Source organism: Luteitalea sp. (assembly GCF_022842525.1).
Taxonomy (GTDB): Bacteria; Acidobacteriota; Vicinamibacteria; order Vicinamibacterales; family Vicinamibacteraceae; genus Luteitalea.
This window is the reverse complement of record NZ_JALHPM010000012.1, coordinates 1-57,671: the sequence shown is the minus strand read 5'-3', so window position 1 is coordinate 57,671 and position 57,671 is coordinate 1. Positions and strand designations below refer to the sequence as shown.

Annotated in this window: 44 protein-coding genes and 1 pseudogene; 22 read left to right on the top strand and 23 right to left on the bottom strand. The window is 69.9% G+C overall.

What is annotated here, in order from left to right; genetic code table 11:
- Positions 1-350: 350 nt before the first annotated feature.
- Positions 351-1,076, bottom strand: a complete 726-nt coding sequence (locus Q0C41_RS04490; RefSeq protein ID WP_291981309.1) for a hypothetical protein — start codon at positions 1,074-1,076, stop codon at positions 351-353.
- Positions 1,077-1,215: 139 nt separating this feature from the next.
- On the opposite strand from Q0C41_RS04490, the gene Q0C41_RS04485 reads away from it, so the two are divergent.
- From Q0C41_RS04485 to Q0C41_RS04455, 7 genes are all read left to right on the top strand, one after another.
- A complete protein-coding gene (locus Q0C41_RS04485; RefSeq protein ID WP_291981308.1) occupies positions 1,216-2,133 on the top strand; it encodes a hypothetical protein in 918 nt (305 codons plus the stop codon).
- Positions 2,134-2,149: 16 nt separating this feature from the next.
- Positions 2,150-4,945 carry a VWA domain-containing protein gene (locus tag Q0C41_RS04480; protein ID WP_291981306.1) on the top strand — a complete coding sequence of 932 codons (2,796 nt, stop codon included), beginning with the start codon at positions 2,150-2,152 and terminating at the stop codon, positions 4,943-4,945.
- A complete protein-coding gene (locus tag Q0C41_RS04475) occupies positions 4,942-5,916 on the top strand; it encodes a VWA domain-containing protein (protein ID WP_291981304.1) in 975 nt (324 codons plus the stop codon). The genes Q0C41_RS04480 and Q0C41_RS04475 overlap by 4 nt, the downstream gene beginning before the upstream one ends.
- 8 nt (positions 5,917-5,924) lie before the next feature.
- The gene (locus tag Q0C41_RS04470; RefSeq protein WP_291981302.1) at positions 5,925-8,270 is read left to right on the top strand and encodes a VWA domain-containing protein; all 2,346 of its coding nucleotides are present in this window, start codon (positions 5,925-5,927) and stop codon (positions 8,268-8,270) included.
- The gene (locus tag Q0C41_RS04465) at positions 8,267-9,382 is read left to right on the top strand and encodes a VWA domain-containing protein (protein WP_291981300.1); all 1,116 of its coding nucleotides are present in this window, start codon (positions 8,267-8,269) and stop codon (positions 9,380-9,382) included. Before Q0C41_RS04470 ends, Q0C41_RS04465 begins: the two co-directional genes overlap by 4 nt.
- Before the next feature lie 73 nt (positions 9,383-9,455).
- On the top strand, positions 9,456-10,292 hold the full coding sequence (locus tag Q0C41_RS04460) for a sugar phosphate isomerase/epimerase (protein ID WP_291981298.1): 837 nt from the start codon (positions 9,456-9,458) through the stop codon (positions 10,290-10,292).
- 1 nt (position 10,293) lies between these two features.
- Positions 10,294-10,983, top strand: coding sequence for an SUMF1/EgtB/PvdO family nonheme iron enzyme (locus tag Q0C41_RS04455; protein WP_291981296.1), 690 nt, complete (start codon positions 10,294-10,296; stop codon positions 10,981-10,983).
- On the opposite strand, the gene Q0C41_RS04450 is transcribed toward Q0C41_RS04455, so the two are convergent.
- The 9 genes from Q0C41_RS04450 to Q0C41_RS04410 form a co-directional block, all read right to left on the bottom strand.
- Positions 10,950-12,608, bottom strand: coding sequence for an ATP-binding protein (locus Q0C41_RS04450; protein WP_291981294.1), 1,659 nt, complete (start codon positions 12,606-12,608; stop codon positions 10,950-10,952). The two genes, Q0C41_RS04455 and Q0C41_RS04450, sit on opposite strands and share 34 nt — an antisense overlap.
- A 2-nt stretch (positions 12,609-12,610) precedes the next feature.
- On the bottom strand, positions 12,611-13,150 hold the full coding sequence (locus Q0C41_RS04445) for a methanogen output domain 1-containing protein (RefSeq protein WP_291981292.1): 540 nt from the start codon (positions 13,148-13,150) through the stop codon (positions 12,611-12,613).
- A 58-nt stretch (positions 13,151-13,208) separates the two neighbouring features.
- Positions 13,209-13,988 carry a phosphate ABC transporter ATP-binding protein gene (locus tag Q0C41_RS04440; protein ID WP_291981290.1) on the bottom strand — a complete coding sequence of 260 codons (780 nt, stop codon included), beginning with the start codon at positions 13,986-13,988 and terminating at the stop codon, positions 13,209-13,211.
- A complete protein-coding gene (locus Q0C41_RS04435) occupies positions 13,985-14,761 on the bottom strand; it encodes an ATP-binding cassette domain-containing protein (RefSeq protein WP_291981288.1) in 777 nt (258 codons plus the stop codon). The genes Q0C41_RS04440 and Q0C41_RS04435 overlap by 4 nt, the downstream gene beginning before the upstream one ends.
- Positions 14,758-15,642: a phosphate ABC transporter permease PstA gene (pstA, locus tag Q0C41_RS04430; RefSeq protein WP_291981286.1), complete on the bottom strand. Its 885-nt coding sequence runs from the start codon at positions 15,640-15,642 to the stop codon at positions 14,758-14,760. The genes Q0C41_RS04435 and pstA overlap by 4 nt, the downstream gene beginning before the upstream one ends.
- 3 nt (positions 15,643-15,645) lie before the next feature.
- Positions 15,646-16,566: a phosphate ABC transporter permease subunit PstC gene (pstC, locus tag Q0C41_RS04425; RefSeq protein WP_291981284.1), complete on the bottom strand. Its 921-nt coding sequence runs from the start codon at positions 16,564-16,566 to the stop codon at positions 15,646-15,648.
- Positions 16,563-17,492, bottom strand: coding sequence for a phosphate ABC transporter substrate-binding protein (locus Q0C41_RS04420; protein ID WP_291981283.1), 930 nt, complete (start codon positions 17,490-17,492; stop codon positions 16,563-16,565). Before Q0C41_RS04420 ends, pstC begins: the two co-directional genes overlap by 4 nt.
- A 6-nt stretch (positions 17,493-17,498) precedes the next feature.
- Positions 17,499-18,602 carry a phosphate signaling complex protein PhoU gene (gene phoU, locus Q0C41_RS04415; protein ID WP_291981281.1) on the bottom strand — a complete coding sequence of 368 codons (1,104 nt, stop codon included), beginning with the start codon at positions 18,600-18,602 and terminating at the stop codon, positions 17,499-17,501.
- A gap of 168 nt (positions 18,603-18,770) precedes the next feature.
- A complete protein-coding gene (locus Q0C41_RS04410) occupies positions 18,771-20,048 on the bottom strand; it encodes a mandelate racemase/muconate lactonizing enzyme family protein (RefSeq protein WP_291981278.1) in 1,278 nt (425 codons plus the stop codon).
- Positions 20,049-20,345: 297 nt separating this feature from the next.
- On the opposite strand from Q0C41_RS04410, the gene Q0C41_RS04405 reads away from it, so the two are divergent.
- Entirely contained in the window at positions 20,346-21,047 is a 702-nt protein-coding gene (locus Q0C41_RS04405) for a PEP-CTERM sorting domain-containing protein (protein ID WP_291981276.1), read from the top strand.
- 22 nt (positions 21,048-21,069) lie between these two features.
- Here Q0C41_RS04405 and Q0C41_RS04400 read toward each other — a convergent pair whose 3' ends face one another.
- Positions 21,070-22,029 (bottom strand): hypothetical protein, encoded by a 960-nt coding sequence (locus tag Q0C41_RS04400; RefSeq protein ID WP_291981274.1) that lies wholly within the window; start codon positions 22,027-22,029, stop codon positions 21,070-21,072.
- Positions 22,030-22,095: 66 nt separating this feature from the next.
- Between Q0C41_RS04400 and Q0C41_RS04395 the strand changes: the two genes are divergently transcribed.
- The 4 genes from Q0C41_RS04395 (at position 22,096) to Q0C41_RS04380 (ending at position 34,109) form a co-directional block, all read left to right on the top strand.
- Positions 22,096-23,364 (top strand): mandelate racemase/muconate lactonizing enzyme family protein, encoded by a 1,269-nt coding sequence (locus Q0C41_RS04395; protein ID WP_291981273.1) that lies wholly within the window; start codon positions 22,096-22,098, stop codon positions 23,362-23,364.
- A gap of 163 nt (positions 23,365-23,527) precedes the next feature.
- Positions 23,528-24,301, top strand: coding sequence for a hypothetical protein (locus tag Q0C41_RS04390; protein ID WP_291981271.1), 774 nt, complete (start codon positions 23,528-23,530; stop codon positions 24,299-24,301).
- Positions 24,302-24,361: 60 nt separating this feature from the next.
- Positions 24,362-28,480 carry a hypothetical protein gene (locus tag Q0C41_RS04385; protein ID WP_291981270.1) on the top strand — a complete coding sequence of 1,373 codons (4,119 nt, stop codon included), beginning with the start codon at positions 24,362-24,364 and terminating at the stop codon, positions 28,478-28,480.
- A 1-nt stretch (position 28,481) separates the two neighbouring features.
- The gene (locus Q0C41_RS04380; protein ID WP_291981268.1) at positions 28,482-34,109 is read left to right on the top strand and encodes a hypothetical protein; all 5,628 of its coding nucleotides are present in this window, start codon (positions 28,482-28,484) and stop codon (positions 34,107-34,109) included.
- A gap of 69 nt (positions 34,110-34,178) precedes the next feature.
- On the opposite strand, the gene Q0C41_RS04375 is transcribed toward Q0C41_RS04380, so the two are convergent.
- Positions 34,179-34,706, bottom strand: a complete 528-nt coding sequence (locus tag Q0C41_RS04375) for a hypothetical protein (protein ID WP_291981267.1) — start codon at positions 34,704-34,706, stop codon at positions 34,179-34,181.
- Between the two features lie 185 nt (positions 34,707-34,891).
- On the opposite strand from Q0C41_RS04375, the gene Q0C41_RS04370 reads away from it, so the two are divergent.
- The 3 genes from Q0C41_RS04370 to Q0C41_RS04360 all read left to right on the top strand — a co-directional run bounded on the left by Q0C41_RS04370 (position 34,892) and on the right by Q0C41_RS04360 (position 38,459).
- Complete coding sequence (locus Q0C41_RS04370; RefSeq protein WP_291981266.1) at positions 34,892-35,632, top strand: CsbD family protein; 741 nt, start codon at positions 34,892-34,894, stop codon at positions 35,630-35,632.
- Positions 35,633-35,797: 165 nt separating this feature from the next.
- Positions 35,798-37,459 (top strand): hypothetical protein, encoded by a 1,662-nt coding sequence (locus tag Q0C41_RS04365; RefSeq protein ID WP_291981265.1) that lies wholly within the window; start codon positions 35,798-35,800, stop codon positions 37,457-37,459.
- A 37-nt stretch (positions 37,460-37,496) separates the two neighbouring features.
- Positions 37,497-38,459: a hypothetical protein gene (locus tag Q0C41_RS04360; protein WP_291981264.1), complete on the top strand. Its 963-nt coding sequence runs from the start codon at positions 37,497-37,499 to the stop codon at positions 38,457-38,459.
- Here Q0C41_RS04360 and Q0C41_RS04355 read toward each other — a convergent pair.
- From Q0C41_RS04355 to Q0C41_RS04345, 3 genes are all read right to left on the bottom strand, one after another.
- Positions 38,411-39,580 (bottom strand): PepSY domain-containing protein, encoded by a 1,170-nt coding sequence (locus Q0C41_RS04355; protein WP_291981263.1) that lies wholly within the window; start codon positions 39,578-39,580, stop codon positions 38,411-38,413. The genes Q0C41_RS04360 and Q0C41_RS04355 overlap by 49 nt on opposite strands.
- On the bottom strand, positions 39,580-42,018 hold the full coding sequence (locus tag Q0C41_RS04350) for a TonB-dependent receptor (protein WP_291981262.1): 2,439 nt from the start codon (positions 42,016-42,018) through the stop codon (positions 39,580-39,582). Before Q0C41_RS04350 ends, Q0C41_RS04355 begins: the two co-directional genes overlap by 1 nt.
- 123 nt (positions 42,019-42,141) lie before the next feature.
- The gene (locus Q0C41_RS04345; RefSeq protein WP_291981261.1) at positions 42,142-43,242 is read right to left on the bottom strand and encodes an FAD-dependent oxidoreductase; all 1,101 of its coding nucleotides are present in this window, start codon (positions 43,240-43,242) and stop codon (positions 42,142-42,144) included.
- A gap of 137 nt (positions 43,243-43,379) precedes the next feature.
- On the opposite strand from Q0C41_RS04345, the gene Q0C41_RS04340 reads away from it, so the two are divergent.
- Genes Q0C41_RS04340 through Q0C41_RS04320 form a run of 5 tightly spaced genes read left to right on the top strand, consistent with a single transcriptional unit; the run spans position 43,380 to position 48,163 of the window.
- Entirely contained in the window at positions 43,380-44,501 is a 1,122-nt protein-coding gene (locus tag Q0C41_RS04340) for a TIGR03364 family FAD-dependent oxidoreductase (RefSeq protein ID WP_291981260.1), read from the top strand.
- Positions 44,498-45,274, top strand: coding sequence for a phosphonoacetaldehyde hydrolase (gene phnX / locus Q0C41_RS04335; protein WP_291981259.1), 777 nt, complete (start codon positions 44,498-44,500; stop codon positions 45,272-45,274). Before Q0C41_RS04340 ends, phnX begins: the two co-directional genes overlap by 4 nt.
- Positions 45,250-46,296 carry an alcohol dehydrogenase catalytic domain-containing protein gene (locus Q0C41_RS04330; protein WP_291981258.1) on the top strand — a complete coding sequence of 349 codons (1,047 nt, stop codon included), beginning with the start codon at positions 45,250-45,252 and terminating at the stop codon, positions 46,294-46,296. The genes phnX and Q0C41_RS04330 overlap by 25 nt, the downstream gene beginning before the upstream one ends.
- 26 nt (positions 46,297-46,322) lie before the next feature.
- Positions 46,323-46,898, top strand: a complete 576-nt coding sequence (locus Q0C41_RS04325; RefSeq protein ID WP_291981257.1) for an HD domain-containing protein — start codon at positions 46,323-46,325, stop codon at positions 46,896-46,898.
- Positions 46,898-48,163, top strand: a complete 1,266-nt coding sequence (locus tag Q0C41_RS04320; RefSeq protein WP_291981256.1) for a DUF5690 family protein — start codon at positions 46,898-46,900, stop codon at positions 48,161-48,163. The genes Q0C41_RS04325 and Q0C41_RS04320 overlap by 1 nt, the downstream gene beginning before the upstream one ends.
- Before the next feature lie 16 nt (positions 48,164-48,179).
- On the opposite strand, the gene Q0C41_RS04315 is transcribed toward Q0C41_RS04320, so the two are convergent.
- Together Q0C41_RS04315 and Q0C41_RS04310 are read right to left on the bottom strand one after the other, a co-directional pair.
- Positions 48,180-48,911, bottom strand: coding sequence for a hypothetical protein (locus Q0C41_RS04315; protein WP_291981255.1), 732 nt, complete (start codon positions 48,909-48,911; stop codon positions 48,180-48,182).
- 84 nt (positions 48,912-48,995) lie between these two features.
- Positions 48,996-49,649: a glycosyltransferase gene (locus Q0C41_RS04310; protein WP_291981254.1), complete on the bottom strand. Its 654-nt coding sequence runs from the start codon at positions 49,647-49,649 to the stop codon at positions 48,996-48,998.
- Positions 49,650-49,790: 141 nt separating this feature from the next.
- Here Q0C41_RS04310 and Q0C41_RS04305 point away from each other — a divergent pair, with 141 nt between their 5' ends.
- On the top strand, positions 49,791-50,069 hold the full coding sequence (locus Q0C41_RS04305) for a hypothetical protein (RefSeq protein ID WP_291981253.1): 279 nt from the start codon (positions 49,791-49,793) through the stop codon (positions 50,067-50,069).
- A 34-nt stretch (positions 50,070-50,103) separates the two neighbouring features.
- On the opposite strand, the gene Q0C41_RS04300 is transcribed toward Q0C41_RS04305, so the two are convergent.
- The 4 genes from Q0C41_RS04300 to Q0C41_RS04285 form a co-directional block, all read right to left on the bottom strand.
- A complete protein-coding gene (locus tag Q0C41_RS04300) occupies positions 50,104-51,609 on the bottom strand; it encodes an alpha-L-arabinofuranosidase C-terminal domain-containing protein (protein ID WP_367079122.1) in 1,506 nt (501 codons plus the stop codon).
- Positions 51,610-51,751: 142 nt separating this feature from the next.
- Positions 51,752-52,174: an FKBP-type peptidyl-prolyl cis-trans isomerase gene (locus Q0C41_RS04295; RefSeq protein WP_291981251.1), complete on the bottom strand. Its 423-nt coding sequence runs from the start codon at positions 52,172-52,174 to the stop codon at positions 51,752-51,754.
- An 88-nt stretch (positions 52,175-52,262) separates the two neighbouring features.
- Positions 52,263-53,393 (bottom strand): alpha/beta hydrolase-fold protein, encoded by a 1,131-nt coding sequence (locus tag Q0C41_RS04290; RefSeq protein ID WP_291981250.1) that lies wholly within the window; start codon positions 53,391-53,393, stop codon positions 52,263-52,265.
- 341 nt (positions 53,394-53,734) lie between these two features.
- The gene (locus Q0C41_RS04285; RefSeq protein ID WP_291981249.1) at positions 53,735-54,631 is read right to left on the bottom strand and encodes an isochorismatase family cysteine hydrolase; all 897 of its coding nucleotides are present in this window, start codon (positions 54,629-54,631) and stop codon (positions 53,735-53,737) included.
- Between the two features lie 156 nt (positions 54,632-54,787).
- On the opposite strand from Q0C41_RS04285, the gene Q0C41_RS04280 reads away from it, so the two are divergent.
- Positions 54,788-56,170 carry an FAD-containing oxidoreductase gene (locus Q0C41_RS04280; RefSeq protein WP_291981248.1) on the top strand — a complete coding sequence of 461 codons (1,383 nt, stop codon included), beginning with the start codon at positions 54,788-54,790 and terminating at the stop codon, positions 56,168-56,170.
- 12 nt (positions 56,171-56,182) lie between these two features.
- On the opposite strand, the gene Q0C41_RS04275 is transcribed toward Q0C41_RS04280, so the two are convergent.
- The gene (locus tag Q0C41_RS04275; protein ID WP_291981247.1) at positions 56,183-57,070 is read right to left on the bottom strand and encodes a TVP38/TMEM64 family protein; all 888 of its coding nucleotides are present in this window, start codon (positions 57,068-57,070) and stop codon (positions 56,183-56,185) included.
- A gap of 28 nt (positions 57,071-57,098) precedes the next feature.
- A pseudogene (locus tag Q0C41_RS04270) lies at positions 57,099-57,671 on the bottom strand (FAD-containing oxidoreductase); the annotation flags it as partial.

Below are 57,671 nucleotides of genomic sequence, written 5' to 3'. Positions count from 1 at the left end.
GCGACGGCACGCTGTGCGGTTTCGAGGGCGACTTCACCGAGCACCCGCAGAACGATGACGACTCCGATCAGGCTGACGACCAGCAACGCCAGCAGGCCTGCGAACGAAATGATCGTGAGCATGGTCCGACCGTAGCAGGCGGGCATGACAGCGAGTCGATCAACGCGCGGCGCGCCTGTCTCGGCGCGAGAACGCATTCACGCCCGGTTCATGGCGCGGTGACACCGCCGTTACACGGATGGCGCTTCGGCCTTTTCACATTGATCCTGCCGGGCGAGGCCCTCGTGACGACCATGCGTACGCGCACGTGCCGCTCTACCTGGGCAAGTGTCGGTCGCTAGTTGCCAGGGCTACGTACCGTCGCCAAGCCTCGACACTGGCGACGACGCGTCTGCGCGCGGGCGCGGCCGACCAAACGTCCACCCCACACCGAAGGCGAATTCGTGCCGCAACCCGTCGTGTCCGGTGGTCGAGGTCGCGAGGCGAGGCGCGAGTGTGTACGTGGCTCTGCCTTCAAGCCGCCCAGGCATGCGGATCAGGATGCCGGTCGCGAACACGCCGGTCAGCCCGGTCCTCCTGCGGTCGACGATGTCCCCGACCCAGGGCGGCATGCTTCCCGTGAGCGACTGCTGGATCGGGTCGTGGAAGTACGCGATGCCGGCTCCGACGAATGCCCGAACCGGGTGGATCGGCGCGCCTCCGATGTACACCGCGGTGGTGTGGACGTGCCACGCCGTCCGGCCCGGGGCCTCGGCGACGACGGGCGGCGTGCGGCCGTCGTTGTACACCTCGCGCTGGAATGCCGGCATGCGCAGCGTCCCGACCGTGGTCGTGACCATCAGCCTGTCGGTGGGCCGCACCGTCAGGTAGGGCCGGGCATAGGGGCCGGGGGCACCGTCGAGGCGTTCGCTGCAGTCGGCCTCCGGCACCGGGATGTCGTCGTACGCGCCCGGGCAGCTGATGGCGATGGACACACCGGCCGTGAAAGGTCGAGGAGACGGCTGCTGGGCGAGGACGATGTTGCCAGACACGCCGAGCGCGAGCAGGGATACGACGACGAACGACGTTGCAGTCATGGCGGCCTCCACCAGTCAATGTGAAGAGCACACGGAAATCGGCTCAGCAGTCGAGCTGCACGCGATTCTCCTCTTCGAGTGACAGCGCCGCTGGTGCATGATTTGCTCGTTGCCCACGTACTGTCCTCGAGGAGCGTCGATGCGACTGCCCGGTCCCCGTCTGGTGACGACGCGCTGCCGAGACGTCCTGCGTATCGTGACGGTCGCGCTGCTGTGGCCGGCGGAGACATCGGCGCAACTCGGGGTCATGGACCTCTCCCGGCCACCGAGGCAGGAGCGGTCCGTCGAGGTGACCGAGGCGCTTCCCTCCTGGGTGGCCATGCCGGCAAGCGCGCGCATCCTGACCAGTGACGGGCTGGAGATGCGTCCACTGAAGAACTCGGCCGTCACCTACGAGAACGCGAAGCTTGGGGTTCTGGTGGGCGCCCTGCGCAACTCGGGAGGTTGCGCCCGCCACCTCTCGGTGCGGTTGCAGTACACCGATGAGCACTGGCGGCCCATGGGCGACGCGGTCGAGAACGAGGCACGCGTCAGTCAGGTCGAACCAGGCGGGTCGCTGCCCTATCGCTTCCGGTTGCGTCGGAAGGACGAGTTCCGCGACGAGCCGTCGGGCTACATCGTCCAGGTGGTGGAGGGAGACAAGCCCGTCGCCGCCACCCTCCAGTGGGTGTCCGGTACGCCGAAGGTCGATGTGTCGCCGTGTCCACCCGGCCTGGTCGTCGCCTCGACCGACGTGACCAGGAAGCGGGCCACGCTCAACGGCTACCGGCTCGACGGCCTGCTCACGGTGAGCACCGGTGGTCCCGTCCGTCCCGACGGCATGATGCTGACGGCCCTGCTGCTGGACAAGGGCGGCGAGGTGTTGGAAGTCCTGACGGGCATTCCCCAGCTGAAGCGGAAGGACCTCCCGACCGGGTTCATCGAGAACGGTCAGCCGATCCCCTTCACGCTGTCGACAGGCATTCCGCTCGGCGCGGCCGTCGCGTCGACCGAGGTCTTCACCGAAGTACTTCCGGACGCGCAGGTGGTCGGCGCGGCACCGGTAGGGCAGCGGTAGCCCGGTGGTGAGGCCGATGAGCGACCGGGTGGGGGTGGCCCTGACGGCACTGCTCACCGCGACCGTCCTCGCGGGGCCGGCATTCGCCCAGGCCCAGGGGGAAGCCCCTCCGACGTTCCGGTCCGGTGTGACGCGCGTCGAGGTCAGTGCCGTCGTGGTCGACGCCGACGGCCGACCTGTACGCGACCTCCGTGAGGATGAGGTCCAGCTCTTCGACGGCGGGCGACAGCAGGACATCCGCACGTTCACCCCGGTTCGGCTGAGCGCGGCCTCGCAGAACCACCAGAACGCGTCCGACGCGAGGGCCGCCGCACAGACCCGTGCGGCCTCTCCTTCATCGCGCATCGTCGCGCTGCTGATCGACGATCTGCATATCGATGCCAGGCATACCGAGCGTGCCCGTGCCCTGGCACGGCAGGTGATCGAACAACTCGACCCGTCGGACCTTCTCTTTGTGGGCCTGACGAGTGACCAGGCCCAGTCGACCGGCGTCTTCACGACCGCACGTCGGCGCGCACGCGACCTCGTCGACCGCTTCTCCGGCATGCGGCTGCCGAGCCCGGCAGACGTACGGCGTGACAACCCGGACCTGCCCTTCACGCAGGCGCCGCAGATGCGTGGCACTGACATGGGGCTGGCCGCCGATCTGCAGCAGCATGGCACCCGCCTCGCGCAGACGTACGCCGTGGTGAGCGCGCTGGGGGCAGGACTGGCTGACGCTCCGGGACGCCGCAAGACGCTCATCCTCCTGACCGAAGGCCCTGCCGCGCCTGTTCGGGACGATCAGGGCACGGGTCCAGCGGTCGCCGCTGCCATGCGGGACGCGCTCGCGCGTGCCGCCGTCGCCGACATGGCTGTGTATCCGCTCAGCCCGGTCGGGCTCGACACCCCGACCGACGGGATGATCGAAGGCTTCACGAGAGCCGTGGACTCGTCGGGCCGCGACGTGGCGCACGTGGATCTCTCGAACGCCATCGGCGATTTCATGGCCGGCAAGACCGCATTGCGAGACCTCGCGGCACTCACTGGTGGTCTGGCGCTGACCGACCGCAACGACGGGGCCCGCGCGATCGGCGAGGCGCTCCAGGACGCGAGCGACCACTACGTGCTGAGCTACGAGCCTGATCGCGACGCCGGCGCCGACTTCAGTTCAATCGAGGTGCGGGTGCGCCGCCCAGGTGTGCGTGTGCGCACGCGGCGTGGACGTACCGGTGGGCCACAGGTCGGGGCCGCTGCCGCGCCGCGCGAGACCGACCAGACCGTCGGCCTGCTCCGCAGCCTCGGTGTGGACAACGGACTGCCCGTGACACTGCGCGCCTACCGCGTGTCGGACACCGAAGGTGGGGCCCGATTCGCGATTGCTGCGGAGATCGCGGGTGATCCCCTTGTGCGAGCCGTTGTCGACGACCGTCTGGCCATCGAGCAGGCCCTCGTCACCATGGACGCGGCCGGCAGGTTTGGCTCAACCACCACACGTGCCGTCGACCTGCGGCTCCCAGAGGGACAGGTGGAGGTGCTGCAGTCGTCCGCACTGCGCACGGTGTGGGCCGTCGATCTTCCGACAGGCTTCCAGCAAGTGCGAGTAGCGACCCGCCAGCCTGCGACTGGTCTGCGCGGGATGGTCGCCCTCGACCTCCTCGTCGAGGCCGCGTCGCCGTCGGACCTGTCGGCACTGGTCGCAGAGATGAACCGGTCGCTGCCGACCGCCTTCGTGGATCCACGACTCGAGCCGCTCCTGCCACGCCACCCGGAGCCACGTGGTGACACAACAGCGGCAAGGACCCCTGCCTCCCCTGGGCCATGGACGGCGGCCCTGCAGGCCTATCAGCGCCGCGACTACGCCGCCGTCGCACGCCTGGCAGGCGCGGTCGACGATGCGGACCTGGATGGCGAGGTGGCCCGCGAGGTGGCGCGGTGGCGGGGCGATCCAGACAAGGAGCTGGCTGCCCGAAGTCTGAGGGGGTCGGCGGCGATGGCGCTGGAACTGGCGCTGGTGCGCGTGCAGCGTGCCGACGCTCCGAAGGCGGCCCAGTATCTCCGCGTCGCGGAGGACGCGCGGGACGCCCTCTCGCGCACGGGCATGGCATCGAATGCGTTCACCGCTCTGCTGGATTTGACACGGTTGCACCTGCTCCTCCTCGCCAGCGACTTCACTGGCGTGATCAGGGCCGCAGCACGTGTCCCTGCAGACGGACTCTCTCCCGAGTTCCTCGCCGAGTGGTACGTGGCGCGCGGTCTTGCGCGTGAGGCGCAGTCGAGACAGGCGCTGTGGGATCGTCCGACGAGGACGCAGGTATTGGCACTGACCCCGACGAGCTTCGACCGGGAGCTCTGGATCGCCAACGAGCGCACGGCCGCGATCGCGGAGTATCGCCGTGCCCTCGCTGCGTTGCCCGGGCATCTCGAAGCGCAGTTGCGCCTCGGCCGCCTGCTGTTCGAACACGGCCAGGCCGACGCGTCCCGCACACATCTGACGGCCGCCGCACCGCGGGACTGCAGTGCGATGCTCTGTGGCCTTGGGTGGCTCTTCGTCGGCGACTGGCACGCCAGGCATGGCACCGCTGCGGACGCGCGGGACGCCTACCTTCAGGCCTCCGGTGTGCTCGACATCCGCCAGAGCGCGCTCGTGGCGTTGCTCCGCCTGCGACTGCTCGAGTCCCCGGCCGCGGCCGCCCAGCTCGTCCGGCAGTTCGACGCCAGCTCCATGTTGGGCCGGCAGCAGGCGCCTGACGCCTGGTCCCGGTATCTGGCCTGCAGTCCCATGGGCCTGCCGTCGGTGATCGGCGCGCTGCGCGAGGGCGCCAGCCAGTGAGCATCCGCGCGCGCTGTGCGGTCGCCCTCCTGGTGCTGTTGTCGAGCGCGACGCTCGTCCGCACGCAGGAGCCCATGTTCCGAGCCACGGCCGACGCCGTGAACGTCGACGTGCTCGCACTGCGCGGCCGTGAGCCGATCAGGGGCCTCACCGCCGACGACTTCGTACTCACCGACAACGGCGTGGCGCAGCGCCTGGCGTCTGTCGACGTGCCTGGCCACGCCCACGTCATCGTCGTGCTCGACGTCAGCGCGAGCGTGCAGGGTGACACGCTGGCGCGGCTCCGGAACGCCGTGCGCGCCCTGATCCGAAGTCTCGGTGAGGACGATCGCGTGTCCGTGGTGGCGTTCAGCGATCGGGTGCGGATTCTGAGTCGTGCGGCCACGCCCACAGATGCCTGGGCGTCGCTCGACGCGCCACCGCCCGCGTCAGGCGGCACCGTCCTTCATGACGCGCTCGTCGTCGCCAGCGCACTGAGCTTCGCAGACAGCCGTCCCTCCGTGGCGCTCGCGTTCACGGATGGCGCCGACACGGCCAGCGTGACGGGCGCCGCCGCGCTGCTCAAGAGCCTGCAGGCCAGCAACACGGTGGTCTTCACGATGGCGGCCGGCCTCGAACGGAACTGGTACGACGATCGTGAACGGCGACCGTCGCCCTACCTCGCGTCCGAGACCTGGCTCGGCGCGCAAGCGGCCGATGTGCCGCGGCTGCTCGACCGCGTGGCGACCCTGACCGGCGGCACGTTCGTGCAGGTGGATCGCGTCAACGATTTGGACGCGACGTTCACGGACATCGTGGCCCGATACCGCGCGAGATACGTCCTCAGCTACACGCCTACCGGCGTTGGACGCGAGGACGGCTGGCACCGCATCGAGGTCCGTCTCAAGAACCAGCGGGGCGACGTGCGGGCACGGGAGGGGTATCTTGCCGTGGGTTCGCAGGGGCGCGGGCTTTGGGGCGAAGCGAGATAGGAATGGGCATGCTTCTGGGCTACGTCGGCCGCCGAGCCGTCGTCGAGCAGCTAGCCGCGGCGGCGACCGTGGTCGTGTGCTTCCACGCGGCGGTGTCGACCGCGCAGACGCCCCGCCCTGCTGCGCAGCCGACGTTCCGCGCGGAGGTGAACCTCGTCGAGGTGGTAGCTGTCGTCACCGGCGACGACGACCGCAGCCTTGGCGACCTTGCGGCGTCGGATTTCGAGGTGCTCGAGGACGGCAGCGCCCGCACGCTCGTCTCGGTGCGCAAGCTCTCGGCGGAGTCTCGCAATGCGGCAGCGGTCGCGCCGGGGACTGCAGCGCCGCCGGCTTACGTCGAGCGGCTGCCCACCAGCACCGCCTCTGCCGACGCCCCGGCCTTCGTGCTGCTGCTCGACGACCTGGACACGAGCCCTCGTGACTCGCATCGCGTGATTCGCGCGGGGGAGCGCGCGCTATCGTTCATTCCAGACTCGGCGCTGGTGTCCGTGCTCACGACGAGCGGGCTCGGAGGCTCACTGCTGACGTTGGAACCGCCAGGTCCCCAGCACGCCAGCAAGGTCAAGGCGTTCCGCGGGCAACTGTTGATCAGAGCGCTCCCTCCCGAGGGCCTCGGATCCGCACCCGGTGCCGGCGGCAGGCGCATGGGCGGCGATTGCATGACCGGGACGCCGTCTCTCGACTGCCAGGATCCGACGCGCCCAGCTCGCCGCGCGTCGGCCGTGGCCGCCGCCGCCGAGATCCTCGGCCGGTCCGGGGCCCGCCGCAAGGTGCTGCTCTGGGTCGCGCAGACGATGGGCGTGTCGACCATCGACCCGCAAGGGAGTCGCGCGGCGCAGCGGCAGGCGCTCGCCTCGGCGCTCAACAACGACATCAGCGTGTATGTCCTCGATCCCAGGGAGAATCCCGGCACCGACGACCCGCCGGACACGCGCCGCACGGGTGGCGCATTGGAGGTGGGTGGCAGCGCCATGGCGCTCGACGTCGATGACATGACCGCCGTTCCGTTGACGCAACTGACGCGCGAGACCGGCGGCCGCTACATCACGATGGCCAACAACCTCGGCGACTTCATGGGCCGCATCATCGAGCAGAATTCGACCGCGTACCTGCTCGTGTACGAGTCGCCGGTCTCGCGAACACCGGGGCGACACCGCATCGACGTCCGCGTGAAGCGCCCGGGCGCACGCGTCTCCGCTCGCCGCGGCTACATCGTCGACGCGCCCGCGTCTGCAGAAGGCACCCCCACTGCTGCATCCGACGACAGCCTGCTGCGTCGCACACTGCTCGGCAGCGCCCCACAAGGCCAACTGCGGCTGATCGTGCATGCTGTGCCGCGGTTTGCGACCGGCAAGACCGGATCCGTGTCGGTGACGGTGCGCGCGGATGGTGCGAAGGAGCCACTCAGCCAGCCAGTCGATGTCCTGCTGGCCACGTTCGACGACGAGGGGCGGGCGACCAATCAGCACCAGGTCCGGCTCGACCCGCCGGCGGCTGGCCTGCCTCTGGAGTTCACCACCGAGCTGCCCCTGACGCGTGGGCGACATCAGTTGCGAGTGGCAGCCGTGACGGGGGACGCGACGAAGACCGGCCTGGTGATCACGCCCGTGGACGTCATCGAACCGGGGCGTCAATTGATGATGGCGCCGCCCCTTTTGTTGCAGCCGTCCGGGGATCGGGTCATCCCGACCGCTGCTCGGCGTTTCGCGGCTGGCACCTCGCTCGGCGTCCAGGCAGAGATCGCGGGCCGTCCGGTGCAGGAGGGCAAGGTCGCCGTTCGAGTATCGATGGCCGATAGCAGCGGGGCCGTCGTCCGGACGGCCGACGGTGCGCTCGACCCGGGTGGTTCGCCCGACCGTCAGCGCGCCACCGGCGTGATCAAGACAACGGGACTGGCCAACGGCGCCTACCTGCTGATCCTCGAGGCGGTGCCCCCCAACGCGAGCGACGCCGTTCGACACGCGATCCCGATCGTCCTGCACGCGGCCACGAGTAGTACTGCCGGCTCGTCACACCTGGTCGTGGCGCACGGCCCCTCGTCACGCCACCCGGCGGCGGGAACGTTCGTCATTCGCACCGAGGAAGAGTGGCTCGCGTTCTGGAAGCTCCTGCCCACGCGCCAGGCGCCTCCCTCCATCGACTTCAGCCGCGCTACCCTCTTCGCGATCGTCGCCGGTGCTGCCGAGAACGCCACGGCCCACAAGCCCGTGGTGGTGTCGATTGACGCCATGGATGGCGAGACGGTCGTGCGCTGGCGCGCCGAGCCCGATGCGTCGCCCGGCGCACAGCACGCCTTCACCGTCGTCGCGGTACCGGCCCGGGTCGACAACGTCCGCTTCGAGCCAAGCCGATGAATGTGCCGCCACTGTTCTTCGCCCGTGCGCAGACGCTCCTCACCGGCGCGGCCATCGGAGTCGCACTGATTGGCGCTCTGCATGTCGCTCTCTCGGCGGCCGCTCAGCAGGCCTCGCAGCCGACGTTCAGGACGGGTACGACGCTCGTCGAGGTGTCGGCCATCGTCACGAAGGACGGGCTGACGGTGCCCGACCTGACCAGAGACGACGTGCAGGTGCTCGATGGCGGCGTGCCGCAGCCGCTGGTCGCCTTCGAGTTCGTCGATCTGTCGACGGCGCCGATACCGGAGCAGCGCCGCGACTTCGTCCTGGTGCTCGACGACCTGCAGATCGACGCCAGGCAATCCCGCGCCACCATTGCGCTCGCGCAGCGCCTCATCGACGGCCTCGGGGCGTCGGATCGACTGGCGATCGTGAACACGGGACCGTTCGAGCTCATTCAGCAGCTCTCGACCGACCGCCGCGCGGCTCATGCATTGGTGCGCAAGTTCCGCGGCCTGAAGGGCTCCGCGTCGTCGCCTGTGGAGAAGACCCACCTTGCGATCACGTTGCTGCGCGTCGTGCGAAATGTTGCCCGGGTCCTGGCCAGCGAAGACCCGCGCGAACGCCGCAGCATCGTCGTCGTCAGCGAGGGCGGCCCGCTGGGGCCCGTCGCCCCCAACCAGCGGGATGACGACTTCCAGCCGGTGCTGGCGGCCTACGACGAGATGGTGGGGCAGGCCGCGCTCTCGAACGTCGCGGTCTACGCGGTCGATCCTCGTGGACTGGATGCGCCGATGCACCGCATCAGCGGGCCGGACAACAGGACGATTGCGCAGGCCGCAAGCCAGCTTGGCGAGACCGCAGGGGAATCAGCCGCGCTGCGTCGCCGGGGCCTCCTGTGGAGGATGGCCGACGTCACTGGTGGCACGCTGGTGACGGAGCGCAACGACCTCGGCGCCGGCCTGCCGGGCATGTTCCGGGACAGCCGCCAGTACTACCGTCTCGCGTACGTGCAGCCGGCCGTGGCACCGGGCGACGAGGGGAAGGCGCGCAGCATCGAGGTCCGCGTCGCGCGGCCGGACACGACGGTGCGGGCGCGTCGCCAGTACCTGCCGAAGGGCCAGCCGTGAGTCGACCCACGGCAGGCTGGCGCACGCGACGACCATTGGCGCGCGGGTTCGGCCGCGGGGTAAAGTAAAGGCGATGATCCAACCCTATGCCATCGGTGTGTGCAGCTGGTCGCTGCAGGTGAAGAGCGTGCCCGAGTTGCGCGCCTTCCTCGACCAGCTCGGTGTGAACGTGATCCAGATTGCGTGCGGCGACCCGCACCACGCGTCGTGGAACGAGGGCGACGACATGCCCGCGGCGGCTCTTGCCGCCGGCTTCGACATCCACGCCGCGATGATCGGCTTCCCCGGCGAGGACTACACGACGCCGCAGACGATCAAGGAGACCGGCGGCTTCGGCAATCCGGCGACGCGTGCGGCGCGACTCGAGACGCTGACGTGGGCGCTCGCACGCACCACCGCCCTCGGCGTCGATCGGCTGATGATGCACGGCGGCTTCATTCCCGAGCCGGGTGACGAGGGCCGGAAGGCGTTCCTGGACACGCTGGGCGAGGCCTCGGCGCTCGCGAGGACGCATGGCGTGACGCTCGGACTCGAGACTGGCCAGGAGACCGCCGACCTGCTGCGCCGCACGCTCGACGACCTGCAGTGCGACAACATCAAGGTCAACTTCGACCCCGCCAACATGCTGCTGTACGACATGGGCGACCCGATCCGCGCCATCGAGATCCTCGGGCCCGACATCGCGACGGTGCACTGCAAGGACGCCTTCCGCCCGACCACGCCCGACACCTGGGGCCAGGAAGTGCCGCTCGGCCAGGGGGCCGTCAACATGCCCCTGTTCATCGAGACGCTGAAGAAGGTCGGTTACGCCGGCCCGCTCGTCATCGAGCGCGAGGTCGGCAACCAGCAGGAGCGGCTCGCCGACTGCGCGCACGGGATCACCGTCCTGCGCGAGATCCTCGGCGCCTGACATGGCCCTCGACGACGCCTTCGTCCGCATCCCCGAGGGCTGGTTCCAGATGGGGAGCGACGACGGCGCGGCCGAGGAGCGACCGGTGCACCGCGTCTGGCTCGAGGCTTTCGAGCTGGCGGTGTACCCGGTCACCTGCCGGGCCTACGCGCGGTTCCTGCAGGCCAGCGGCCACGAGCCTCCGCGCGAGTGGCCGCACTTCTCCACGATTCCCGAGCGCCCGGTGGTCGGCGTGAGTTGGTTCGACTGCCAGGCGTACTGCCAGTGGCGTGCCTCCGAAGGCGCGCCGGTGCGGCTGCCGACCGAAGCGGAGTGGGAGCGCGCCGCGCGTGGCGGGGTCGAGGGGCAGCGGTATCCGTGGGGCGACGCAATCCCCGCGTGGATCCCCGAGGGTGGCCGCGGCCCGCTCGAGGCGGCCTGGCCAGTCACGCTCGGCGAGCCGAATCCGTTCGGGCTGTTCGGCATCGCCGCCAACGTGCACGAGTGGTGCGCCGACTGGTACGCCTCCGACTACTACCAGTTCTCGCCGACCCATCAGCCGGCCGGGCCCGACCGCGGCGTCCGCCGTGCGTCGCGCGGCGGGTCGTGGCGGCACGCCGTCACGTTGAGCCGCTGCGCGGCGCGCAGCCGCATCGATCCGTCGTTCCGCTACACCGACTACGGCTTCCGCGTCGCCCGCTCAGGGGCGTGAACGGCCAGCGTCGCCACCATCGCGATGAGCGCGTCAGGGGTGACGGGCTTGCCGAGATGCGCGGTGAACCCGGCGGCCAGCGCACTGCCGCGATCCTCGAGCCGCGTGTAGGCGGTCAACGCCAGCGCCGGCATCTCCCGGTACCCGATCGGACCGGAGGTGCGGAGCCGCTTCACCAGTGAATAGCCGTTCTCGTCCGGCATGCCGATGTCGCTGACGAGCACGTGCGGCGAGAAGTGCGCGAGGGCCTCGAACGCCTCGCCCGCGGATGCCGTTGCATGGACCTCGCCGCCCGCATGCGTCAGCAACGCCGTCAGCAGTTCCCGCGCATCCGCCTCATCGTCCACGACCAGCACGCGGACGCCGTGCAGCGATCGCGTCTCTGGCGCCGCCGCGGCCGGCTGCGGCGGCACGATGTCGGCCGTCGGCGATGCGGGGGCCGCCGCTTCGGTGATGGCCCGGATCGGCAGTGTGAAGGTGAAGCTCGCTCCCGTCCCCGGTCCATCACTCCGGGCGTGGACCGATCCCCCGTGCAGTTCGACGATGTGCCGCACCAGCGCGAGGCCGAGACCGAGGCCACCGGCCCGTCGGGTCGTGGAACTGTCGGCCTGCTTGAAGCGATCGAAGACGAGCGGCAGGAACGAGGGCTCGATGCCCACGCCCTGGTCGCGCACTTCCAGCACGTACTGCGATTCCTGCAGCGAGAGGGACGCCTGCACGGTGCCGCCGCCGTCGGTGAACTTGACGGCATTCGACAGCAGGTTCCAGATGATCTGGCTGATGCGGTCCGGGTCGGCCACGAGCAGGCACGACTTCGACGGCCGTTCGACCTGCAGGTCCAGCGCCTTGGCGGTCGCGGACGGACGGACGACGTCGACCGCGTCATCGAGCAGCGCCGCCAGGTCACAGACCCGCGTCTCGAGACGCATCTTGCCGGTCACGATGCGCGACACGTCGAGGATGTCGTCGACCAGCTTGGCCTGCGCCACCGCATTGCGCTGGATGACGTCCAGGCCCTTCTCGCTGCGCTCGTGTGCGGGTTGCCGTCGCAGCACCTCCGCCCACCCGAGGATGGCGTGCAGCGGCGTCCGCAGCTCGTGCGAGGCGATTGCGAGGAATTCGTCCTTGGCGCGGTGCAGCGCCTCGGACTCGGCGACCCGCTCCTGCAGCGCGGCCTCGCTGCGCCGCAGGGCGTCCTCGACCTGCACGCGGCGCGCCACCTCGTCGTGCAGCTCGGTGATCTTCTGGTTGAGCAACAGGAACGGATTGGCCTCGTCGCGCGGCCAGAAGCGCACGAACAGCACGGCCGGTTGCGCATCGGTGCCAGGGGAGACCACCGCGCCGCGGGCGCTGAACATCACGGGATCCGACGCGCTGGCCACCAGGAACGAGCCGGGCGTCGGTTCGGTGGTGCGACTCCATTGCCGGAGCAACTGCACGAAGGCCTCGGCGCCCTCGGGGGCGACGGGGAAGGCATCGCCCGGGCGAACCTCGCCGCCAGCCGTTCTCGCCATCGTGTCGCGCGCAGCACGGTTGGCGGCCAGCAGGTCACCCTGCGGCGTCAGCAGCACCGCGGGATCGGGAAGGGCCCGCAGCAGCCGGAGGGCAGACTCGTGCAGCGGCACGATCAATCGGCGCGGAAGTATTCGCGGCCGTCGGCGCGGTCGGAGGCCGGCGATTGCTTCAGGTAGAGCACGACCCGGCAGCGGCCATCGCCTCTGGCAATCGTCTCCTCCAGCACGACCTTGCCGTAGCCGAGGTTCTGGGCAGCGATGGTGCCGAAGACGTTGCTGGTCATCATGCAGAGGGCGCTGCGGCCGATGACCTGCTCGGCAAACGGGCAGGCGCGGTTGCCGAAGACGATCTTCTCGTCGTCTTCCTCGATGACGTAGAAGTCGCCCTCGATGCGCCGCTTCAGGTCGAGACAGACGTCTCGCACGGCATCGCGATCGAGCTGGGTGGTGTCGAGCGCCGCCTTGTAGGCGTCGCCCAGTTCGTCGCCCATCCGCTGGCCGACGATCGAGACGAACCCGGCGGCCTCCTCGAGGCCGACGACATCCTGCAGGGCGCCCGAAAGATGCCTGATGAGCTTGCGCAGGAACAGATCCCTGTCGAGCGGCACGGGCAACTGTGCGAACGGCGATGGACTGTCAGGCGAGGTGGCCATGGCGAGCGCTATAACCGTATCCAACGGGTCCCGCCACGGCAAGCCGAAAGTGCACCCGCTAGCCGTACCGTCCTTCGACGTAGTCCGCGGTGCGCGCATCCTGCGGCGTGAGGAACAGCTGTTCGGTGCGCGTGTGTTCCACCACCTCGCCGAGCAGCATGAAGACGCACTCGTCGCTGACCCGGCGTGCTTGCGACATGTTGTGCGTGACGATGACGATCGTGAAGCGCTGCTTGAGGACGAACATCAGCTCCTCGATGGCGCGGGTGCCGGCGGTGTCGAGCGCCGAGCACGGTTCGTCCATCAGGATGACGCTCGGCTTGAGCGGCAGGAGCCGGGCGATGCACAGCTTCTGCTGCTGATCGAGTTGCAGGCTGGTGGCGCGGGTCTGCAGCCGGTCCTTGAGCTCGCTCCACAGGCCCACTTCGTGCAGGGCGCTCTCGACGGCCTCGTCGAGCACCGCCCGGGTCAGCCGGCCTCGTTCCTCGTGCACGCGCAGGCCGAACACCACGTTCTCGTAGACCGAGATGGGCAGAGGGTTCGGCCGCTGGAAGACCATGCCGACGGCCTTGCGCAACTCGACGAGCGAGACCTCGGGGGCGTAGACGTCCTGGCCGAGGACCTCCACGGCGCCCGTCGTGCGCACGGAGCCGTAGCGCTCGTTGATGCGGTTGAAGCAGCGCAGCAACGTCGTCTTGCCACAGCCCGACGGGCCGATGAGCGCCGTGATCAGCTGTGGCCTGACGCGCAGCGACACGTCGCGCAACGCCTGGAAGTCGCCGTACCAGAGATTGAGCGCGCGTGCCTCGATACCGTGCGGTGGTGGGACGGCGGTCATCCGAACGTTCCGTTGACGTAGTCGAAGGTGCGCTGGTCGGCTGGTGTCGCCGAGAAGACCTGCTCGGAGGGGGCCAGCTCGACAATCGATCCTTCGAGCATGAACATCGTGCGATCGGCCAGGCGGCGCGCCTGCTGCGTGAGGTTGGTGACCAGGACGATGGTCATCTCGGCCTTGAGCTGCTTGAGCACGTCCTCGATGCGCATGGTGGTGACGGGATCGATGGCGATCGAGAACTCGTCGAGGCAGAGGATGGTCGGCTGGTGCGAGAGCGCCCGGGCGATGGTCAGACGCTGTTGCTGCCCGCCGGAGAGCTTGGTGCCGAGGCTGTCGAGCCGTCCCTTCACTTCGTCCCACAGCGCGGCCTGCGTCAGGCAGCGCTCGACCAGGTCGTCGAGGGCGGCACGTCGCGTCAGGCCGGCCGCACGCGGGGCGAAGGCGACGTTGTCGTAGATCGACAGGGGAAGACCCACCGGCAGCGGGGCCACCATCCCGATCTTCCGGCGGAGCGCGTAGACGTCGCGCGTGCGCCGGACGTCCTCGCCATCGACCTCGATGAGGCCCTCGCTGTGCCCGCCCGGGGTGAACTCCAGCGTGCGATTCAGGCAGCGGAGCAGGGAGGTCTTGCCCGACTGCGCCGGGCCGATCACGCCGAGAATCTCGCCACGGTGCACGTCGAAGGTGATGCCGTGGATCACCTCCGTCGTGCCGTACCGGACCCGGAGGTCGCGCACACGAGTGACCGGCGTCGCGTCCATGCCGGGGCCGCTCACCACTTCCTCCGGCTGCGCAGCACGGCACGCACCACGACGGCGGTGGAGTTGATCAGGAGGACGGCGCCCACGAGCACCGTCGCGGTGGCGAACTGCAGCGAGTCGGGGGCACCGTTGATCTGCGTCGCCAGGTTGTAGAGGTGCGTCGCCAGCGCCATCGCGCTCTCGGTCAACCGGTACGGGAAGACGTCGCCGCGGTCGACGGCCTTGTACATCACGGCGCCCGTGAAGAGGATGGGCGCGGTCTCGCCGGCCGTGCGCGACACCTGCAGGATGACGCCCGTCAGGATGCCGCTGATGGCATTGGGGAGCACGACGACGCGGATGGTCTGCCACCGGGTGGCGCCGACGTTCCAGCAGGCTTCACGGAACGAGCGCGGCACGGCGGCCAGTGCCTCGCGCGTGCTGGCGATGATCACCGGCAGCGTCATCACGGCCAGCGTCAGCGAGGCCGCCAGGATCGACTGGCCCAGGCCAGCCGCGAGCACGAACGCGCCGAGCCCGAACAGCGCGTGGACGATGCTGGGGACGCCGGCGAGGTTGATCACCGCCACGTGAATGAGGCGCGTGAACCAGGTGTCGCGGGCGTACTCGTTGAGGTAGACCGCCGCGAGCACGCCGACGGGCGCGGCGACGGCGAGCGAGACGCCGACGAGGTACACGGTGCCGATCAGCGCTGGCCAGATCCCCCCCTGCGTCTGCATCTCGCGGGGCGGCTCGAGCAGGAAGGCGAGCGAGAGCGACGGCCAGCCCTTCACGACCAGATACGCGAGGATGGCGAACAGCGGCAGGACGATGCACATCGTCACGGCGGCGAGCACCAGGTGGGCGATGCGCTCGTGACCGAGCTTGCGGCGAACCTCGGGACCGGCCTCGAACATGGCTTACCGGCGGCGTCCGCGCACCGCGAGATCGGCGGCGAGGTTGACGAGGAACGTGATGCCGAACAGCAGCACGCCGATGGTGAAGAGCACGCGATAGTGTTCCGAGCCCTGGCTGACCTCGCCCATCTCCGACGCGATGTTGGCCGTGAGCGTGCGGACCGGCTCCAGGAGGCCGGTCGGAATCTGCACGGCATGCCCGGTGGCCATCAGCACGGCCATCGTCTCGCCCACCGCGCGGCCCACACCGAGCAGCACGGCGGCGAGCAGGCCGTTGCGCGCGGCAGGCAGCAGCACCCGGTAGACCATCTGCCAGCGGGTGGCGCCCAGTGCCACGCCGGCTTCGCGATACGAGTCGGGGACCGCCTTCAGCGCATCCTCGCCGATCGACACGATGATCGGCAGGCTCATCAGCGCGAGCAACAGCGCGGCGTTCAGCACGTTCAGGCCGACCGCGGCGTCGAACAGCGTGATCAGCAGATCGTTGACGACGGTGAGGCCGATGAAGCCCCAGACCACGGACGGAATGGCCGCGAGCAGTTCGATGACCACCTTGAGCGTCTCGCGCAGCTTCGGCGTGCAGAACTCCGACAGGTAGATGGCCCCGCCGATGCCGAAGGGCACCGCGATGGCCATGGCCAGCGCCGTCACCGCCAGGGTGCCGACGATCATCGCCAACACGCCGTAGCGGACGTCGCGCACCGAGGTCGGGTACCACTCGATGCTGAAGAGGAACTCGCCGAGACCGAAGTTCGGGCTGGCGAGGATCGGGAAGGCTTCGCGGAAGACGAAGAAGAAGATGCCGCCCACCAGGATCACGGCGCTGATGCCGCACACCATGATGAGCGCTTCGATGGCGCGCTCGAGGGCCACCGAGTACCACGGCCGCCGGAAGACGATCGGGCGTGGGAGGGGAGCGTTCACGGGTGCGCCTCCGGGGCCGGCGCGCCACTCGGCCCTGGTGCCGGCACGGGGAGCGGCACGTAGCCGACGGCCGCGACGAGGCGCTGCCCGGGCGGTGAGTGGATCCAGTCCAGGTAGTGCTTCGTCTCGCCCGCAGGCTGACCGACCGTGTACATGTAGAGCGGTCGTGCGATCGGATAGCTGCCGTCGAGGGTGGCCTGCGCGGTGGGCGCCACCGGCGGCCCGTCCCCGTTGGAGAGCGGCAGCATCTTCACACCGTCGGTGGCATAGCCCATGCCGCTGTAGCCGATGGCGCACGGCGTGTGCGCGATCAGCTCGACGACTTCCTTCGACCCGTTGAGTTCCAGCGTGCCCAGCTTGAAGTCGCGCGTGTCGAGCGCCACCTCGCGGAAGTAGTCGTAGGTGCCCGAACTGGATTGCCGGCTGATGCGGATGATCGTGTCGCGTGGGCACGTCCCGTGCTGCACGCCGAGATCCGACCAGCGCGTGAGGCGGCCGCCTTCGGCGAAGACGTCACGCAGTTGCGCCAGCGTCATCGACCGGACCGGATTGGAGGCGTGCACGTAGACGACCAGGGCGTCGTAGCCGGTCACGTGCTCGACGAGGTCGGCCCCCTGCGACGCTCGCGCGGCCTCACGCTCGGCGGCCTTGACGGGGCGGCTGCTGTTGGCAATCTGCACCGTGCCGTCGATCAACGCCGCGATCCCCACGCCCGATCCGCCGCCGGCCACTTCCACCGAGACGCCCGGCGCGACCGTCGCGTAGGCTTCGGCCCACGCCTGGGCGACGTTGATCATCGTGTCGGATCCGCGGTTGAGCAGCACGGCCCGAGGGGCGGGGCCGCCCTCACCGCAGGCCGCGAGGCCGAGCACGCTGACGGCCAGCGCGCCAACCGCCAGCCGCCGATGGGACAGGAGCGCGCGCATCGAGGGTCAGTCCTGACGGACGATGGCCTCGACCAGCACCTGCAGGTGGCTGCGGATGGCGGCCAGCGCCTGCTCGTAGGCCGGGCGGGCGTCGGCCAGCGTCCCTGGCACCACGGACGGGTCCTCGACGTGCCAGTCGAAGACCACCGTCGGCGTCCGTCTGAACCGCAGTGACGAGTAGACGTCGGTATCGAACGCCACCACGGCGTGATAGACCTCGAGGTTCGGAATCTGATCGAGCGACTTCGGGCGCTGGTGCCCGGTGATGTCCAGCCCCTTCTCCGACAGGAACTCGGCGAGGCGCGGATCGATGGGCCTCGGATCGAGGCCGGCGCTGCTGAACAGGAGCCGGGGGTGCGCGAAAGTCGTGGCGACCGCTTCGGCCATCTGGCTGCGACAGTGATTGTGCTGGTCGACGAACAGGATGCGGAACGCCTCGGGGGCGTTGTGCTTGGCGAAGTCGCCCGTGCACATGTAGAGCGTCTCGGCGCACATGTTGCGCACTTCGTCGGCCACGCGCTCGAGGCGACGACTCATCGTCGACAACAGGGCATAGGCCTCGAGGCCGAGTTCGCCGGCCGCCTGCCGCATCATGAGCGTCTTGTCGATGCGCTGGCGCATCTTGTCGATCGTCCGCTCTGCGGCCATCGTCGTCCGGGCCAGTTCGGCGTCCGCGTCGAGGAAGGCCCGGACGCCGCTTTGCAGCATCGCGATCGCCGCCTCGCCCATCTCGGCGAACGGCTCGGCATGCAGGTGCGGGTGAATCTCGTGCAGCTTGAGGGCGCGACGGGCGACGCCTTCGGCATGGTCGCCGATGCGCTCGAGTTCGGTGCTGATCTTGAGGGCGGCGAAGGCGAAGCGCAGGTGGCTGCCCGCGGGCTGCTGCCGCACCAGGAACTCGAGCGCGAGGCGATCGAGCTGCTGCTCGAGGTCGTCGATGCGGCCGTCGCGGAGGATGACGAGGTACGCGGCGTGCTGGTCGCCGTGGATGATGGCGTCCAGCGTGCCGCGCAGGGCCCGCTCGCACTGCCCGGCCATCTCCGTCACCGCCGCGCGGATCAGGTCCATGTCGTGCTGCAGGCTCGCTTCGAGCTGGCTGCCCATCGTCATCGCCTCGCCCATTGGAGTGTGTCGGTGTGACGACCGTGTGACTCGGCGGTTCTGTCGAGGCGGCTGCGACACGGCCCCGGAGCGCCTGGCACGGTGGTCATGCCGACAGCGTACGCTCTGGCGGTCTGCTGCGCCACAACTCGACCGGGGGCCTGCACTGCCGCGCCCTCACGTGACCACCGTTGCCGCCTTCACGAACGCCGGATCGATCGTCACCCCCAGACCCGGTCCCGACGGCACCGTGAGGCGGCCCTTGACGGCGCGGAGCGTGGAGGTCTCCGACGAGACCGGCAGCGAGTCGTCGCTGCCCTTGTACTCCTGGAACGGGCCGGCGTTGGGCACGCAGGAGGCGTAGTGGGCCACGTAGAGGTAGCCCAGCCCCCCACCCGACATGTGAGGGGTGCACGGCAGGCCGGCAACAGCCGCCATGCGTGCGACGCGTATCGATCGAATCAATCCACCGAAGTAGAAGAGGTCGGGCTGGACGACGTCGACGCCGCGATGCTCGACCATCCAGCGGAATCGCCGCAGGCTGCTTTCCTGCTCGCCACCGGCGACAGGGATGGGCAGGGCCGCGGCGATGGCCTTCGTCTCGTCGTAGTGGTCGAAGGGGACTGGCTCCTCGAAGAAGGCGAGGCCATGCGCGTGCATCACCGCGCCCATGCGCAGCGCGGTAGCGACGTCGTACGAGCCATTGGCGTCGGCATGGATGGCCATCGCATCGCCGAACGTCTTGCGCGTGAGCGGGATCAGCGCCAGGTCGCGACGCGTCGAGGCGTCGTCGTAGCGCATGCGCGCGCCGAGCCGGAACTTGATGGCGCCCGCGCCGGTCTCCGCGACGAGCTGCTGGAGATAGGCGATCTCCGCCTCCGGCGTGTTGCCGCGATTGCCGCTGGCGCGATAGACCGCGACGTCGCGCCGCGTGACGCCGCCCAGCAGGTCGCCGATCGGCACGCGCGCGATCTGGCCCAGCAGATCGAGGATGGCGAACTCGATACTCGCGACGGGCACCCAGAACGGCAGGCCCTGCCACTTGTAGTTCGAGTTGGCGAGGAAGACGCCATCGATGAGCGCGTCCAGATCGCGGGCGTCCTTGCCGATGAAGAACGGCGCGACGCGGCGCGTGAGGATGGGCCAGGTCGTCTCGAGCACGTCGGGATGTCCGGCGGCAAGACCGACCGCGCCGTCCGTCGACCGGGCGCGCACCAGATACTGGTCGCCGGCCTTCAGCAGTTCGATCGAGGCGATGACGACCGGGCTCGTGAGCCGGTCGCGCCGCAGGACCGGCGCCGCGGCGGCCTCGATCAGCCGCGCCGGGTCGACGGTCGTCGTCGTGCCCTGCGTGTCGGCACGCTGTGCGGTGGCCCTCGATCCCGTGGCCCTGAGACCGGCTACGCCGCCAGCGAGAGCCCCCAGCCGGAGAAACGTCCGTCGTCCAGTCGTCATGGCCCCTCCTGCGCGTGCGCATGCGCCGCGGCGCCGCGCAGACAGGCGGATGATACCGCCTGGCGCCTGGCACACGCACACGCAGGCGCTGAACCGACAGCCAGCCAGAAAGATCCGCCGGGGTGTCGGATTTACGCCACTTCTGGACATCGCAGTCAGCCCAAACGTCTGGTTTTGTTGAGATGTCGGCAGGGCGACACCATGGCATGGAAGTCGCTTGTACACGTGTCAATAAGGCGGCCACCCCCAGCAGCCGTGTTCCCCGACCGCTCCGGCGGCCTGGCCGGTACAGACGACATGACGCGCACGGTGCTTTCCGCTCTCCTTCTCGCCACGGTGCTGGGCTCTTCGGCGGCGCACGCGGCCTCCTTCACGGTGACGGCGTCCGTGGGCGGCGCGCCCGCCGGCGTGACCCTCGACAATCTCAACTGGCTCGCGACGGGAGGGGCCGGGGGCACCAACGGCGGACTCACCGTCAGCTTCGTACCCGATGCCGGCGTCGTGACGGGGGCGAGGTCCGGGCGGTACGCCGCGCCGGTGTTCTCCAACCTCAATGGCGCCGCGTTCGGCGACACCTACAACGGGGCCAACCAGTCCCGGTACCTCACGTCGGGGCGGGACGGTGGTTCGACAGCGGGGGCCGAGGCTGCGCTCACGTTCGCCTCGTACCAGACCTACCTCGGGCTGTTGTGGGGCTCGGTCGACAGCTACAACACGTTGTCGTTCTACGACGGCAACACGCTGCTTGGCCGTGTCACGGGGTCGCAGGCCAGCCTCGTTGCTCCGAACGGCGACCAGGGCCCGGGTGGGACGTACTACGTCAACATCGTCTCCGACACGGCCTTCAACAAGGTCGTCGCCACGAGCTCGTCGTACGCCTTCGAGTTCGACAACATCGCGTACGACCAGGCGCCGGCGGTCCCCGAGGCGACGACGCTGGTGCTGCTCGGTGCCGGTCTGCTCGGCCTGGCCCACCGCACGCGCCGCGGCCGCCGGTAGGCCCCGCGGTCGCCGCGGTCCGTCACGGGCGCTTCTTCAGGATCTCTTCGACCTCCGCACGGCCGACCGGCAGACTGTCGATGTTGGCGCGCAGCCACGCCGTGAAATCCGCCTCGATGGCCTCGCTCCATCGTCCGTCGATCTGTCCGGCCGTGTAGGTCCCCGTCCGCAGCCGCGCGATGCCGAAGGTATCGCGGAGGCGCGTCAGCTCCGAGGCCTGCACCACCCGCTCGGCCAGCTGCGGCGGGATGAAGATGACGCCGCCGTTGCGGCCGAGCACGACGTCGCCCGGCATGACGAAGGCCCCGCCGATGCGGATCGGCACGTTGATGCCGATCATCGTCGAGTTCAGGCGCGCCCCGGTTCGCGACGCACCGAGATGATGCGACGGGTCGTAGGCGCGCACGAACGATGTGAACCCTGCGATGGCCTCCAGGCCGTTGATGTCACGGATCGCCCCGTCGTAGACGATGCCGTTGCCGCTCCTGGCGAAGATGGCGTTGGCGACGTTGTCGCCGACCGAGGGGCCGTTCTGCTTCAGGCCGAAGTGATCGGAGACGTAGACATCGCGCCGCTGCAGCATGTCGACGGGCCAGGCGTTGGTGTCGCCGATGCGGCCCTGGGCCTTGCCCTTGCCCTCGATCACCTCGAGGATGTCCGGGCGCCCGGGGAGCCACTGGGACGTCAGCGCCCGGCCCACCAGCACCTGATCCGGATGGATCGACAGCCAGCCGTCGGCGTACTGATGCGAGAAGCCCGCCTGCGTGACCACGGCCCAGGCCTCCTCGAGGGTGACCTTGGCCATGCGGTCGAGGATCGCGTCCGGCACCTTCGGGCGTCCATCGGGCAGGCGGTCGCCGGTCCAGTCGGGCGTGTACTCGACCAGCTGCGCGCTGGTGAGGACACCAGGCTGTGCGAGTGCGGCCGATGGGCTCGCCAGCACCGTCAGCATGAGCAGGGCCATTCGTGGGAACGTGCGCATCCGCGGGCTCCTCTTCGCGTCAGGTTGAGGTACTCTCCGAGGCCAACACAGTACACGAGAGGACCTATGGACAAGCACACTGCGGATCGCCGTGCGTTTCTCGCTGCGCTGGCCGTCTCGGGCGCGGCCGCCGCGTCGCCACTCTCCGCCTTCACCCAGGCCGTCGACAGGGCGCCGAAGGCCTCGGCGCCGTCGGCGCTGCGTATCACCGAGGTCAAGTGCGGGTACGTCCGCGGCAGCCTCTTCGTCAAGATCCACACCAACCAGGGCATCTGGGGCTGCGGCGAAGGCGTCGATGCCATCGGCGGTACGTACCACCTGGTGCAGTCGATCGGCCGGCGCCTGAGCGGCCAGAGTCCGCTCAACGTGCACCGTCTCTTCGAGCAACTGAGGAAGGGCGCGGTCTTCGGCGGCGGCCAGGCGGGCATGTTCGTCGCCGTGTTGAGCGCCGTGGAGACGGCGCTGTGGGACCTGGCCGGCAAGGCGCTCGGCATGCCGGTCTACCAACTGCTCGGCGGCAAGTTCCGCGATCGCATTCGCGTCTATCTCGATACGGCCCTGTATCAGTCGAAGCTGCCGACGCCCGAGCAGTTCGCCGCGGCCGCCTTGCAGGCCGCCGCCGACGGCTACACCGCCATCAAGTTCGACCTCGATCAGGCGACGGATCCGAACAAGTACGACACGTTCAACTGGACCGCCAGCCCGGGTGAAGTGCAACGCATGGTGGACCAGCTCACCGCCGCACGTGAGGCGGTGGGCCCGAAGGTCGATATCTGCGGCGACATGCACGCGCGGTACGACTACCCGACGGCGCAGCGGGTGGCCGAGCGCCTGGAGCCGCTCAACCTGATGTGGCTCGAGGAGCCCGTGCCGGCCGAGAACATCGACGCGCTCAAGCGCGTGGCCGACGAGACGCGCACGCCCATCTGCGCCGGCGAGAACGTCTACCTCGCGCACGGCTTCCGCCCGATGCTCGAGGCCGGCGCGGTGGACATCATCATGCCCGACCTGCAGAAGGCCGGCGGGCTCGGCGAGGGGCAGCGGATTGCCAACCTCGCCGACCTGCACTACGTCCCCTTCGCGCCGCACATGGTGGCGTCGTACCTCGGCGCCATGGCCGCCTGCCATGTGTGCGCGGCGGTGCCGAACTTCATGATTCTCGAGTGGCAGACCTACTTCGACACCAACCCGCTCTACAAGGAGATCGTGACGTACAGCGGCCCGCAGGTGGAGAAGGGCTTCATCACGCTCTCCGAGGCGCCAGGCATCGGCGTCGAGATCAACGAGGAGGGCATGCGCAAGCACGCCCTGCCAGGGGTCCCGTTCTTCGCCTGACGCAGCCCGAACAGGCCGTAGGCGTAGATGCGATCGGAGGACTCGCCACTCAGCAGCGTCTGGATGGCGAACATGGTGAACAGGTCGGCGGGGGCCAACCGCTCAGTCCACCTCGGCCAGCGTCATCGGTCGACTGCGTGTTGCCGTGATTCCGGGAGGGGCGATGGAAGAACCACACGTATCCACGTGGCCACTGGTGATGACGGTGGCCGCGTGCGGCCTGGTCTCGCTCGCGCTGCTGGGCCTGGCCCACAGCCAGCTCGTTGGCCGCCTCGACCTGTTGTATCTCGAGGTGGCCAAGACCGCGCTGAACCTCCTCTTCGTGGGCATTGCCGCGATGCTGGCCCGAACGGTCGTGGACCGCTACGTCGCGGCGCGTGAACGCGAACGCGCGGCCCTCGAACGGCGCGAGGCCGAAGCCAGCGCGGCTCACGCGCGGCGTCTCGCAGCCCTGACGACGCTGACCAGTAGCTACTGGAACGTGAGGAAGTGCCTCACGATCATCGATGCCCACCGCTCCGCCAAGTCCTACGGCGAACAGATACGCCTGATCATCGATCACCGGCTGGACCTGCAGCAGCTCGACAACGACATCTGCGCTGGCATGCATGCGCTCGAGCAGCCGTTCAGAATCGGCAATGCGATTCGTGCGCTGGATGCCCAGCTCGCTCGCCTGACCGACGAGTGGCGAGAGAAGTACCTCATGCTGTCGCAGCAGCAGAAGGCAGACGAACTGGTCGGCCCGGAGGCCAAGAAGGTGCCCGCTGCCATCGAGGCCCTGCCCGTACTCGAGGCCTTGCGGGCCGACAAGGCTCCGGCCCTGCACACGCCGTTCGAAGACGCGGCGGGGCTCATTCGGCGCCAGGTGTTTCCCCTCGAAAGCGAAGGCGAGGCACCCGTGAACACAGGCGGCGGGGGGGCACCGCGCGTGGCATAGAATGCCGCACATCCTCCGGCTGAATCGTACGGCAACGTCCTCGTGGAGCGCGGGATCGGCATGAGCACCTTCTCCCTGGTCCAGGTCCCCGGCCTCGCGGGCGCCGTCACCATCGCCGACAACGCCTCCGGCCAGGCCGTGGACGTCGAGGTGAAGGATCCCATCCTCTTTCTCGCCACGCCGCAGGCGCTGTCCATGCAGGCCGCACATCGTCGTCGGCCCAACGGCGGCCACGAGGTCACGCTCACGGCCACCGGCCGCACCCTTGCGCTGGCTGGCGGCCACATCGCGCTGCAGTCGCTGACCATCACGCTGCACTTCCTCGATGGCGCGAGCCCGCAGTGGGACGCCGGGCCCGGCGGCATCCAGGTCAGTGGGGACGCCACGTGGACGACCACGCAGGACCTGGGGCTGGCCGCGGTGCCGCTGCGCATCGGCTATGCGCACACCCCGGGCGTCTCGGGCCGCTTCACGTTCTCGATCGCCAACCCGCCGCTCCCGCTGCCACTGGACGTCGCTCGCCTGGACGCCGGCGAGTTCTCGCTCGAACTGCCGGCCGACCGCCCGGTGGCCCGCCTCAGCCTGACCGGCACGGCGAGTCTCACCTCGAATGGCAGCGGTCAGGCGTCTGCCCTGCTCAATGGCGCCCTCGGGCGCGCCGGCACGCTCCGTCCGCTGCGGGGCCGGTACACGGTCGATCTCGCGCTGCAGGGTGGCCGGTTGCCGGCCGCCGCGCCGGTGGTCGGGGCACCGGCGTTGCAGATCGACATGGACTGGCCGCTCAACTTCAGCGTGCCGGCGCTGCCCAACCTGCCCGACGGTCTCGCCGTCGACCTCGGGTTGCCGACACTGCACCTCCCGCTCGACGCGTCCGGCCCGTCGTCGAGCGCGGCGTGGACGCTCGGCTTTCGCAACTCCGCGATCCGGTTTCCGGCCATGGCCGGCTTCAGTGGTCTTCGCCTCGACGGGGCGTTGATCTGGGCGTCTGGCGTCGGCAACCGGTTCACGCTGGCGCCGAGCGGCGGCGGAACGTTCGAGCTGCCGGACGTCCTCGGCATGCTGCTCGCGCGGCTGGAATGGGGACAGTCGCCGCTCACCCTCAGCCAGATCCGCGATGCCGCGGAGGGCAGCCTGCCGGAACTGGAGTGGCAGGCGCTCTTTGCCGATCTCGTGCCCAACCCGCTGCCGGCCACGGTTGCCGCGTGGGATGCCTTCGAGGTCGCGCTGCGTGGCGCGCTCGAGGCGGCCATCGCCGGTGGGATGGACGCGGCCCGCGTCTTCGCGATGGCCTTCCGCGGATTCGCTGCGGCGCCTGACGCGATCATCGAGCGTCTCTGGGCGGTGTGGTTCGCCATCGGCCGCGTGTCGGACCCGCTGGCGGCGCTGCCCGGCATGCTCGCGGCGCTGCTGGCCAGCGCTCCGGCCGCGTGTGACCGCGCGCTGAGACTCTTCTTCGCGGTGCCGACGGCCGGCGTCGACCCGGGGCGCCTCTTCGCCCCACTGCTCGACCATCTCGGGGCGCACCTGCATCCGTCGGCGTTCGATCTGTGGGGCCACGTCGTCATCAACGCCGTCGCCCACACGCCAGAGGGCGACCTCCACCTCGTCGTGCTGAAGGTGGTCAGCGCGATCCTCGCGGCGCCATGGTTGCAGCCGCTGTGGTCGGCCATCCAGACGGCGGAGGTGGCGGCCATCTTCGCGCTCTTCGCCAACGCCAACCTGTTCGGCGTGGACGTGATGCTGGCATTCACGGTGTTGCTGCTCGCCGCGGCCTCGCGCGGCCTGCGCGACTTCTTCCGCGGCACCGAGCCGTTCGCCAGCCTCCTGCAGGCCATCGTCAACTTCATGTCGACGCCGTGGGACGAACTGGACTGCGGCCGCTTCCTGACGTTCCTGCAGTACATGGTCTTTCCGCCCGCCGGGCTGACACCGGAACAGCGTCGTGCTCGCGAGGAGCGCATCCTGTGCGCCGCCAACGCCCAGCCGCTGTTCGGCATCTTCCTCGCGGTCTGCTACCTGCCGGTCGCGTTCCTGGTCAACCCCAACGACGCGCTCGACCTGACGCAGCGGCCCATCAACACCGAGGCCGGTCGCAAGGTGAAGACCTTCGACAAGGGCAAGTACCTCATCCTCAGCGACATCCATCGCGACACGCGCCGCGACAAGCTGCCGCCGTTGCAGGTCGGCTCGACCTACCACTTCTCCAACAACAAGGACCTGTTCGTTCGCGTGCTCGACTGGGCGAAGGCCGGTGGCTTCACCGTGCTCGAGGGCGGCGACTGCGAGGAACTGTGGTTCATCCGCGACCCGCTCGACCATCCGGTACCCGACCCCGGCACTGGCTACACCGGCTTCAAGAAGCAGCTCCAGGAGACGCTTGAGACGCACGCCGACGTCTACGACCGGCTCCGCGCGCTGCACCATGCCGGCCGCTACTTCCGGATCTTCGGCAACCACGACTCCTACCTGCGCGATCCGGACATGCTGGCGCTCCTCAAGGAGGTGATGGAGAAGCCCGTCAACGGTGTCGCCGGCAAGCCCTTCGACGTCTACGACTTCTTCGTCATCGACGGCGTCAAGCGGATGACCGAGAGTCGCCTCTTCGAGACGGTCGGCCGCGACGGCACGCTCTCGCTCGACACGCTGCCGGAGAGCATCGGGCTGGGGATGGATTCGCGCGACTACACGCAATCGTGTCGCATGCTGGTGACGCACGGGCACCAGTGGGACTTCTTCAACTGCGACAGCAACAACTGGCTGGGCAAGTTGATCAGCAACGCCGTGGCGACGCCGTTGGACCGCGCCATGGATCTGGCGATCGACGCCCGCGGCCTGGCGATGTCAGGCAGCCCCACCCTCGACTTCCGCGACGCGCTCGCCACGCTGTTCCTGTTCGACAACTGGCCCGGGCGGGAGCCGGCCATCAGGTTCGCCCACAGTGTGCAGCATCTGCCCAACGGCGCGCGTATCCTGTCGGACGGGCTGATGTACCGCGAGAGCGTCGCGGCCATCCTCGGCACCAAGTTCGCCGCCATCAACTTCCGGGCGTCGTCGGGCGTCGAGATCACCCCGCAGCAGTCGATGGCCGACGTGCGTGCCGGCCGCCTCGATCTCTTCGAGTACGCCGAGCGCCATCACTCGCACCACCTCTGCATCGGGCACACCCACAACCCGCAGAGCCAGCCCTACTTCCGGCTGCTGCCCTTCGTGCAGGAGCTGCCGGCGGTCCGCGACCTGGTGACGACACTCGACGCGTTCTTCCCAATCAAGAGCCAGTACTTCAACAGCGGCACCTGCGGCTGGATGGACGGCGTGGTGTGGGGAGTGCTCATCGACGGCGACCTGCCCGCCGATCAGCAGCCGCATCAGGCGCGCCTCGTCTTCTGGACCCACAACTCGGTCGAACCCGAGCGCATGGACTGGGAGCTGTCGATGCTGGATCCGGCAACCAAGGCGGCCATTGCCGCCCGCTTCCCGGCCTTCCACGCGCCGCGCGATGTCGAGGAGCTCACCGGCTTTCTCGAGGAGCTGTTCAGTCCGGTTGGTGATCTGCTCGCCAACTTCGGCTTCCCGCTCGGTTCGGGCAGCGACCGTGACCGCCTGAGGCTGACCTTCCCGATGCCGCCCGAAGCCATGCTGCCGGCGATGGATCGCGCCGCCTCGGAGACGACCCCCGTGGTGCTCGACCTGACCGATGCCGACGGCCGCGATCCCGCGCAGTTGGCCGCCGTGGTCGACAAGGTTCAGGCCTTCGCCATGGGCGCCCTCATGGCCGCCATGGGGCGCGGGCGCACCGAATCGACCGCGGCTCGCCGCGATTTCGTTCTGCGCCTGCCGGCCGGCGCCGCAGAGCCCCAGCGGATCGGCGCGTTCGCGGCCGAGATGGCCACCATGCCCGGCGCGGATCCTGCGCTGGCCCTGACGGTGGCCAGCCTGATGGCGCACCTGATCGAGGACTTCCCGCGCAACCTGCCGTTCTTCGGGACCGGCCTCGATCGCCTCGCGCCGCTGCAGCGCCTCGCGCTGTCGCCGCAGCCGGTCATCGCCGCAGCGATGTCCGTGCTGCCGCTGGTCAAGTTCGCCGGTCCGGCGGCCAACCCGCTGTGTCAGCCCATCGCCTTCCGCGCTGCGTTCAACGGCCACGAGCAGCTGGAGTTCACACTCACCGTGGGGGCGTGAGATGCCGGATGGAACGCTCAGGCTCCACGAGATCACCCTGCTGCAGGTGCCGGCGGCTGCCGGGCAAGCGGCGCGCCTCGCGCTCGAGATCTCCGGGGATCGCCATGGCGTGAGTCTGCTGGTCGGTGTCGGCAGCGCGCCCGACCTGGATCACCTGCTCGGTGATGATCCCCTCGATCAGTCGCTCCGGCAGGCAGCGCTCGGCGCCTCTGGCGGGGTCTGGTTCGGCACGGGCCTCGACGCGACGATGACCGGCGGTCTCCCGGATCGCCCCGTCTGGTTCGCGGTGGTGCGCGGCGATCGGATCGACGTGCTCGGCATCCAGCCCGTCGCGCCGTCCCTTGGCGTGGCTGGCGTGCTCGATGTCGAGGGGCGCTGCGTGCTGCGCACGCGCATCTCGACCAGGTCCGGGTCCGTCATCCGGGCCGAATGCACCCTGGCCGGTCGCCTGCGCTTCAGCGCCGACCTCGGCCCGCTCCGGATCACGAACGCCTCGGCTGGCTTCGAGCTCACGGCGGCGACGGCGTCGCTCGACCGGGCCTGGACGGGCACCCTCGCGTGCACCGTCGATACGCAGGGCGCACTGAACGTCTTCGGCGTGAACGTGCAGGCGCAGCAGGCCATCGAACTCACTGCCCGCTGCCACGCCGCACCCGGCGCCACGGCCTTCGTCATCGACGCGCTCGAGTACCGGCACACGCTATCGGACATCCGCTTCGCCAGCGGCGCAGTGCAGGTCGAAGCGCTGTCGCTCGCCGCGCGCCTCGGCGCCTGGGATGCCGGCGGCTTCGCGTCGTTCGAGGCCTCTGGCGCCGGCCTGGTCACGCTGCCCGCGGCCTTTGGCCCCGCGATCTCCGGCTCGCCCTCGCGACTCGAGGCGTCACTCCAGGTCCGGTGTCGACGCCAGGGACGTGGCTACAGCACCAGCCTCGAGGGGCAGGTGCAGGGCCTGCGCCTGCCGGCCGTGATCAATCCGCTCGGTCTCTCGGCCGCAACGATGCGGTTGCGCATCGATGGGGCAGACGTCCGTCTGGATGCCTCGATGCGCCAGTCGTGGCGGCAGGTCGCGGTCCGCCTCCGCACTGCGGGCATCGTCCAGTTGCCGGAGGCCACCGGGCTGCCCGACCTCGAGTGTGGCTTCCGTATCGAGCGGGCCGGATCGTCGGTGCGCGTCGCGCTCACGCTCGACGTCCTGGCGACCGGCCAGTTGTGGGTGCTGCCCTGGGCCATCGCCGACTGGCGCATCCGTCTGGTGGCCAGGCTCGCATCCAACGCGTGGTCGTGGGGCGCCGAGGGGACGGGACTGGTCTCGTCGCTGGCCCCGGTGGCGGCGATCCTGCCGCTGTCGCGAACACCGTGCACGTTCTCGCTGGCAGCCGTGGCGGGTGCGCCGCCGGTGCTGCGCCTCGCCGTCGCCGGCAACCTGCCGGCGATCGGCCTGCCGCCGTTCCGGCCCGGTGGCGCGTCGATGCCCCTGCTCCAGCCGCTCTCGATCGCGATGTCGCTGTCGACGAGTCTGACGGTGAGCGTGCAGGTGCGCCTGCTGGCCACACTTGCCGGCATCTCGGGCGCCGCGGCGCTTCCGCCGGACTGGGACCAGTTCCTCTGGCCGCTGGTCAGTGCGGTAGGCACTGCGACGGGGACCCTCACGATCTCGCTGCCCGCCACCGGGACTGGCGACGCCCGTCTGGCGGTCACCTTCGATGCGCCGTCCAGCGCCGCCGCATTCGACCCGTTGCGAGCGCTCGCGCGCTTGCTGCCGTCGCCGCCGTCGTCTGCGGCGGCCTCGCATCCGTCGCCGCCGCTGCTGACCATCACCCCGCGCCAGATCGCGTTGGTCGCCGACCTGCCCGCCACGGGCGAGCCGGTAATCGAGCTGCGCGCGTCGGCGGAGGCGGCGATCCTCGGCGAGACCTTCGACGCGCAGGTGACCTTCGCGGTCCGTCAGGACGCGCCGGAGGTGTCGATTCGTGCCGCGCAGCACGACCCCATCCTGATCCGCATCCCGACGCCTGGCAACGGCGCGCTGCTCGCCACGCTCCAGGTCGACTTCGACCGTGTCCTCGCCATGTATGCGATCTCCGCGGGGCCACGCCGCGCGCAGATGACCACCGTGCGGCAGCAGCTCGCGGCGCTCTTCGGTGATGCGACGCACGACACGCTCATGGCGTTCGAGATCGTCGATCTGGCGATCGCCTTCCGCGCCACCGCGGCCGATCCGATCGCCATCAGCGGCGGCATCAGGCTGGTCCAGTACCCGCCCGTGCTCGATGGACTGCTCGGCGGCCCATCGCCGACGCTGACGCTGGGCACGTCAGGTACCAGCGTCTTCGTCGAGATGGCGTCCGCGGGGGCGCAGACCGAGCCGTTGGCGTCGATCCCCGTCGGCGGGCGCGGCCACGTCAAGGTCTTCCTGCACAACCTGCGCATCGGCTATCGGTGGGATCCCTCGGCGGTGGAGTTCGCGCTGGCCTCCACGATCGACGCGCCTGACCTGCCGTTTGCCGGGGGAGTCGGGTTGCTCCTGCCGCGGCGGTCGACCATCGATGTCGCCATCGCGGCGCCCGCGCCGCCCCCCGTGCCGATTCCGCAGTGGCGCGCCGACTTCATCGGTCAGGACCGCCAGCCGTCCAATCGTGGCATCCAGCTCGTGTTCGGCCAGAGCGAGCAGAACCGTGCGCTGACCCTGTACCTGCGCGAGACGGTGTTCAGCCCGACGTTCTACTTCCTCATGCCGGGCTGCAGGATCGACGGTGGCGCCTATCTCGGCGCTCGCCCCCAGGACCGTGGCCCGAGCACCTTCCACTGCGAGTTCCGGCTCGGCGGGGCGCAGTGGATCACGATGAGTCCGGTGATGGGACTGCTGCTGAACCCACTCGCCGCCTTGCCGCCGTTCCTGACCGCGAACCCGCCGTTCTGGGTCATCCCCGGTCTCCTGATGGGCGACGTCTTCACCGACGCGAGCGGTGCGACCGGCTTCGAGTTCAGCGCCAACCTGCCGCTGCTGGCCGGCATCGACGTGGTCTTCAAGCGACCGCTGCCGTCGATCACCCTGCAGATGCTGCTGGAGATCGCCGCCCTGGCCGCGCAGGAGTTCTCGGTGGAGCTCCCGGCGACCTCCTCGTTGAAGGCGCTGTTCTACGCCGAGCTGACGGGCTCGATCAGGCTGCATGCGCTCGCCGGGCTCTTCGGCACGACGCAAGGGGCGCTCACGGCCAGCGCCAGGTTCAACATCGTCGACCTGATCAACGGGATGCTGCGGCTGATCCAGTCGGGTCGCGAGGCCGTCGAAGCCGGAGCGCAGGCGGCGCAGAAGGCCGTCGACCTGGCGGCGAGGTCGCTCGAAGATCCCGGGCTCATCGTGCGCATGGTGCCGCGCCAGCACCGGGGCCTGGCGGCAGACACCGTGCTGACCGTACCTGGCTTCCGCTTCGCCTGCCACCTGTCGGCCTGCCTGCTGCTGCCCGATGAGCTCGAAGCCGAGTTGATTGCCTACCACGAGAACCGCCGAAAGAAGGGCAAGGGCCTCGGCGCGCTGCGCGAAGCCCCGGCCGGGCCGGGCGTTCCACCCGCCGCGTTCGACTGGGACCTGCATGACCGCGTCGGTCGGAAGACGCTGGCCAACGGGACGACGTGGACTGGCGACAAGCTCATTGCGCGCCTCGGCCGTCAGGCAGGGGCCCGCCTGACGGCGTCGCTGGCCACGCCGGTCGAGACGATGAAGGAGCAGTTGGCGGTGAAGGCGTCGAGCGCGATCGTGTCGGCGCTGCTCGCGGCCCGGACCCCGAGCGGGCGCCTCGCCGTGCTGCGGCAGTGGGATCTCGAATCCATGCGCTCCACCGTCGAACGCATCGTCGCGGCGCCGCGGCGTCCCGCCGACGAGCTGACGTCGCTGTTCCGGCAGGCGGTACGCACGACAGCCACCCTGGGTCTCGAGGTCCGCGCGACATCGCCGGGCACCTCCACGCAGGTGGCCGAGCGCCTGGTGGCCGCGGCCTTCGAGGTGGCGCCCAACGGCACGATCTCGGTGCGCGGCGGTCGGCGGCAGGCGATCCGGCAGGTGGGGCGCACGCGGCTGCTGGGGGCGCGCCTCGAGCGCTCCGTCGACAAGGCGATCGCCGAACGCCTGCCGGTCGGGCCCCTGAACCAGCGCGAACTGGCCGTCTGGCGTCGCGACACCACGCGCTTCCTTGGGTCGGAGGTCGACGCCGCGTCCATCCTCGGCTCGCGTGACAACGTCCCGGTCGACCGCGCGGGCCGTGTCATCGGGGACCTGGCGTCGGCGGGGTTCGATCTCGACTCGCTGTCCGGTGCGGACCTGCGGCAGTTCGAGGAGCGTCTCGTCGTGTTTCGCGGGCGGGACATCAACGAGGGCCTGGGCCGGTTCCTCGACCTGCGCGGCCTCACCCCGGGCGTCCCAGCGGCCGAGGGCCGGGTCGAGGAGCGCCAGGGCTTCGTCATCCGTGCGCGTGCCGACGTCCGGCAGCATGCGCCCGACTTCGCGGTGACGGCTCCCGCCCGCAATGCCCGCTTTCAGGTGCGACGGCAGGGAGGCCTGCACCTGGTGGTGGTCCCCGGGCAGCCGCCGGTGGTCATCCCCGCGGCACTCGTCGCGACGCTGCCGCCCACGCCGGATCGCGCGCGACGCCTGAGGCAGTTGCTGGTGATCGAGGAGCAGCGGTCGACCCGGGCGCTGACGAGGGCAGAGCGCGACGCCCTCGAGTCGGATCCGTACATCGAGATTCGCGGTCTCTACCAGTCCACGCTGTTCGCCCGTCCGGAGTATCAGATCAAGGCGACCGGCGGCGTACGCGGATCGACCAGTCTTGCCGATCTCCTGCGTCGCCCCGACGGCACCTACGATGTGCCCACCTCACCCTGCGTGATCGCCGGAGCCAGGGTGGCACTGCGCATCGGCGAGCTGGCCTTCGATGCGCAGTTCTGTGGCTACGCCAGTCCAGGGCAGGCCGCGCCCCAGCGTGCTCCGATGATGCTGCTCTTCGCCCACACCGAGCAGACCATCCCCTTCGGCCCGTTCGCCGTTCGGCTCAAGGGCGACTTCCACCTTCTCGCCGGGCGCGACTCGTTCGCCGTCGGGGGCGACACCCTTGCGCAGGGCATCGGCTTCAGGGGATCCGCCACGCTCCTGCACGACTCACGCACGGTGCTCACCGGCGCCGCGACCACCAGGGCGGCAGTCAAGTCGGGCGAACGACTGCACCTGACGCTCGTCGTGACGGTTCGTCTCGACATCGCTTTCGACGACATCGCCATCGCCGGCGTCGACCTGGCCAAGGGCTGGATCACCCAGGACCTCGCACTGGAGATCGTTCTCGGGGCGCACCTCTCGATGTCCGTCTCGGCGGGGATCGACTTCCGCTACCAGACGACGCAGGTGACATGGCGCGACGAGGACCACTGGGTCTGCGGCTCGATCGGTCCGCTGCGCCACTGCCAGAAGATCACCGTGCCTGAACCGAACCTCGAGTGGGGACCCGTGCGGAGGGCGGACGCGACCCTCCACCTCGCGGTCGATTCATCGGCGCGGACGTTCCGGCTGGCCGTCTCGGTGCCGAGCCTCGGCCTGACCGACCTGGCGATTCCCGATTTCTTCACGGCGATCGCCTGACGGTCGCGCCGCCACAGCGTTCCGGACCACGCGACGCTCGCACCGAGTCACGACGCCGTCCGGGCTCACCTACTCGGCATCCGCCGCGGAGGGCAGCATGACGCATCGCCGCAGCGTGGCGAGTTGCTCATCTCGCGTGGGTTCGCTGGTGTTGCCGCCGAGCGGCAGCACACGACCGTCGCGCAGGGTGACCCGAATCGTGTGGTACGTGCGCCCTCGTCCGTCGGCACCGCCATCGGAGTGCCGGCCCGGCGAGAACGGACCGACGTCCGCGTACGGCACGGAGGAGAGCACCCGGCCGTGGCCGTCCTCGAAGCGCAGCGTGCGCGAGACGTTGTCGAAGTGCAGCACCGCCGGGGGCTGCGGGCGTCGCGCCGCCACGACGGTCACGCTGGCGAAGACCGCCGCCAGCGCGAACAGGACGTAGGCGTAGACGCGATCCGACGACTCGCCGCTCAGCAGCGTCTGCACGGCGAACACGATCATCAGGCCCGCCGGGACCAGCCATCCGTAGACCATGAACAGCCGTTCGCCATGGTCGATGGTGAAGTGAACGCCGGAGGCGTCGGCGCGGTCCAGTTGATACTCGGCAGCCATGGACGACGATTCTACTGATTTGCGGGGATGCAGATGCCCGCGGTGCCTACACTGCGCCCCTCCCCGGACTCTCTTTTGTCGAACCGCTTTGCGGTCTCGCCCGGTGGCAACATCCTTGCGGTACCTCTCGCGATTGGGCGGTCGGACGAACGCCGACCGTCGTCGATTTCTTCGAGGGAGACCGCATGACCAACGACACGACACATCGCGACGGTTCACTGACGGAAGAGGTATCGGCCTTCGGCCAACGCGTTACGGGCGCGACCAAGGATGCCGCAGGCTCGGTCACGGGCAATACGCGTCTCGAGCGTGAGGGCGAGCTCGAGAGTGCCCAGGGACGGGATCGGCAGGCGAGCAACGACGCCGTCGACAGCAGGACGCCGGCCGTGAGCGCCGATGCCTCGGGGGGCCGACTGGTCACTGGTCTCTATCGCACGCCTGACGAGGCCAGCCGTGCGTATGCCGACCTGACGAGCAGGCACGGCTATGCCTCCGACGACATCGACGTGCTGATGTCGGACGAGACGCGCACGAAGCAGTTCGCCGGCGCCGAGGCGGGCAAGGAGTTCGAGAGTGGCACGAAGGCCGCCGAAGGCGCCGGGATCGGCGGTGCGACGGGCCTGGGCGTCGGTGCGGCCGTCGGTGCGCTGGTTGCCGCGGCGTCGGCCGTCGCCATCCCGGGACTGGGGCTGGTCGTGGCCGGCCCCATCGCCGGTGCGCTCGCGGGTGCAGGTGCGGGCGGTGCGGCGGGCTCCCTGCTCGGGGCGCTGATTGGGGCTGGCATTCCCGAGGAACGGGCCAAGGTCTACGACCAGGGCATTCGCGACGGCGGTATCGTCCTGGGCACGCGCGCCCGCGACGAGGCCCACGCCGAAGCGCTCGAGCGCGATTTCACCACGTACGGCGGCCGCGACATTCTGCGGTGAGCCCTGGCGGTCCCCACCCTCGTCGGGCCGGGACCGCCCCCAACTCCACGCCCACTCTCGCACTACCCGCCACCGCCGACTCAGGTGTGTGCGTCGACGCACCGTGGGACGTTTGCAGGAGGGGACACCGCCCTGTTGCCAACGAGGTGTCTGGAGGGTCTGGACATGCACCAGCGTCACGCGTCGTCTCGCATCCTGTCCCTGGTGGTGGTGATCCTGTGGGGTGGTGTCGGGTCCGTCGTGGCCCAGGACGCCGCCCACGAACACGGCGGACGACCTCGACGGCTGGGTCGCGTGCATTTCCCCACGTCATGCGCCGCCTCGACGCAGGCCGCCTTCGATGATGGCGTCGCGCTGCTGCACTCCTTCTGGTTCTCGGCGGCCATCGCCGCCTTCGAGGGCGTGCTCGCTCGCGACCCGCAGTGCGTGATGGCGCACTGGGGCATCGCGATGAGCTGGTGGGGCAACCCGTTCGCGGCATCGCGCTCTTCTCAGGCGCTCGAGGCCGGGCGCGCCGCGCTCGCCGCCGCGTCCGAGTCGTCGCCGGCACCGCCGGCCGGGCGATCCGCGCCGACCGATCGCGAGAGGGCCTACCTGGCCGCTGTCGGCCGGCTCTTCGATCCGGCGCCGATGGCGCCGCACGCGCGGCTCGTGTCGTACGCGCAGGCCATGGCCGCGCTGTCCGACGCCTTCCCGGACGACGTGGAGGCTCGCGTGTTTCACGCGTTGGCACTGGCGCAGAGCGCCCCGCCCACGGACAAGACGTACGCGAACCAGCTCAAGGCCGGCGCCATCCTCGAAGCGGAGTTCGCACGCCAGCCGGAGCATCCGGGCCTGGCGCACTACATCATCCACAGCTTCGATGTGCCCGCGCTCGCGCCTCGCGCGCTCGCCGCGGCGCGACGATACGCGTCGATCGCCCCGGATGCGCCTCACGCGCTGCACATGCCCTCGCACACGTTCACCCGCGTCGGAGCGTGGCAGGAGTCCATCGATACCAACCGCGCCTCGGCGGCCGCGGCGCGCAAGGATGGCGCAACGGCCGAGGAACTGCACGCGCTCGACTATCAGGCCTACGCGTACCTGCAGCTGGCGCAGGATGCCGCTGCCAGACAGACCGTGGACGCCGTCCCGGCCCTGGTGCTGAAGATCGACACCAGGGGGGCCGGCAACGCCGCGCCGCCCGCCGCGGGCTTCTATGCCGCGGCGGCCATTCCCGCGCGTTACGCGCTGGAGCGAGACGCCTGGACCGAGGCCGCAGCGCTGCCCATCACGAAGAGCCCGACCCCGTGGGCAGATGCAGTGACGCACTTTGCCCGCGCCATCGGCGCCGCCAGGAGCGGCCAGGCCGCAGCCGCGCGCGAGGACCTGGCGCGCCTGGACGCCATCGCGCACACGCTGCATGCGTCAGGCGATGCCTACTGGTCGGAACAGGTCGCCATCCAGCAGCTGGCGGCGCGTGCGTGGGTGCTGTTGGCCGACGGAGCGGCGGACCAGGCGGTGCTCGCGCTGCGTGAGGCCGCGGATCGCGAGGATGCCACCGAGAAGGCCGCGGTCACGCCCGGGCCACTCTCGCCCGCGCGCGAGCAACTCGGCGACATGCTGCTCGGCCTGCAGCGCCCTGTTGACGCGCTGGCCGCCTACGAGGCCACGCTGGTCAAGGAGCCGGGGCGGTACCGTGCCCGCCACGGTGCGGCACGGGCGGCGATGGCGGCGGGACGGCGCGCGGAGGCCAGAACTCACTACGCGGCCCTGGTAGCCCTTGCGGGCTCGGCGACGTCTCGACCGGAACTGGTCGACGCGCGGCGCCTGGGGACGACGCCGTGACCTGACCGGGCACGGTGTCGGCGATACAATCCGCCGCATGCCCTGGCCACCCCCCGGACTCGCGCCGTTCGCCACGCTGCTGGCCCTCGTCGCTGCCGCGGCGCCGATGCCTCGGGATGTGGGCGTGCCGCGCGCGGCAGGCGCCCAGGACGACCGCCCGCTTCTGCCATATCTCGGCCAGACCCTGCCTGGCGACACGCCCGTCGTGTTCGCGCCAGGGCAGGTCTCGACCGAGGCGCGCGAGCTCGGGATCGTCTTCGGCCCCGGCGGGGACGAGCTCTACTACACCCGTGTGGTGGAGAAGGTACCGATGCTGTTTCGGCGTGGTCTCGTGGGGGACGCGTGGACGGCCGAGGAGCGGCTCAGACTCATCGCGGGACAGCCCGACGCGGATCACTCCGACCCGGCCATCTCGCGCGACGGCCAGCGGCTCTACTTCGTCAGCGCGGCGCGCACCGAGACGTTCGCGGCGGGCGGCAACATCTGGGTGAGTCGCCGTGAGGGAAGCGCATGGGCCCCTGCGGTGCTGCTGCCGGCGCCGGTGAACTCCGACGGCGGCGAACTGTATCCCATCGTCGTGGCCGACGGCAGTCTCTACTTCGCGTCCAACCGCGCCGGGGGCTTCGGCGACCAGGACATCTACCGGGCGCAGTACCGGGACGGCGCGTTCGTCGATGCGGTCAATCTGGGCCGCTCCGTCAATACGACCCTGACCGATGTCGACCCGTACGTCTCGCCCGACGAACGCCTGCTGATCGTGGCGGCGCGACGCGACGGCAATCGTGGCGCGCTCGATCTGTACGTGGCGCACCGTGACGCCGCCGGCGCCTGGGAGCCACTCGCCCCGATGGACGACGTCGTCAACACCGAGCTGACCGACTACTGCCCGATGCTGTCGCCCGACGGCGCCTACTTCTTCTTCTCGCGGCGGACCGCGCAGGGCGGCGACATCTACTGGGTGCGCGCGAGCGCCATCGACCGCTTGCGCGCGCGGCCCTGACCGTCCACGTCTGCCGACGTGCCTCGACGCCGGACGCGCCGCTGCACCCACGTGACGAGTCCGGAGCCGCTGAGCACAGCGAGTCCGAGCCCCGCCAGGATCGCCAGCGCCACGAGCAGCCAGGAGGGCCCGCTGCCGATGCGTGCGGCATGGATCGGGTAGAGCGCGTGGCCCAGTCGCGTGCCGGCGCCTTCTCGACGCGCGTCCATCGTCTGCAGGACGTCCCCCGTGTGCGGGTGCAGCACCACAATCGATCGGCCATTCGGGTGCCACTCGCCGGGCAGGCGCACGCGAGCCACCATCGCCGTGCCGCTGACCCGTGGTGGCGTGATGAAGACGAGTTGCGCCTCGCCATCACGCCGAGACGTGTCGAGTGCGGCCATGGCCTCGTCGAAGCGCGCGAGCGCCACCGCCCAGGGGACGTGTCCGCGCCCATCGCTGGCCACCTGAGCCCGCACGACCGTCGGGGGCGCGGCGTCGAGCAGGCGACTCAGTGCCGGCATGACCGACGCCGAGAACGCCATCCCCGCTCCGGTGAGCAGGAACACGAGCAGCGGTCCTGCCGTGACGACGCCGACGGCGGCATGCGACCGCAGCAGCGCACCCGGCGCCCAGGACCGCGGCCACACCGCACGAAGCGGCATCGACGCGCGTCGCGGCCACCAGATCAGCGCGCCGCCGACGACGAGGAACGTGGTCGTCAGCAGCGCGATCGCGCCGTTGATCAGCTCGCCCCGTTCGCCAGCCATCAGATGGACGTGCAGATCGAACAGCAGCGCCGGCAGCCGGTCGGTGGGATGCCAGCGGTCCAGCAGCGTACCGGCGCGGGCGTCCACGAAAGCCTCGCTGCCATCGGCAAGCCACACCTGGAAGACGTGCATGCCAGGCTGCGGCACCTTGATCGTGCGTACCTCGTCGCCGAACCGTCTCGTGATGGCCTCGAGCACCGCAGGCCAGCCGGCGCGGTCCTGCGCCGCGATCGGCTGGCCGAACGACGGGTGCTGCCAGCGGTAGTACGGTCCCCTCGCCAGCAGCAGCACGCCGCTGAGCGCGACGACGAGCAACACGAGCGCAAGGGCGAGGCCCACCCAGCGGTGCAGGGCGGTCAGTACTGCGCGCATCAGAACCGCCGCTGCAACGAGACGCTCAGCGTGCGTCCGGGGCCGGCGAAGAAGGTGTCGTTGGCCTGCAGCGGATCGACCTGCGAGAAGTACGTCACGTACTGGCGGTCGAGCAGGTTCTCGATGCCGAGCCGCACGACGCCGAGCCGCGTGGTGATGCCGACGAGCGCGTCGGCCGTCGTGTAGCCGCCGAAGCGGGCGCGCGAGGCGGTCAGGCCGCTGAAGGTCCGTTCGCCCAGCGTGGACACCTGCAGCCGCGCGGAGACGTGGCGTGACAGCCTGGCGGTGCCGAAGAGATTGAGCCGGTTCGGCCCGATGTTCAGGCCGTCGAGGTCGGTGTCGTCGCGGCCATCCAGATCCGAGTCGAAGCGGCCGCGCTGCCAGGCAAAGGTGCCTCCGAGCGTGATGCGCTCGTGCAGGGTCGCCTCCATCGTGGCATCCACGCCAGACGTCGTCGTCGGCTGGCGTCGCACGTTGAACACCTGCTCGGGTGTTGCCACCAGGATGGCGCCGAGGTCGGAGTGCGACTGGTAGTAGGCGAGATGAGCGCGGACGCGGCCGCTCTGGTAGTCGACGCCGACTTCGCGGTTGTCCACCACGATGGGCTGCAGGTCGAGCAGCGAGTCGATGTCGCGCCCGGGGAGGCGGACGTCGCGGAGCACGCGCCCCGCATCAGGCATCGTGAAGCCCTGGGACAGCGACGTGTACGTGGACCACCCGGCACCGAGCGTGAGGACGGCGCCGACGTTGGGCAGCACGTTGGTGAAACTCGGGGCCCCGCCACGCACGAGCACCGCGTTGTTGGACGGCAGGGTCGTGTAGTCGTCCACCACGAGTCGCGCGTACTCGAAGCGGGCCCCGCCGGTCAGCAGGAGCCGCGGGCCGATGGCACGCTGGGCCTGCACGAAGGGCGAGACCTCGTTGAGACGCGCTTCCGGCACCCAGGCGCGGTTGGTCCGCGCGAGGATCTGCGAGGTGGCGTCCTGCGTCACGTCGAGGCCCGTCGTGGTGCGGATGCCGAAGAGCCGCGCACCCGGGACCGTCCACGTCAGCTTCAGCCCCAGCTTGTCGGACTCGATGGCGCTCTGGTCGAGGAAGGCCGGGCCGCCCGTGGTGAGGGCGAACGTCGTGAAGGCGCCGCCTTCGAACAGGAACGAGGACTGCTGCCAGTACGCCTGTGCCACGGCCTCGCCGCCGGCCAGCTGCGTGTGGCGGTACTCCAGCGTGGCCATCGTCGTGTGGTTGCGGGCGGGATCGCCCACGAGCGGACGCGGATCGCCCGGCGCCGAGGTCCCGAGTCGGCCCGTGCTGCGCTGGCCGATCACGGGCAGGAAGTCGCCATCGCGCTCGAGCCGGAAGTCGTTGACGAGGAACTCGATCCGCTGCTGCCGACCCAGGTCGACGCCGACCTTGCCGTACACGCTGCGCGACGTGGAGTCCATGATGTCGCCCTGCGTCGGGTACAGCCCGACCGGCGTGCCACTCGCATCGTGGAACATGCCCCGCTTGTTGAACGCGATGCCTCCGACGACGTCGATCGTGCCGACGCGCTTGCCGAGCAGCCAGGACAGCTTGCTGCCCGACGTGTCGCCATCGAAGCTGTCGTGCATGCTCGTGCCCAGACGGACTTCGTTGAGCAGGGACCCATCGGCATTGGGGCCGCGGGTCACCATGTTCACCGTGCCGCCGGTGGCGCCGATGCCCTGCAACGCGTTCGAGCCGTGGACGACCTCGACGCGTTCGAGGAAGTCGATGTCGATCGAGTGGCCATCGCGCGAGCCGTCGCGCAGGGGCGTGGCCTGCGACACGCCGTTGACGGTGTAGAGCGGTTCGCGTCCCCGGAGCGACTCCGATCGCCCGGTCATCTTCTTGAGGCTGGGCGAGAAGCCGGGCACGGTCTGCTCGAGGAGGCTGGCCAGATCGTCGCTGGCGGCGATGCGGTCCTCGATGCGGGCGCGGTCGACGATCGTGACGGTGTGGGGCAGCGACGAGGTCGGCGTGGCCACGCGCATGGCCGTCACCACGACGTCGTCTCGCACGCCGGCGGGCTGCAGGGTGAACACGAGGGTGGCCGCCTCGGCCGAGGGCAGGTCCACGCTGCGCGCATCGTCGGTGAAGCCGGGCGCCGAGGCGACGACGACGACCGTGCCTGGAGGCTGGTCGGCGAAGAGGAAGCGTCCCGCGCCGTCGGTGCGCAGACGAGCGCGACGGCCGTCGCGCTCGACCTCCACGGTGGCCGCGGCGATGACCGCCCCCGTGGGGTCGACCACGCGTCCGGCGAGGACCGGCCGGCTGTCGGCTGGCGTCGTGGCTGCCGCCGGTGGCTGGGGCTGGGCGTACGCCGGGGACCCGGCGAGGGCCAGCAGGACGAGACAGGGGCACATCGGGGCGGCCAGGCGAGTGGCCAGGCGAGCGGCACATCGAGACGGGGGCAGCACTGGGCGACGTCCTCGGGAGCGGGGGAGGGTGTTGAGTCGGCCAGAAGTGAAAGCGCGACTCATTCTCAAATGCACGCGCCGAGTCTATATCCGACTTGATTGGTCGTCAATAGGCTGTCGTTCTTACCGAGTGGGCGCCAGGCGGTGCGCCACCTCCAGCGCCGCGCGCTCCGCCGCACTGACGGCGCCCGCCAGATACCCCGGCTCCGTCGCGCTGGTCTCGCTGGCGCAGAGCGAGAGGCGTTCCTGCCAGACGCCGGTCACCCACGGTGCCGCCGATGGGTGCGGATGGCCGCTCGGGACGCGATCGCTGGCCACGGCGGTCAGGGGGTCGGTGCTCCAGTCCTTCACGAGGGTGGCGCGTGGCTGCAGGGCCTCCGGGCCGAAGAGCCGTGCGAACTGCTGCACGCAGGCGGCCACGAGGGCCGCCTCTCCGATGGCCGCTCGCGCGTCGGCGCCGACACTGACGAAACCGAACAGCGCCGCCTTGCCCGAGGCGGTCGTCGCATCGTGGATCTCGCCGAGCGGCCCCACGAAGCTCTGCGCCGTGCCCGAGAGCCCGGCATCACGCCAGAATGGCCGGTCGTACACGGCGAGGACCTTGGCGTGCGGCGCCATCCACGTCGCCGTCTCGGCCCATCGTCGCGCTGCGGTCTCGTCGACGGCTGGGGAGAAGGCCAGCTGCGTGAGCAGCCGCGGTGGCACCGCGGCCACCACCTGATCGGCCAGCAGATGGCCCATCGCTCCATCGTCACGGCTCGTCGTCAGCTCGACCTCCGAGTGGCCGAGCGCCATGTGGGTGACATGGGTGCCGGGCAGGACACGATCGGCGGGGAGCTGTGCGAGGAGGGCCGCGGTCAGGGCACTGGTGCCGCCGACGATCCGCATGGACTGCGGCTCCTGGTCGGAGGCCTGACACCGCAGTGGTGTCTCACGCGACATGCGCTCGAAGAGGACGTCGCCCCGGGTGTGCTGCGGGAAGAGGTCCAGCCCGAGTTCCTGCACCAACGCCGCGAGCTGTGGCTGGACGCGCGGCCAGCACCAGGACGGCCCGAGGTCGAAGCCGTCGTCCGAGGGGGCACCGTGCTCGTCGGTGGAGAGGATGCGTCCGCCGAGCCGCGGGCGCGCTTCGATGACCCTGACGTCGATGCCTGCCGCGTGCAGCCGTCGTGCGGCACAGAGTCCGGAGAGTCCCCCGCCGATGACGGCGACTGTCGTCTTCATCCGGCCATTGTCGCCCGCCGCGAGACAGCGACGTCCGTCGATCTCCCATGCCATCGGCGCCGACGAGCACAGGCGTGCCATTTCGACACCGCGCCGTCACATGCCCCGGCTAGCGTGGCGGGGCGTGAAGCGACTTCATGGGTAAGCCCCCCGTCGTCATCATCGGTGCCGGCATCATCGGTCTGGCCCATGCCATCACCGCCCGCGAGCATGGCCACGACGTCGTCGTGCTGGAGCGCGACGGCCGGGCCCTCGGCGCGTCGGTGCGCAACTTCGGCACCTTGTGGCCCATCGGGTGTGCGTCTGGCGCCGAACGGGAGCAGGCGCTGTTCGGCGTGCGACGCTGGGCCCAGCTGGCCACCGATGCCGGCTTCTGGTTCAGCCCGCAGGGTTCGTTGAGCCTGGCCTATCGCGACGAAGCGTGGGCCGTCCTGCAGGAGTTCACGTCGTCTGTCGGTGACTGCGAGCTGCTCGACGCGTCCGCGGTGCACCACCGATTCCCCGCGGCCAGGCCTGATGGACTCCAGGGGGCGGTCTACAGCCCCGCCGAGGCCGTCGTGCATCCACCGTCGACCCTCGCCGCCCTGGCCGACTACGCCAGATCTCTCGGCATCGTCCTCCATTTCGGCACGCCCGTCGTGAAGGTGCACGACGAGGCCGTCGAGACGAGCGACGGGCGATGCATCGCCTTCGACCGCCTCGTCATCGCGGCGGGCGAGGAGATGCGCCTGCTGTTCCCCGAGGCCCTGGCGGCCGCAGGCGTGCAGCGGTGCCGGCTGCAGATGATGCGTACGGTGCCACAGCCGGCGGGCTTCGCGTTGGGCGCCGTGTTCGTGAGTGATCTCACGCTGTGCCACTACCCGGCCTTCGCCACATGTCCCAGTACGCCGCGCCTGCGCGCGCGGCTCGCGGGCGAACTCCCCGACCACGCCGACTGGGGGATCCACGTCATCGCCGCGCAGCACGACGACCACACGCTGACGCTCGGCGACTCGCACGAGTACGGGCTGGATTTCGATCCCGACAGCCACAGCGGCGTCGAACAGCTGATCCTCGACGCGCTGGACGAGTTCGTAACCGTGCCGGACTTGCGAGTCGCGTCGCGCTGGCATGGCGTGTACCTCAAGAGCACGCGAGGGGAAACCCAGGTGGTGCTGCACCCACGCGCGCGCGTGACGATGGTGACGGCCATGGGCGGCCTCGGGATGACCCTCAGCTGGGGGTTGGCCGCGCGCACGGTGGAATCGTGGCGGTCATGACCACCGCGCTGGTGGTGTTCGACTGGGCGGGCACCCTGATCGACTTCGGCTGCCGCGCGCCGCTCGTGGCCTTTCTCGAGGCCTTCGACGCTGTCGGCGTCCCGATCCGCGAGACCACGGCCCGCAAGCCGATGGGCGCGCACAAGCGCGACCACGTGCGCGAGATCCTCGAGGACCTCGAGGTGTCGGCCCGTGTGCGGGCGAGGCTGCAGCGCGAGCCTGACGAGGCCCTGGTCGACGCGATCTTCGAGGACTTCGCCAGGCGTCTGCCGGCGCATCTGCCAGCGCACGCGTCGCCGATCCCCGGTGCGGTGGACACCCTGACCTGGCTGCGCGAGCGTGGGGTGCGCATCGGCAGCACGACGGGCTACACGCGGTCGATGATGGACGCGCTCGAGCCCACCGCGCGCGCCGCCGGTGTATCGCCGGAGTTCGTGATCTGCGCCGACCAGGTGCCGATGGCGCGCCCGGCGCCGTGGGCGTGCCTGCGCATCGCCGAGCAGTGCGGCGTGTTCCCCCTGTCTCGCGCCGTCAAGGTCGGTGATACCCCGGCCGACATGGCCGAGGGCCGCAATGCCGGCATGCTGTGCGTTGGCATCACTGCGACAGGCAACGAAGTCGGGCTGGACGCCGCGGCCTTTGCCGCGCTCGAGGCCACCGATCGGACCGAGCGCCTCGCCAGCGCCGAGCGGCGGCTCCTCGAGGCCGGCGCCCACGCCGTCCTGCACAGCGTGGCCGACCTGCCGCGGTGGCTCGAGTCGCGCGCCTCGTGACGGCACGCATCGCGATCTTCGACGGCGCTGGTCGGCCTTTCCGGCTGGAGGAGCGTCCCTTGCCGGCGCAACTGGACCCTGGCGCCGTGCTCGTGCAGATCTCCGCGACGACGATCTGCGGATCCGATCTGCACACCCACGCCGGGCGCCGTGCCGAGCCGGCGCCGTCCGTGCTCGGCCACGAGGCGGTGGGACGTGTGGTGGCCACTGGCCCGGGCCGCGATGCCTGGCTGCACCGACGTATCACGTGGGCCTCGACCGACAGCTGCGGTGCCTGCGCGGCCTGCCGCGAGTGGGACCTGCCACAGAAGTGCGCCAGCGTGTTCAAGTACGGCCACGCCCTCGTGTCCGAGTCGCAGGGACTGACGGGGACCTATGCGACGCACCTCGTGCTGCGCCGCGGCACGCATCTCGTCGAGATCCCGCCCGAGATCCCCGACGTCGTCGCGGCCTCGGCCAACTGTTCGCTGGCCACGATGGTCCATGCCGTCGAGCAGCGACCGACGTCCTGCCGGGTGGCGCTGGTGATCGGCGCCGGGCTGCTCGGTCTGCACGGCTGTGCCCTGCTGCGCGCGTCTGGCGTGCCCCGCGTTCTGGTGGCCGAGAGCGATCTCCGGCGTCGGGCCCGCATTGCCGACTTCGGCGGTGTCGCCGTCGATCCTGCGGATCTGCACCCGCAGTCGGTCGACGTCGTGGTCGACGCGACCGGGGATCCGGTGGCCATCGGTGCGAGCCTGGGGCTGCTGCGTCCAGGCGGCATGTGCACGCTGGTGGGGTCGGTGCATGCGCAAGCCCCGCTGCCCGTCACGGGCGAGGTGCTGGTGCGCGGCTGCGTGACCATGCGCGGCGTGCACAACTACGCGGCGCGACACCTCGACGCCGCCGTCGCCTTCCTGCGCGGGTCGTCGCTGCCGTGGCCCTCGATCGTCGGCCCCCCGCTGCCGCTCGATCGGATCGACGAGGCCTTCGCGCTGGCGGCGACGCGCCAGTGGGCGCGAGTGGCCGTCCGCACGTCGTCCTGACGTCACGCGATCGCGGCGCGGTCGTCATGGCTGCGCACTACAACGTCGAGGTGCCTCACACCTTCGACGACGTCGTGACCACGTATCGCAACCATGGCCATCGCCACTATGGCGAGGCGGTCACGGAGTTGCAGCATGCGCTCCAGTGCGCCACGTTCGCCCATCAGGCCGGCGAGTCCTCGCTGGTCGTGGCTGCGGCGCTGCTGCACGACTACGGGCACCTGTGTCACTCGCTGGGCGAGCAGATCGCCGACGAGGGCGTCGACGCCAGACACGAAGCGATCGGCCACGCCCTGCTGAAGGACCTCTTCGTCGAGGAGATTGCCGACGCAGCGCGCCTTCACGTCGCCGCGAAGCGCTACCTGTGCCTGCGGGAGCCCGACTACCACGCCAGCCTGTCCGAGGCCTCGCGCATCAGTCTGGATCTGCAGGGGGGCCCCATGTCGGACGACGAGGCACGTGCGTTCGAGCTGGAGCCTCACGTCGCCCTGGCCCTCCGCGTCCGTCGCTACGACGACATGGGCAAGGTGCCAGGGATGCGCACGCCGGACCTGGACGACTTCCTGCCACTGCTGCGGACCTTCGTGCGACCGGGGGCCTGATGGACGACGCGACCCTGCGGCGGTGGATGACACGCCGCTGGTTCTTCGGCACCTGGTGCGTGGTGGCCGCGTTCGGCACCTATGCGGCCATGTACGGCTTTCGCAAACCGTTCACGGTGGGGACGTACGGCGGTGCCGATGCCAAGGCGTGGCTGGTCACGGCGCAGGTCGTCGGCTACATGCTGTCCAAGGTCATCGGCATCAAGGTCATCGCCGAGATGCAGGCGACGCATCGGGCCGTCTCGCTGCTCGGGACCGTCGCCGTCGCCGAGCTGGCCTTGCTGCTCTTCGCGGTGACGCCGGCGCCGTTCCATGCCGTCTGGATGTTCGTCAACGGCCTGGCCCTCGGCCTGGTGTTCGGACTGGTGCTGGGGTTCGTCGAAGGGCGCTGCCAGACCGAGGTGTTCGTGGCTGGCCTGTGTGCGAGCTTCATCCTCGCCGACGGCGCGGCCAAGTCGGTCGGAGCGATGGTGCTGGCGCGGGGGATCTCCGAGCCCTGGATGCCCGGGGTGGCCGGGCTGATCTTCTCGGTGCCGCTGGTGGGGTTCGTCTGGATGCTGACGCGCATTCCTGCGCCGTCCGTCCGGGACGAGGCGGAACGTGCCCCACGCCAGCCGATGAGCGCGGCGCAGCGACTCGTCATGCGGCACGCGCTGGGCGCCGGCCTGGTGGGCATCGTGCTCGCCTACCTCCAGATCACCATGTTGCGCAGCCTGCGTGCCGACTTCGCGCCGGAGATCTGGGCTGGTCTGGGTCTGGCGGGGCAGCCGGCGCTCTTCACTGTGTCGGAACTCTGGGTGACTCTGGCGGTGGTGGCCGTCAACGGGTCCCTCGTGCTCGTGCGCGACAACCGACGTGCCTTCATCGGCGGCCTCGGCCTTTCGGTCGCCGGCCTGGGCCTCGCCCTCGGCGCGCTGGTCGGACAACGCCTGGGCCTCTTGCCGCCCTTCACGTTCATGGTGCTGCTGGGCGTGGGCATGTACGTGCCCTATGTCGCGGTGCACACCACGCTGTTCGAGCGACTCATCGCACTGACCCGCGAGCGCGGCAACATCGGCTACCTGATGTACCTCGCCGATGCCGTCGGCTACCTTGGCTACGCCGCCATCATGGTGTCGAGAGCCCTGCTCCCGCAGCGCGACGAGTTCCTCGACTTCTTCACGCACCTGGCCGGCGGACTCCTGCTCGTCGCGCTGGTGGCCCTGCTGTTCGCCGGCGCGGCGTACGCCCAATCGACGACGTATCAGGTGTCGCGTTCGTCCTGACGGTCGCCACGGCTGCTCAGCCCGCCGCGGCAAGCCCGGCGCCAGGCTCCTGCCAGGACGCGCAGGCCGCCACGGTCTGGCTGGTGACCTGTCTCGTGTCGGGTCGGTACATGACCACCCCGACGTTGACGTTCTGGCGCAGGGCCAGCTGGATGCCTTCCCACGTGCGCGGCGCGCGCAGCAGTGTCTTCCATGAGTAGAGATGGCGCGGACGGTGGAAGTCGCTGTTGGCCACGTACGGATAGGGTGCGGCGCTGGTCACCGAGAAGAGGTCGTCGCGGTTGCCCGCTTCCCACGCATCGATCAGGTGCGCCAGTTCATGCCGGTGATCCCACAGGTAGCACGTGCTGATTTCGAGGCGGCGCGTAGTCCGGTGGAATGGATGACACGCGATGCTCAGGGCACCCTGCCGGCGAATCTCGGTGAGGATGGCTTCCGCACTCTGGTCGGCGCTGATCCAGTCGGTCAGGCCGAGTCCGATGATGTGGCTGTTGCGCGCCGCCCTGAGATGGTTCTGCGTGACCTCGGCGCCGGGCAGCACGAGCAACCCGTAGCGAGCGAGGGCACGCTGGGCCTCGTGCGCGATCTCGTCTCGGTAGGCGCGGAAGTCGTCGGGCCCGACGGAGAAGCGGCGCCGCCCGAGCGCCGCCACGCGCCCCGCCCGCGCCAGCCAGTCCTTCTCCATCAGGATGTGGTCGGTGATGGCGATGACGTCGACGTGCCCCGTCTGTCCGTAGAGGTCGCACACCTCACGGATGGTCAGGGTGCCATCGCTCCAGCGGGTATGGATGTGGAAGTCTTACAACAGGAAGGGGTCGAATCCTGGCATGGGCTACGTCCTCACGTCGAGGTGCTCGGTGTCTGCCGGTTGGTGCCACAGGACTTCATGACAGAAGTTGCGCGCGTACAGGCGCAGGACCGCCAGCGTGCCCATGGCGGTGTAGCGTCGCGCCGAGGTGAACATGACGCAGCGACGCGACAGCACGACCCGGCCGACGCGATGAAGACGGCGACCGAGGTTGGCGTCCTCGCCGTGGAACTCGATGACGGCGTCGTACGCCCGCAGCACGAGGCATCCCGTCCGTGTCCAGTCGTAGAAGCGGAAAGGGCCGGTGACGGCCACCACGCGCGGATCGGCCAACTGGCGCTCGATGCCGGCCAGCCAGCCGGCCGGCGCCCGGCAATCGGCGTCGAGGCAGGCGAGGATGTCGCCGGTGCTGGCGCGATGACCGGCGTCGCGCGCCCGGGTCAGCCCCTTGCGTGACTCCTCGATGACGCGGACGCCGGCGAAGCGTCTGGCGACGTCGCCCGTGCGGTCGGTACTGGCGTTGTCGACAACGATGATCTCGTCAGGGGCGCGGGCCTGGGCGAGCACGGAGCGCAGGCAGTCTGCCAGCGTGTCCTGTTCGTTCCATGCACAGATGATGACGCTGATGGCGGGCCGGCGGGCAGAGGCGGGAGGATGGACGCGAGAGTCCAGCACCATGTAGGGCGACTCTCGCCCACACGCATGTCGACCCGGCGATGGCGGCGTGTAGGCCCGGTAAATTCGTCAGCGGTGGCCGTGCCCGATGTTCGTCGCCGACGCGTCTCGCGTTCGTCATCCCGCAGGCGCACGCTGCGAGCCATGACGCAGTCGATGCCCGCCCCTGGCGACTTCGTGGTGCAGTACCGGCACTCCCCCGGCAGCCGCGGCGCTGCGCGCATCGTGGTCGTTCACCTGACGCCTGATGCGGGGCCGGAAGAGCTGTTCTCGTCGGCCACCCTGCGCGGTGCCCAGCGTGCCGAGGATCTGGCGGCGTTGTGGGCCCTGCAGGATGGCAGCCATGCGTGGCGGTCCGGTCACGGCGGCATGGTCGGCGAGCGTCCCCAGCGGATCGGCTTCGCGAGCAGTCGCGCCCGTTAGCGCCTCCGGCCGCGAGGCAGGCGTGTGCCTGACGTCACGGCCGCACGGCGATCACCGTCACCGACTTCGGCGCCAGCGTCAGCGACAGACGATTGCCCGCCAGCGAGACGGTCGCCGGCTTCGGCACGACGGTGTTGGGAGCCTCGAAGGTGTTGACGCTGTCGACGGCCGGCGCCGTCAGCGTCTCGCCCGAGGCCGTCCGCGGCGTCAGGCCGGCGATCGTCGTGGCGATCTCCGCCGGCGCGTTCGGATCGAGGTTCGTGAACGAGAGCCACAGGGTGCCGGACGCATCACGGGCCCCGATGGCATCGACGCGCGGCAGCGAGATGCTCCCGTGCGTGTAGCGGCCGGCGTCGAAGGTCACCGGCACGAACGTCGCCTCCTGGAAGGGCACGTACATGCGGAAGGCGTGGTAGGTCGGCGTCAGCACCATCTTCGGCCCATCGGTCAGGGCCATCGCCTGCAGCACGTTGACCATCTGGGCGATGTTGGCCATCCGCACACGATCGGCGTGCTTGGCGAAGATGTTGATGTTCAGCGCGACGATGAGGGCGTCGCGGATGCTGTTCTGCTGGGCGAGGAAGCCGGGCTGGGTGTCGGGCAACTGCGCGTACCACGCGCCCCACTCGTCGACGGCCAGCGCGACCTTCTTCTCGGGGTCGTACTTGTCCATGATGGCGCCGTGCTGCTTCACGAGGCGATCCATCTCCAGCGTGGCCTGCAGGATCTCGGCGTACTCCTTCTCGCCGAAGCCGACCGACTTGTACGACGCCGGGAAGCGCACCACCGTGTAGTTGTGCAGCGAGAGGCCATCCATGTGGTCCCAGCTCCACTGCCGGCCCTTCCACGACTTCATGATTGTCTCGGTCCACTCGGCGAACCGCGGCTCGCCGCCGCCGGGTCCGACCGCGATCTTCAGCATCCGGTCGGTGGTCTGCTGCGCCGGGTTGAAGTTGCGGACGAAGCGGCTGTAGACGCGCAACTGGCTCAGGTAGTACTCGGGGGACATGTTGCCGCCGCAGTCCCAGTTCTCGTTGCCGATGCCGAGGAAGGCGATCTTGTACGGCGCGGCATGCCCGTTGGCGGCCCGCTCCTTCGCCAGCGCCGTCGGCTGGTCGGTAGTGAGGTACTCGAGCCAGTCCGCGGCCTCGGCTGGCGTCCCCGATCCGAGGTTGATCGAGAGGTAGGCCTCGGCGCCGATCTGCTGCGCGAAGTCGAGGAACTCGTGCGTGCCGAACGTGTTCGGCTCGGTGACGCCGCCCCAGTTCGGATTGAGCGTGACCGGCCGTGCGTTGGCGGGGCCGATGCCCTTGCGCCAGTGGTACTCGTCCGCGAAGCAGCCACCCGGCCAGCGGACGTTCGGCACCTTGATCGCCCGCAGCGCCGCGACGACGTCGTTGCGGATGCCGCGGGTGTTGGGAATGCGGGAGTCGGGACCGACCCACACGCCCTCGTAGATGCCCTTGCCCAGATGCTCGGCGAACTGCCCGAACAGATGGCGGTCGATCTTCGCGCCGCTCTTGCTGGTGTCCACGTGCATGGTGATGGCAGTTCCGGCCGGCGCCTGGGGCGCCGCGCTGACGACCACGACTCCGGTGAGGGCACCCACGGTGACGACGGCCGTGGCGAGCCGACGGCGAATGCGTTGCGAGAGCTGCAGCATCATCGAGTTCTCTCTGTGATCAGGACCTGGGGGCGCGGTCGATGGCGACCACCGAGACGTCGTAGAACAGGACGGCCCGGGGATCGAGGTCAGGGGGATAGGAGGAGCGGCGACTCAGGTGCGGCGGCACCACCATCGTCCGTCGTTCGCCCACCTTCATGCAGGTGACGCCCTCGTCCAGCCCGTCGATGACCTGACGGCCACCGAGCAGGAAGCGGATGGGCTGTCGACCCTTCGTGGTGAAGTGCACGCGCCCATCGGCGAACGCCGTCGTTTCATCGATCGTGACGTAGTCGCCCGGCTTGGCCGACGGTCCGCTGCCGCGGGCCACGATCCGGTACGACAACCCCGATGGTGTCGAGACCGTGCGTGACGTGTGCGACGCGCACGACGCCAGCGCGATGCACGACAGCAGCAGCACACTCATGTGTCTGACCCGCATGGCCCCCCTCACTCCCGAACGGATTGATGAGCCGCCAGTATAGCCAAGCCGGGACCCGCGCTGCCGGTGGCCGCCCCGTGCGCTCGGGTCACCGGCACGCGTCGTCCGCACACAGCGTGCGGTGGAAGAACGGCAACACGTGTTGCTGGAACCGAACGGCGATCCGGCTGGTGTGGGTGCCGGGGTAGACCTCGAACGTGTTGGTGATGCCGTAGCGGTCGAGGGCCTCGTGCAGGGCGCGGGCGTCGGCGCCGAGGCCGTCCTGGTCACCGACGTCGATGGCGATGCCCCGATAGCGCCGCAGGGGCCCGATCCACTGGTCGACGAAGGCGAGTGGGGCGTTGGCCGCGAACCTGGCCAGCACGTCGGCGCGCGGCGTGCCGTCCCTGGTCGGCAGGTCGAGATAGAACGGCGGCGCCTTCGGGTTGGCGGCCCAGGCGGCCGAGGCCGCGAGCTGGGCGCGGGCGCCGAAGGGCAGCGCCGCCAGATCCTCGGGCCGCGTCGCGCTGGCGAGCGTCTTCTCGAGGTCGCTGTTCGGCTGGCCCGGCCCACGCGGTGACAGGCAGCAGGGACTCATGATGTAGAGGCTGCCGAACACGTCGGCGTGCTTCATGCCGATGCGCGTGGCGCCGTAGCCGCCCATCGAGTGCCCGACGAGCCCCCGGCTCCTGCGATCGGGCCGCGTCCGGTAATGCGCGTCGATGGAGGCGACGAGGTCATCGGCGACGAAGCGTTCGAAGTCGCCCACCGTCGGCCCGCTCGAGTACATCGATCCGCCATGCCGGGTCTTCGAGTCCGGCAGGACGACGATCATCTCCGCCGTGCCCTGGGCGAAGGCACCTGCGATCGTCTGCGGCACGTGGATCTCGCGGCCCCACTGCTCAGCGCCAATCGAATAGCCGTGCAGCGCGTACACGACCGGATACCGTCGCCGCGTCTCGGTGGCGTAGCTCGGTGGCAGGAAGACGAGCACGGCGCGGGTGGGGTCGTTGCCCTCGAGGTTGCCCTCGAGGGACGCACCGCGCACCGTGATGCGCTCGACGACCACCGCCCTGGCTCCGGCGACCGGCGCCGGCACCTCCGTCTGCACCTGTGCGGCAACCGGGCCGGCGACCGTCAGCAGGGCGATGCCGACAGCGGTGATGGGCAATGGCGTCGGCAGACACGCGAGCATCCAGCGTGACGCACGACGCAGGGCACTGACGTGTCCGACGCGCATGGCACTCCCTCGACCCGTGAAAACGCAGGTGAGGCGCCAGTATAGCCGCGCGTCGGCGCGCGTCAGCCGGGCCGGTCTTCGGGATTGTGCCTTGGGGATTGGGCCCTGGGCCTCCGCCAGAGATTGTCGGTTCCCCGCGTCATTCGCTGATGGATGGTCGTCGGTCAGGTGTAGTCGAGGGTGACAGCCGACGCGGACGCAGGTCCGGGCGATCTTGATAGCCCCACTCGTCATCGCCGAGGTCGCGGATGGTGACCCATGTCTGTTGTCTCTGCAAACCGGCGGCCGACGGTGGCTCATCCCTGCGGCCCGATAGGGCGGTCCACCAGGCATTCCGTTTGCTAGAGGTCGGGGCATGAAGACGATGAGCACACCGGTGCGTTCCGGCCGCCATCAGCCTGTCGACCACATCGCCGAGCAGTATCTCGAGATGCCGGGCCTGTCCCTGACCGTGCCCCAGGCGGCCCGTCTCTTCGGGCTCGACGCGGACGTGTGCGCGCAGCACCTCGACAGCCTGGTGCAGACCGGGTTCCTGCAGAAGACGCTGCGCGGACGCTACGTGCGCCCAACCTCCGTCTGAGTCGACCGGGATGCTCAGCCACGCGTGCGCGCCGACGCGTCCCTTGCCGCCGGGCCGCTCGGCGCGCCGCGCGAAACGTCAGCGCCGGCGACGGCACCGTGACGCCCTTGAGCACCGTGCAGATCTGGCGCAGGGCGTGGTCGTTGTCCTCCGGCGTGTTCGACGCGATGCAATCGGAGGGCACGTAGACCTGCAGGCCGCGCATGTAGGCGTCGTTGGCCGTGAACAGCACGCAGATGTTGCCCGCCACACCCGTCAGCACCACCCGCCTGATGCGCAGGTCCTTCAGCATCGAGTCCAGCGTGGTATCGAAGAACCCGGAGTGCTTCGGCTTCAGCACGAAGTAGTCGGGTGCCGTCGGCACGAGTGCCTGCGACACGCGGCGTCCGGGCGATCGGGCCGACGTGCAGTGCGCAACAATCTGCCTGAAGTCCGACCGCCACTGCCCGAAGTTGTCGTTGACGTAGATCGACGGGATGCCCTGCCGCGTCGCGCGACGCTTGAGCGCCGCGAGGCGGGCGGCCATCGGCTCGGCGGCGGCGATGAGTCCGTCGGCCCCGTCGAAGTCGAGGTCGTTGATGACGTCGATCAGCAGCAGGGCCGTGCCGCTGACCGGAAGGGTTGCGCGATCGCGCGTGGCTGGTCGTCGTGTCGGCACGGGCGTCTGGTCGCAGGAGCGCCTGCTCGAGCAGGGAGAAGCGATGCAACGCGTCTGCCAACAGCGCGACGCCGTCGCAGCGCCATCGTCTCCGCCAGTGCAGTCCCCGCACACGAGCGGTACGCGCGCCCCGCAGGTGCGTTAGTCTCTCGCCAGATGAAGACGACACACTACGACGCCATCGTGATCGGGACCGGGCAGGCCGGTCCCGCGCTGGCCGCACGGCTGGCCGGGGCCGGACGCCGCACGGCCGTGGTCGAGCGCAGCCGCTTCGGCGGCACGTGCGTCAACACGGGCTGCATCCCCACCAAGACGCTGGTCGCCAGTGCGCGAGCGATCCACATGGCCCGGCGCGGCGACGAGTTCGGCTTCACCACCGGGGGCGAGGTGCGTGCCGACTTCGCGCGCATCAAGGCACGCATGGAGGCCGTCGTCCGCGAGTCACGCGAGGGTGTGGAGGGCTGGATGAAGGACACGCCGAACGTGACCGTGCTCGAGGGACACGGCCGGTTCACGGGCAGCCACACGGTCGAGGTCGACGGCACACGACTGGAAGCCGACCACATCTTCATCAACGTCGGGGGGCGGGCCGTCGTTCCTGACCTGCCCGGCATCGGCGACGTGCCGGTGCTCACCAACAGCGGCATCCTCGCGCTGGCCGCCGTGCCCGAGCACCTCGTCGTGATCGGCGGCAGCTACATCGGGCTCGAGTTCGCGCAGATCTTTCGCCGATTCGGCAGCCAGGTCACCGTGGTGGAGCGCGGGGCCCGCCTCATTGCCCGCGAGGACGACGACGTATCGTCCACCCTGCAGGGTATCCTCGTCGCCGAAGGGGTCGACGTCCGGCTGGACGCGACCTGCATCGGACTGCAGCGCATGGCATCAGGTGTCGGGGTCGAGGTGGACTGTACGCAGGGGGCTCCCATGGTCGAGGGCTCGCACGTGCTGCTGGCCGTCGGTCGTCGTCCCAACACCGACGACCTCGGGCTCGCGGCGGCGGGCATCGCGACCGACGCGCGCGGGCACATCACCGTCGACGAGCAGTGCCGCACCAACGTCGCCGGCGTGTGGGCGATCGGCGAGTGCAACGGCCGTGGCGCCTTCACGCACACCGCCTACAACGACTTCGAGGTGGTCGCGGCGAATCTGCTCGACGACGACCCACGCCGGTTGAGCGATCGCATTCCCTGCTACGCCCTCTTCACCGATCCCCCGGTGGGACGTGTCGGCATGACGACCCGGGAGGCGAGGGCCTCCGGCCGCCGTGTGCTCGTGGGGTATCGACCGATGACGAAGGTGGGACGGGCCCGCGAGATGAGCGAGACGCAGGGGTTCATGCGTGCCCTCGTCGACGCCGAGACGAAGCTGATGCTCGGTGCGGTGGTCGTCGGCGTCGGCGGCGACGAGATCGTCCACTCGGTACTGGACGTGATGTACGCGCGCGCCCCGTTCACGACGATCTCGAGGGCCGTCCACATCCACCCGACGATCAGCGAACTGGTGCCGACGATGCTGCAGGACCTCCGCCCGCTCGACTGACGGTCATCGCCGTCACGGTGGAGCCGCGGTCGCCGTGGGGGGAAGTCCGAGCAGGCGTTCCACGGTGCCACGAACCTCGCGCTCGTGGACCATGGCCCAGATGGCGAGGGCCAGCAGGCTCGCAGCGCATGCGGCCAGCACGAGCGTGCGCACCGGACCAGCCCCCTGCGGATCACCGGCGCTGGCGGCACGCCCTGCATCGTCTCCGGCGTCATCCTCGATCGACGTGCGCTCCGCGATGGCGCGTCGGGCCAGACGTGCCACGTAGACGGTGACGGCGACCGTTGCCGCCAGCCCGATCGCCCGCAGTGCCCACTCGATGGGCGTCGTGGCGGCACCGGCCGCTGCCGTCCGGCCGATGGAGCCGAGGTAGACGAACATGAAGGTGCCGGGCAGCATCGCGAGCCAGCTCGCCCCCACCGCCGGCCAGAAGCGCACGGCCGTGACCCCGTAGAGGTAGTTCTGCAGGTTGAAGGGCACCGCCGGCGACAGGCGCAGCAGCGCGACAATCTTCCAGCCTTCGGCGCCGATGGCGCGATCGACGGCCGCCAGTCTGGGCGACTGGGCGACCAGACGGCGCACACGATCGCGCGCCGCGTACCGCGCAATCAGGAACGCGAGCGCGGCCGAGGTCGTCGCCGCGATCGAGACGATGACCGTGCCCAGGACGAGCCCGTAGATGGCCCCGGCGGCAAGGGTCAGCAGCGAGCCCGGCACGAAGAGCAGCGCCGCAATGACATAGATCACGCCGAGGGCCACCGGACCGATCGCGCCGAGACCATCAATCCACACCTGCGCGATGCCGATCAGGCGGTCGAGCGGCAGCACGCGCAGCAGCAGGATCGCCGCGATGGCGATGCCAGCCAGTGACAGGCCGCGCACCACGGTCAGTGTCCGCATCGGCACGTGGGCCTCGTGGTCGTGGTCATCAGCGCCGCCAGCGGAGGAGCGTCTCGAAGAGTGTCTTGACGCGCGGGGTCAGGCGCGTGCGGCTGTAGGCGTCGCCGGCGCGCTTGAAGATCTCGGCCTGGGTCGGGTACGGGTGAATGGTGGCCCCCAGCGTGCCGAGCCCCGCTCCGGCCTGCATCGCGACCGTGATCTCCGAGATCATCTCGCCGGCATGTCTCGCCACGAGCGTCGCCCCCAGGATGGTGTCCTTGCCCTTCACCGTGTGAACCTTCAGGAAGCCCTCGGTCTCGCCATCGAGCAGCGCGCGGTCCCCCTTGGCCTGTTCGATACGGTAGGTGTCGATGGCCACGCCACGGTCCTCGGCATCCTTCGGGGTCATCCCGACGTGGGCGACCTCCGGGTCCGTGTACGTACACCACGGCATCGTCAGCGCGCTGGCACGCTTGCGGCCGAAGAACAGCGCATTCTGAATCACGATGCGGGCCAGGGCGTCGGCCGCATGGGTGAACTTGAAGCGGGACGCGATGTCGCCGGCGGCGTAGATGTGCGGCGTACTGGTCTGCAGGAAGTCGTTGACGGTGACGCCCGCGCG

Coding starts and splice junctions, on each gene's coding strand:
- Q0C41_RS04455 (WP_291981296.1), top strand. CDS start 10,294: ATGGCCCTCGACGACGCCTTCGTCCGCATCCCCGAGGGCTGGTTCCAG.
- Q0C41_RS04400 (WP_291981274.1), bottom strand. CDS start 22,029: ATGCGCACGTTCCCACGAATGGCCCTGCTCATGCTGACGGTGCTGGCG.
- Q0C41_RS04310 (WP_291981254.1), bottom strand. CDS start 49,649: ATGGTGCTGGACTCTCGCGTCCATCCTCCCGCCTCTGCCCGCCGGCCC.
- Q0C41_RS04275 (WP_291981247.1), bottom strand. CDS start 57,070: ATGCGGACACTGACCGTGGTGCGCGGCCTGTCACTGGCTGGCATCGCC.
- Q0C41_RS04390 (WP_291981271.1), top strand. CDS start 23,528: ATGGAAGAACCACACGTATCCACGTGGCCACTGGTGATGACGGTGGCC.
- Q0C41_RS04395 (WP_291981273.1), top strand. CDS start 22,096: ATGGACAAGCACACTGCGGATCGCCGTGCGTTTCTCGCTGCGCTGGCC.
- Q0C41_RS04460 (WP_291981298.1), top strand. CDS start 9,456: ATGATCCAACCCTATGCCATCGGTGTGTGCAGCTGGTCGCTGCAGGTG.
- Q0C41_RS04360 (WP_291981264.1), top strand. CDS start 37,497: ATGCCCTGGCCACCCCCCGGACTCGCGCCGTTCGCCACGCTGCTGGCC.
- Q0C41_RS04420 (WP_291981283.1), bottom strand. CDS start 17,492: ATGCGCGCGCTCCTGTCCCATCGGCGGCTGGCGGTTGGCGCGCTGGCC.
- Q0C41_RS04485 (WP_291981308.1), top strand. CDS start 1,216: ATGCGACTGCCCGGTCCCCGTCTGGTGACGACGCGCTGCCGAGACGTC.
- Q0C41_RS04365 (WP_291981265.1), top strand. CDS start 35,798: ATGCACCAGCGTCACGCGTCGTCTCGCATCCTGTCCCTGGTGGTGGTG.
- Q0C41_RS04445 (WP_291981292.1), bottom strand. CDS start 13,150: ATGGCCACCTCGCCTGACAGTCCATCGCCGTTCGCACAGTTGCCCGTG.
- Q0C41_RS04405 (WP_291981276.1), top strand. CDS start 20,346: ATGACGCGCACGGTGCTTTCCGCTCTCCTTCTCGCCACGGTGCTGGGC.
- phnX (WP_291981259.1), top strand. CDS start 44,498: ATGACCACCGCGCTGGTGGTGTTCGACTGGGCGGGCACCCTGATCGAC.
- Q0C41_RS04385 (WP_291981270.1), top strand. CDS start 24,362: ATGAGCACCTTCTCCCTGGTCCAGGTCCCCGGCCTCGCGGGCGCCGTC.
- Q0C41_RS04295 (WP_291981251.1), bottom strand. CDS start 52,174: ATGCGGGTCAGACACATGAGTGTGCTGCTGCTGTCGTGCATCGCGCTG.
- phoU (WP_291981281.1), bottom strand. CDS start 18,602: ATGACGATGGGCAGCCAGCTCGAAGCGAGCCTGCAGCACGACATGGAC.
- Q0C41_RS04320 (WP_291981256.1), top strand. CDS start 46,898: ATGGACGACGCGACCCTGCGGCGGTGGATGACACGCCGCTGGTTCTTC.
- Q0C41_RS04380 (WP_291981268.1), top strand. CDS start 28,482: ATGCCGGATGGAACGCTCAGGCTCCACGAGATCACCCTGCTGCAGGTG.
- Q0C41_RS04490 (WP_291981309.1), bottom strand. CDS start 1,076: ATGACTGCAACGTCGTTCGTCGTCGTATCCCTGCTCGCGCTCGGCGTG.
- Q0C41_RS04375 (WP_291981267.1), bottom strand. CDS start 34,706: ATGGCTGCCGAGTATCAACTGGACCGCGCCGACGCCTCCGGCGTTCAC.
- Q0C41_RS04300 (WP_367079122.1), bottom strand. CDS start 51,609: ATGCACGTGGACACCAGCAAGAGCGGCGCGAAGATCGACCGCCATCTG.
- Q0C41_RS04480 (WP_291981306.1), top strand. CDS start 2,150: ATGAGCGACCGGGTGGGGGTGGCCCTGACGGCACTGCTCACCGCGACC.
- Q0C41_RS04290 (WP_291981250.1), bottom strand. CDS start 53,393: ATGCGCGTCGGACACGTCAGTGCCCTGCGTCGTGCGTCACGCTGGATG.
- Q0C41_RS04440 (WP_291981290.1), bottom strand. CDS start 13,988: ATGACCGCCGTCCCACCACCGCACGGTATCGAGGCACGCGCGCTCAAT.
- pstA (WP_291981286.1), bottom strand. CDS start 15,642: ATGTTCGAGGCCGGTCCCGAGGTTCGCCGCAAGCTCGGTCACGAGCGC.
- Q0C41_RS04305 (WP_291981253.1), top strand. CDS start 49,791: ATGACGCAGTCGATGCCCGCCCCTGGCGACTTCGTGGTGCAGTACCGG.
- Q0C41_RS04470 (WP_291981302.1), top strand. CDS start 5,925: ATGCTTCTGGGCTACGTCGGCCGCCGAGCCGTCGTCGAGCAGCTAGCC.
- Q0C41_RS04325 (WP_291981257.1), top strand. CDS start 46,323: ATGGCTGCGCACTACAACGTCGAGGTGCCTCACACCTTCGACGACGTC.
- Q0C41_RS04340 (WP_291981260.1), top strand. CDS start 43,380: ATGGGTAAGCCCCCCGTCGTCATCATCGGTGCCGGCATCATCGGTCTG.
- Q0C41_RS04410 (WP_291981278.1), bottom strand. CDS start 20,048: ATGACGACTGGACGACGGACGTTTCTCCGGCTGGGGGCTCTCGCTGGC.
- Q0C41_RS04355 (WP_291981263.1), bottom strand. CDS start 39,580: ATGCGCGCAGTACTGACCGCCCTGCACCGCTGGGTGGGCCTCGCCCTT.
- Q0C41_RS04465 (WP_291981300.1), top strand. CDS start 8,267: ATGAATGTGCCGCCACTGTTCTTCGCCCGTGCGCAGACGCTCCTCACC.
- Q0C41_RS04280 (WP_291981248.1), top strand. CDS start 54,788: ATGAAGACGACACACTACGACGCCATCGTGATCGGGACCGGGCAGGCC.
- Q0C41_RS04345 (WP_291981261.1), bottom strand. CDS start 43,242: ATGAAGACGACAGTCGCCGTCATCGGCGGGGGACTCTCCGGACTCTGT.
- Q0C41_RS04370 (WP_291981266.1), top strand. CDS start 34,892: ATGACCAACGACACGACACATCGCGACGGTTCACTGACGGAAGAGGTA.